Source organism: Micromonospora violae (assembly GCF_004217135.1).
GTDB classification, from domain to species: domain Bacteria; phylum Actinomycetota; class Actinomycetes; order Mycobacteriales; family Micromonosporaceae; genus Micromonospora; species Micromonospora violae.
In genome coordinates this window covers 4354760-4411385 of record NZ_SHKK01000001.1, presented here as the reverse complement: position 1 = coordinate 4411385, position 56626 = coordinate 4354760, and the positions used below count along the sequence as shown (strand labels likewise).

At 71.9% G+C, this 56626-nt stretch carries 54 protein-coding genes, 1 tRNA gene and 1 pseudogene (2 of these 56 cut by a window edge); 33 read left to right on the top strand and 23 right to left on the bottom strand.

Annotation, left to right across the window (positions count from 1 at the left end; translation table 11 throughout):
* From EV382_RS19545 to EV382_RS19500, 10 genes are all read left to right on the top strand, one after another.
* Positions 1–857, top strand: partial view of a M16 family metallopeptidase gene (locus tag EV382_RS19545; RefSeq protein ID WP_130403930.1) — the 3' portion only. The gene continues 433 nt to the left of window position 1, outside the view; 857 of the gene's 1290 nt are visible here — the last part of the coding sequence; its start codon lies beyond the left edge, outside the window; the stop codon is at positions 855–857.
* Positions 854–2191 carry a M16 family metallopeptidase gene (locus EV382_RS19540; protein WP_130403928.1) on the top strand — a complete coding sequence of 446 codons (1338 nt, stop codon included), beginning with the start codon at positions 854–856 and terminating at the stop codon, positions 2189–2191. The genes EV382_RS19545 and EV382_RS19540 overlap by 4 nt, the downstream gene beginning before the upstream one ends.
* A gap of 195 nt (positions 2192–2386) precedes the next feature.
* The gene (locus tag EV382_RS19535) at positions 2387–3412 is read left to right on the top strand and encodes an aspartate-semialdehyde dehydrogenase (RefSeq protein ID WP_130403926.1); all 1026 of its coding nucleotides are present in this window, start codon (positions 2387–2389) and stop codon (positions 3410–3412) included.
* 153 nt (positions 3413–3565) lie between these two features.
* Positions 3566–4006: a PPOX class F420-dependent oxidoreductase gene (locus EV382_RS19530; protein ID WP_130403924.1), complete on the top strand. Its 441-nt coding sequence runs from the start codon at positions 3566–3568 to the stop codon at positions 4004–4006.
* A 109-nt stretch (positions 4007–4115) separates the two neighbouring features.
* Entirely contained in the window at positions 4116–4532 is a 417-nt protein-coding gene (locus tag EV382_RS19525) for a CBS domain-containing protein (RefSeq protein WP_130403922.1), read from the top strand.
* Between the two features lie 226 nt (positions 4533–4758).
* A complete protein-coding gene (locus EV382_RS19520) occupies positions 4759–5130 on the top strand; it encodes an SCP2 sterol-binding domain-containing protein (protein WP_130403920.1) in 372 nt (123 codons plus the stop codon).
* Positions 5130–7190 (top strand): amylo-alpha-1,6-glucosidase, encoded by a 2061-nt coding sequence (locus tag EV382_RS19515; RefSeq protein ID WP_130403918.1) that lies wholly within the window; start codon positions 5130–5132, stop codon positions 7188–7190. The genes EV382_RS19520 and EV382_RS19515 overlap by 1 nt, the downstream gene beginning before the upstream one ends.
* A 95-nt stretch (positions 7191–7285) precedes the next feature.
* Positions 7286–8038 carry a lysophospholipid acyltransferase family protein gene (locus EV382_RS19510; protein ID WP_130403916.1) on the top strand — a complete coding sequence of 251 codons (753 nt, stop codon included), beginning with the start codon at positions 7286–7288 and terminating at the stop codon, positions 8036–8038.
* 80 nt (positions 8039–8118) lie between these two features.
* A complete protein-coding gene (locus EV382_RS19505; protein ID WP_208758453.1) occupies positions 8119–8727 on the top strand; it encodes an isochorismatase family protein in 609 nt (202 codons plus the stop codon).
* Positions 8728–8731: 4 nt separating this feature from the next.
* Positions 8732–9712: a GlxA family transcriptional regulator gene (locus EV382_RS19500; protein ID WP_130403914.1), complete on the top strand. Its 981-nt coding sequence runs from the start codon at positions 8732–8734 to the stop codon at positions 9710–9712.
* Here the strand turns inward: EV382_RS19500 and EV382_RS19495 are convergent.
* The 4 genes from EV382_RS19495 to EV382_RS19480 form a co-directional block, all read right to left on the bottom strand.
* Complete coding sequence (locus tag EV382_RS19495) at positions 9594–10316, bottom strand: hypothetical protein (RefSeq protein WP_130403912.1); 723 nt, start codon at positions 10314–10316, stop codon at positions 9594–9596. The two genes, EV382_RS19500 and EV382_RS19495, sit on opposite strands and share 119 nt — an antisense overlap.
* A gap of 72 nt (positions 10317–10388) precedes the next feature.
* Positions 10389–11102 carry a response regulator transcription factor gene (locus EV382_RS19490; RefSeq protein ID WP_130403910.1) on the bottom strand — a complete coding sequence of 238 codons (714 nt, stop codon included), beginning with the start codon at positions 11100–11102 and terminating at the stop codon, positions 10389–10391.
* Positions 11075–12283, bottom strand: coding sequence for a hypothetical protein (locus EV382_RS19485; protein WP_208758452.1), 1209 nt, complete (start codon positions 12281–12283; stop codon positions 11075–11077). Before EV382_RS19485 ends, EV382_RS19490 begins: the two co-directional genes overlap by 28 nt.
* Entirely contained in the window at positions 12273–13451 is a 1179-nt protein-coding gene (locus EV382_RS19480; RefSeq protein WP_130409007.1) for an ATP-binding protein, read from the bottom strand. The genes EV382_RS19485 and EV382_RS19480 overlap by 11 nt, the downstream gene beginning before the upstream one ends.
* A 211-nt stretch (positions 13452–13662) precedes the next feature.
* Here EV382_RS19480 and EV382_RS19475 point away from each other — a divergent pair, with 211 nt between their 5' ends.
* Positions 13663–14640, top strand: coding sequence for a hypothetical protein (locus tag EV382_RS19475; RefSeq protein WP_130403908.1), 978 nt, complete (start codon positions 13663–13665; stop codon positions 14638–14640).
* A gap of 23 nt (positions 14641–14663) precedes the next feature.
* Here the strand turns inward: EV382_RS19475 and EV382_RS19470 are convergent, their stop codons facing one another.
* The 3 genes from EV382_RS19470 to EV382_RS19460 form a co-directional block, all read right to left on the bottom strand.
* Positions 14664–15707, bottom strand: a complete 1044-nt coding sequence (locus EV382_RS19470; RefSeq protein WP_130403906.1) for a hypothetical protein — start codon at positions 15705–15707, stop codon at positions 14664–14666.
* On the bottom strand, positions 15707–16204 hold the full coding sequence (locus EV382_RS19465; protein WP_130403904.1) for a SigE family RNA polymerase sigma factor: 498 nt from the start codon (positions 16202–16204) through the stop codon (positions 15707–15709). The genes EV382_RS19470 and EV382_RS19465 overlap by 1 nt, the downstream gene beginning before the upstream one ends.
* An 87-nt stretch (positions 16205–16291) precedes the next feature.
* Positions 16292–16522 (bottom strand): GntR family transcriptional regulator, encoded by a 231-nt coding sequence (locus EV382_RS19460; protein WP_130403902.1) that lies wholly within the window; start codon positions 16520–16522, stop codon positions 16292–16294.
* A gap of 294 nt (positions 16523–16816) precedes the next feature.
* Between EV382_RS19460 and EV382_RS19450 the strand changes: the two genes are divergently transcribed.
* Positions 16817–17035, top strand: coding sequence for a hypothetical protein (locus EV382_RS19450; protein ID WP_130403898.1), 219 nt, complete (start codon positions 16817–16819; stop codon positions 17033–17035).
* 267 nt (positions 17036–17302) lie between these two features.
* Here EV382_RS19450 and EV382_RS19445 read toward each other — a convergent pair whose 3' ends face one another.
* Both EV382_RS19445 and EV382_RS32835 read right to left on the bottom strand, forming a co-directional pair.
* Entirely contained in the window at positions 17303–17683 is a 381-nt protein-coding gene (locus EV382_RS19445; protein WP_244236974.1) for a VOC family protein, read from the bottom strand.
* Positions 17684–17764: 81 nt separating this feature from the next.
* Positions 17765–18148: a hypothetical protein gene (locus EV382_RS32835; RefSeq protein WP_165435831.1), complete on the bottom strand. Its 384-nt coding sequence runs from the start codon at positions 18146–18148 to the stop codon at positions 17765–17767.
* Positions 18149–18678: 530 nt separating this feature from the next.
* On the opposite strand from EV382_RS32835, the gene EV382_RS19435 reads away from it, so the two are divergent.
* Positions 18679–19560: a HEAT repeat domain-containing protein gene (locus tag EV382_RS19435; RefSeq protein WP_165435830.1), complete on the top strand. Its 882-nt coding sequence runs from the start codon at positions 18679–18681 to the stop codon at positions 19558–19560.
* 34 nt (positions 19561–19594) lie between these two features.
* On the opposite strand, the gene EV382_RS19430 is transcribed toward EV382_RS19435, so the two are convergent.
* Positions 19595–19864: a DUF6959 family protein gene (locus EV382_RS19430; protein ID WP_130403892.1), complete on the bottom strand. Its 270-nt coding sequence runs from the start codon at positions 19862–19864 to the stop codon at positions 19595–19597.
* Between the two features lie 217 nt (positions 19865–20081).
* On the opposite strand from EV382_RS19430, the gene EV382_RS19425 reads away from it, so the two are divergent.
* Positions 20082–20579 carry a YcxB family protein gene (locus EV382_RS19425; protein ID WP_165435829.1) on the top strand — a complete coding sequence of 166 codons (498 nt, stop codon included), beginning with the start codon at positions 20082–20084 and terminating at the stop codon, positions 20577–20579.
* A 157-nt stretch (positions 20580–20736) separates the two neighbouring features.
* Here the strand turns inward: EV382_RS19425 and EV382_RS19420 are convergent.
* Positions 20737–20809 (bottom strand) — tRNA-Arg (locus EV382_RS19420).
* A 160-nt stretch (positions 20810–20969) separates the two neighbouring features.
* On the opposite strand from EV382_RS19420, the gene EV382_RS19415 reads away from it, so the two are divergent.
* On the top strand, positions 20970–21665 hold the full coding sequence (locus tag EV382_RS19415; RefSeq protein WP_130403888.1) for a hypothetical protein: 696 nt from the start codon (positions 20970–20972) through the stop codon (positions 21663–21665).
* Positions 21666–21684: 19 nt separating this feature from the next.
* Here EV382_RS19415 and EV382_RS19410 read toward each other — a convergent pair whose 3' ends face one another.
* Both EV382_RS19410 and EV382_RS19405 read right to left on the bottom strand, forming a co-directional pair.
* Positions 21685–22740 (bottom strand): alpha/beta hydrolase, encoded by a 1056-nt coding sequence (locus EV382_RS19410; RefSeq protein WP_208758451.1) that lies wholly within the window; start codon positions 22738–22740, stop codon positions 21685–21687.
* 217 nt (positions 22741–22957) lie between these two features.
* On the bottom strand, positions 22958–23398 hold the full coding sequence (locus EV382_RS19405) for an HPF/RaiA family ribosome-associated protein (RefSeq protein ID WP_130403886.1): 441 nt from the start codon (positions 23396–23398) through the stop codon (positions 22958–22960).
* Positions 23399–23742: 344 nt separating this feature from the next.
* On the opposite strand from EV382_RS19405, the gene EV382_RS19400 reads away from it, so the two are divergent.
* From EV382_RS19400 to EV382_RS19390, 3 genes and pseudogenes are all read left to right on the top strand, one after another.
* Positions 23743–24489 carry a single-stranded DNA-binding protein gene (locus tag EV382_RS19400; RefSeq protein ID WP_130403884.1) on the top strand — a complete coding sequence of 249 codons (747 nt, stop codon included), beginning with the start codon at positions 23743–23745 and terminating at the stop codon, positions 24487–24489.
* A gap of 300 nt (positions 24490–24789) precedes the next feature.
* Positions 24790–25752, top strand: a pseudogene (locus EV382_RS19395) (cobalamin biosynthesis protein); the annotation flags it as partial.
* Positions 25753–25880: 128 nt separating this feature from the next.
* Positions 25881–27440, top strand: coding sequence for a cobyric acid synthase (locus tag EV382_RS19390; protein WP_130403882.1), 1560 nt, complete (start codon positions 25881–25883; stop codon positions 27438–27440).
* A gap of 340 nt (positions 27441–27780) precedes the next feature.
* On the opposite strand, the gene EV382_RS19385 is transcribed toward EV382_RS19390, so the two are convergent.
* Entirely contained in the window at positions 27781–28182 is a 402-nt protein-coding gene (locus EV382_RS19385) for a rhodanese-like domain-containing protein (RefSeq protein ID WP_130409001.1), read from the bottom strand.
* Between the two features lie 132 nt (positions 28183–28314).
* Here EV382_RS19385 and EV382_RS19380 point away from each other — a divergent pair, with 132 nt between their 5' ends.
* The 5 genes from EV382_RS19380 (at position 28315) to EV382_RS19360 (ending at position 33560) form a co-directional block, all read left to right on the top strand.
* Positions 28315–28959 carry a uridine kinase family protein gene (locus tag EV382_RS19380; protein WP_244236761.1) on the top strand — a complete coding sequence of 215 codons (645 nt, stop codon included), beginning with the start codon at positions 28315–28317 and terminating at the stop codon, positions 28957–28959.
* Positions 28960–29068: 109 nt separating this feature from the next.
* Positions 29069–30214 carry a M48 family metallopeptidase gene (locus EV382_RS19375; protein ID WP_130403880.1) on the top strand — a complete coding sequence of 382 codons (1146 nt, stop codon included), beginning with the start codon at positions 29069–29071 and terminating at the stop codon, positions 30212–30214.
* A gap of 36 nt (positions 30215–30250) precedes the next feature.
* Entirely contained in the window at positions 30251–31594 is a 1344-nt protein-coding gene (locus EV382_RS19370) for a dipeptidase (protein WP_208758638.1), read from the top strand.
* 77 nt (positions 31595–31671) lie between these two features.
* On the top strand, positions 31672–31878 hold the full coding sequence (locus EV382_RS19365) for a hypothetical protein (protein ID WP_030333429.1): 207 nt from the start codon (positions 31672–31674) through the stop codon (positions 31876–31878).
* Positions 31879–31964: 86 nt separating this feature from the next.
* Positions 31965–33560 (top strand): ATP-dependent DNA ligase, encoded by a 1596-nt coding sequence (locus tag EV382_RS19360; RefSeq protein ID WP_244236973.1) that lies wholly within the window; start codon positions 31965–31967, stop codon positions 33558–33560.
* 10 nt (positions 33561–33570) lie between these two features.
* Here EV382_RS19360 and EV382_RS19355 read toward each other — a convergent pair whose 3' ends face one another.
* Entirely contained in the window at positions 33571–34392 is an 822-nt protein-coding gene (locus tag EV382_RS19355) for an SURF1 family cytochrome oxidase biogenesis protein (RefSeq protein ID WP_130403874.1), read from the bottom strand.
* Between the two features lie 206 nt (positions 34393–34598).
* Here EV382_RS19355 and EV382_RS19350 point away from each other — a divergent pair, with 206 nt between their 5' ends.
* Positions 34599–36002 (top strand): cobyrinic acid a,c-diamide synthase CobB, encoded by a 1404-nt coding sequence (locus EV382_RS19350; protein ID WP_130403872.1) that lies wholly within the window; start codon positions 34599–34601, stop codon positions 36000–36002.
* Complete coding sequence (locus tag EV382_RS19345; protein ID WP_130403870.1) at positions 35999–36568, top strand: GNAT family N-acetyltransferase; 570 nt, start codon at positions 35999–36001, stop codon at positions 36566–36568. The genes EV382_RS19350 and EV382_RS19345 overlap by 4 nt, the downstream gene beginning before the upstream one ends.
* A 22-nt stretch (positions 36569–36590) precedes the next feature.
* Here EV382_RS19345 and EV382_RS19340 read toward each other — a convergent pair whose 3' ends face one another.
* On the bottom strand, positions 36591–38723 hold the full coding sequence (locus EV382_RS19340; RefSeq protein WP_130403868.1) for a transglycosylase domain-containing protein: 2133 nt from the start codon (positions 38721–38723) through the stop codon (positions 36591–36593).
* A 121-nt stretch (positions 38724–38844) separates the two neighbouring features.
* Between EV382_RS19340 and cobC the strand changes: the two genes are divergently transcribed.
* From cobC to cobA, 3 genes are read left to right on the top strand one after another with little or no spacing between them, the layout of a single operon-like run.
* The gene (gene cobC, locus EV382_RS19335; RefSeq protein WP_130403866.1) at positions 38845–39930 is read left to right on the top strand and encodes an Rv2231c family histidinol phosphate aminotransferase CobC; all 1086 of its coding nucleotides are present in this window, start codon (positions 38845–38847) and stop codon (positions 39928–39930) included.
* Positions 39927–41093, top strand: a complete 1167-nt coding sequence (locus EV382_RS19330) for a nicotinate-nucleotide--dimethylbenzimidazole phosphoribosyltransferase (protein WP_425271910.1) — start codon at positions 39927–39929, stop codon at positions 41091–41093. The genes cobC and EV382_RS19330 overlap by 4 nt, the downstream gene beginning before the upstream one ends.
* 40 nt (positions 41094–41133) lie before the next feature.
* A complete protein-coding gene (cobA, locus tag EV382_RS19325) occupies positions 41134–42453 on the top strand; it encodes a uroporphyrinogen-III C-methyltransferase (RefSeq protein ID WP_130403864.1) in 1320 nt (439 codons plus the stop codon).
* A 468-nt stretch (positions 42454–42921) separates the two neighbouring features.
* Here the strand turns inward: cobA and otsB are convergent, their stop codons facing one another.
* Both otsB and EV382_RS19315 read right to left on the bottom strand, forming a co-directional pair.
* A complete protein-coding gene (otsB, locus tag EV382_RS19320) occupies positions 42922–45483 on the bottom strand; it encodes a trehalose-phosphatase (RefSeq protein ID WP_130408997.1) in 2562 nt (853 codons plus the stop codon).
* Positions 45484–45524: 41 nt separating this feature from the next.
* On the bottom strand, positions 45525–46925 hold the full coding sequence (locus EV382_RS19315; RefSeq protein WP_030488230.1) for an alpha,alpha-trehalose-phosphate synthase (UDP-forming): 1401 nt from the start codon (positions 46923–46925) through the stop codon (positions 45525–45527).
* Between the two features lie 351 nt (positions 46926–47276).
* Between EV382_RS19315 and ettA the strand changes: the two genes are divergently transcribed.
* The 4 genes from ettA to EV382_RS19295 all read left to right on the top strand — a co-directional run bounded on the left by ettA (position 47277) and on the right by EV382_RS19295 (position 50864).
* Positions 47277–48953: an energy-dependent translational throttle protein EttA gene (gene ettA, locus EV382_RS19310; RefSeq protein WP_130403862.1), complete on the top strand. Its 1677-nt coding sequence runs from the start codon at positions 47277–47279 to the stop codon at positions 48951–48953.
* Between the two features lie 11 nt (positions 48954–48964).
* Entirely contained in the window at positions 48965–49411 is a 447-nt protein-coding gene (locus EV382_RS19305) for an acyl-CoA thioesterase (RefSeq protein WP_130403860.1), read from the top strand.
* Positions 49408–50148, top strand: a complete 741-nt coding sequence (locus EV382_RS19300) for a DUF8185 domain-containing protein (protein WP_208758450.1) — start codon at positions 49408–49410, stop codon at positions 50146–50148. Before EV382_RS19305 ends, EV382_RS19300 begins: the two co-directional genes overlap by 4 nt.
* A 131-nt stretch (positions 50149–50279) precedes the next feature.
* A complete protein-coding gene (locus tag EV382_RS19295; RefSeq protein WP_130403858.1) occupies positions 50280–50864 on the top strand; it encodes a type III secretion system chaperone family protein in 585 nt (194 codons plus the stop codon).
* A 21-nt stretch (positions 50865–50885) separates the two neighbouring features.
* Here EV382_RS19295 and EV382_RS19290 read toward each other — a convergent pair whose 3' ends face one another.
* From EV382_RS19290 to EV382_RS19275, 4 genes are all read right to left on the bottom strand, one after another.
* Positions 50886–51275 carry a globin gene (locus EV382_RS19290; RefSeq protein ID WP_208758449.1) on the bottom strand — a complete coding sequence of 130 codons (390 nt, stop codon included), beginning with the start codon at positions 51273–51275 and terminating at the stop codon, positions 50886–50888.
* Between the two features lie 163 nt (positions 51276–51438).
* Positions 51439–52815 (bottom strand): MFS transporter, encoded by a 1377-nt coding sequence (locus EV382_RS19285; protein WP_130403854.1) that lies wholly within the window; start codon positions 52813–52815, stop codon positions 51439–51441.
* A 233-nt stretch (positions 52816–53048) separates the two neighbouring features.
* A complete protein-coding gene (locus EV382_RS19280) occupies positions 53049–54041 on the bottom strand; it encodes a mechanosensitive ion channel family protein (protein WP_482806098.1) in 993 nt (330 codons plus the stop codon).
* Positions 54042–54185: 144 nt separating this feature from the next.
* Positions 54186–54929, bottom strand: coding sequence for a hypothetical protein (locus EV382_RS19275; protein WP_130403850.1), 744 nt, complete (start codon positions 54927–54929; stop codon positions 54186–54188).
* A gap of 283 nt (positions 54930–55212) precedes the next feature.
* Between EV382_RS19275 and EV382_RS19270 the strand changes: the two genes are divergently transcribed.
* Positions 55213–55749 carry an HNH endonuclease gene (locus tag EV382_RS19270; RefSeq protein ID WP_030333470.1) on the top strand — a complete coding sequence of 179 codons (537 nt, stop codon included), beginning with the start codon at positions 55213–55215 and terminating at the stop codon, positions 55747–55749.
* A 15-nt stretch (positions 55750–55764) separates the two neighbouring features.
* On the opposite strand, the gene EV382_RS19265 is transcribed toward EV382_RS19270, so the two are convergent.
* Positions 55765–56626, bottom strand: partial view of a DUF6194 family protein gene (locus EV382_RS19265; protein ID WP_130403848.1) — the 3' portion only. It continues 731 nt past the right edge of the window; the window shows 862 of its 1593 coding nt (coding positions 732–1593); the start codon falls outside the window, past its right edge; its stop codon occupies positions 55765–55767.

The following is a 56626-nucleotide window of genomic DNA, read 5'->3' as shown; positions in this document are numbered from 1 at the left end:
CGTACGGTGACGCCTGGCTGCGGTTGCTGCCGCTGCTCTACCCACCGGGGCACCCGTACCACCACCCGACCATCGGCTCGATGGCCGACCTGAACGCCGCCGACCTCGCCACCTTCCAGGCGTTCCACCAGACCTACTACGCGCCGAACAACGCGGTGCTCACCGTGGTCGGCGACGCCACCGCCTCCGATGTGTTCGCGCTCGCCGACAAGTACTTCGGCGCGCTGCCCGCCCGCGACGACATCCCGCCGGCACCGGACGGCCGCGTCGTCCCCGCCACCGGGCGGACGGCCGTGGAGTCGGTGAGCGCCGACGTGCCGGCGCCGCGGGTGTACATCGCCCACCGCAGCTACCCGTTCGGCAGCCCGACGTACAACGTGATCACCGTGCTCGCCACCGTCCTCGGCAGTGGTCGGGGCAGCAGGCTCTACCAGCGCCTCGCCGACGGCGAGCGGATCGCGCAGCCGGACCTGGTCGGGGCGTACGGGGTGGACCTCGCCCACGCCCCGGCGCCACTGATCGCCACCGCCACCGCCCGTCCCGGAGTGACCGCCGAGCGGCTGGCCGAGGGGCTGGCCGAGGTCGTCGACGAGTTGGCCACCGTGCCGGTCACCGCCGCCGAGCTGGATCGGGCCAAGGCGTTGCTCAGCACCGGGTGGTGGCGGCAGCTGTCCACCGTCGACGGCCGCGCGGACCTGCTCGGTCGGTACGCCACACAGTTCGGTGACCCGGCCCGCCTCGCCGACCAGTTGCCGGCACTGCTCGCGGTCACCGCCGAGCAGATCGCCGAGGCCGCCGCCGACGTGCTCACCACCGACCGGGTGACCCTGACCTACCTGCCCGAGGAGACCTCATGACGCTGATCGCCGACCGTCCCGGCCCGGGCGCGGCCCGCCCGTACCGGTTCCCGCCGGTGGTCCGCCGCGCCGTCGCCGGTGGTCAGGTCGTCGCCGCGCACCTGCCGGGGCAGAACCTCGCCGTGGCCCTGCTGCTGCTCGACGTGGGCGCTGGGCAGGAGCCAATCGGCAAGGAGGGCCTGTCCGGTGTGCTGGCCAAGGCGTTGGAGGAGGGCACCGCGCAGCGGGACGCCGCCGCGTACGCGCTCGCCGTCGAAGGGCTCGGCACCGCGTTGTCGACCGGTCTGGACTGGGACTCGTTCCAAGCCAGCGTGGTGATCCCGGTGGACCGGCTGAGTGCGGCCGTGGAGCTGCTGGCCGAGGCGGTCCGGACGCCCAGGCTCGACCCCGCCGATGTACGCCGGGTCCGCGACGACGAGGCGACCGCGCTCCGGATGGACTGGGCCAACCCCGGCCCGCGCGCCGACGCCGCGCTGCGCGCCGACCTGTTCGGGGCGCAGAACCGCTGGGGACGGCCGATGCACGGCGACCCGGAGTCGGTCGCCGGGTTGGACGTGGAGGACGTGACGGTCTTCCACTCCGAGTGGTTCCTGCGTCCCGGCACCCTGATCGTCGCCGGTGACCTGGACCGGATCGACCTGGACGCGCTTGCCGCCGCCGCGTTCGCCGGCACCGGTGGCGGCCCCGCCGAACGGCCCGGCCCGGTCGAGGTGCCGCTGCACAGCGAACGGCGGATCATCCTGGTGGACCGGCCCGGCTCGGTGCAGTCCACGCTGCGGCTGGGCCACCCGTCACCACACCGGGCGCACCCCGACCACGTGCCGATGACGCTGGCCGGCACGGTGCTCGGCGGGGCGTTCACCTCCCGTCTCAACCACCTGCTGCGGGAGGTGCACGGCTACACCTACGGCATCCGGGGTGACTTCGCGGCGTCGCGGCGGTTCGGTCGGTTCGCGGTCAGCTCCGGCGTACAGACCGCCGTCACCGCGCTGGCCCTGGTCGAGGCGGTGGGCGAGATCACCCGTACCCAGGTGGGTGGGGTGACCGAGGAGGAGCTGGCGGTGGCCCGCTCCTGGCGGGCCGGGCAGCTCTCGGTCGAGTTGCAGAGCCCCCGGGCGATCGCCTCCGCGCTGACCACCCTGGTGGTGCACGACCTGCCGGACGACTACCACGCGCGCTTGCGCGAGTCGCTGCTCTCCGCCGACGTGGCCCAGGTCTCCGCCGCAGCCGCCACCCACCTGCACCCGGAAGCCCTCACCCTGGTCATCGAGGGCGACGCCGCAGTGATCCGCGACGACCTGGAGGCCACCGGCCTAGCAACTCTCCTCCCCTGAAGCCCTTCGGTCTCACCCCGTTGATCATGAAGTTGTTGTCGCGCGGCGCGGCATGTCGTGGCAATAACTTCATGATCGACGGGAGAAGGGGCGGGTGTGAGGGGGAGGGGTACGGGAGGCAGGGGGTGTGAGGTGGGACCCGGGGGGTGGGAAAGGGGTCCCGGTTTCGGGGGTGGGGTCGGTAGCCTCGCGGGCATGAGGATCGGCATTGTGGGGGCCACCGGCCAGGTCGGTGGCGTGATGCGGCAGGTGCTGGCGGAGCGGGAGTTCCCGGCGGAGCAGGTGCGGTTGTTCGCCTCGGCGCGGTCCGCCGGGCGTGCGCTGCCGTGGCGCGACGGTGAGGTGATCGTCGAGGACGCCGCGACCGCGGACTACTCCGGGCTGGACATCGTGCTCTTCTCGGCCGGTAAGGGCACCGCCCGGGAGTTGGCGCCCCGGGTCGCCGAAGCCGGCGCCGTGGTGATCGACAACTCGTCGGCGTACCGGATGGACCCACTGGTGCCGCTGGTGGTCGCCGAGGTCAACCCGCACGCCGCCGCCGACCGGCCGAAGGGCATCATCGCCAACCCCAACTGCACCACGATGGCCGCGATGCCGGTGCTGCGCCCGCTGCACGCCGAAGCCGGCCTGGTCGGCCTGGTCGTGTCGACGTACCAGGCGGTGTCCGGTGCCGGGCTGGCCGGCGTCGCCGAGCTCGACGAGCAGGTCCGCAAGGTCGCCGAGCACGCCACCGGGCTGGCCTTCGACGGTGCGGCCGTGGAGTTCCCCGCGCCGCGTTCGTTCGCCGAGCCGATCGCCTTCAACGTGCTCCCGCTGGCCGGCTCGATCGTCGACGACGGCTCGTTCGAGACCGACGAGGAGCAGAAGCTCCGCAACGAGAGCCGCAAGATCCTGGAGATCCCCGACCTCAAGGTCTCCGGCACCTGCGTCCGGGTGCCCGTCTTCACCGGCCACTCGCTCCAGATCAACGCCCGCTTCGCCCGGCCGCTCACCCCGCAGCGGGCCCACGAGCTGCTCGCCGACGCACCCGGGGTCGCGCTGACCGCCGTACCGACGCCGTTGCAGGCCGCCGGTCAGGACCCGACCTACGTGGGTCGGATCCGCGCCGACGAGACCGTCGAGTACGGGCTGGCCCTGTTCTGCTCCAACGACAACCTGCGCAAGGGTGCCGCGCTCAACGCGGTGCAGCTCGCCGAGCTGGTCGCCGCCGAGCGCCGCTGACCGGCGCGGTCGCCGCCACACCCAGCTCTCGTCGAACACCGAGCCCTCGCCGTCCGTCGGCGGGGGCTCGGTGTCGTTGCGGCGGTCGCCCGCGACGGCCGGCAGACCGTGCTTGGATGGGTCGGAGACGATCGTCCAACCTGGAGGAGACCCATGCCGGATGACCGCACCCAGCAGGCGTTGACCGATCTCGTGGCCGGCCGCTCGATGGGCGTGCTCGCCACCATCAAGCGGGACGGGCGTCCGCAGTTGTCCACGGTGCTCTACTCCTTCGACCGGGAGGCGGGTCTGATCCGGGTCTCGGTCACCGACGACCGCGCCAAGACCGCCAACCTGCGCCGCGACCCGCGCGCCAGCTTCCACGTCAGCAGCGAGGACGGCTGGGCGTACGCGGTGGTCGAGGGACGTGCCGAGCTGACCCCGCCGTCCGCCGAGCCTGGCGACGAGACGGTCGAGGAGTTGGTGGCGCTCTACCGAGGGCTGAGCGGGGAACACCCCGACTGGGACGAGTACCGCCAGGCCATGGTCGACGAGGGGCGGATCGTGCTCCGCCTGCACGTCGAGCGGCTCTACGGCATGCCGCCCCGGGGCTGACCCCAGGCGATCACCCCGGCTCGATCACACGGTAGCCGCCCCCAGGTCGGCGTTACCCCCTGCCGAGCGGCGGGTAGACGTGCCGTGCCGACACCGAGAGGGGAGCACCATGACAACGGTCGGAGAGTTCATGACGACCCGGTTGGTGACGATGGACGGCAACGACACGCTCATCGCGGCCGCGCAGGAGATGCGCGACAGCGCGATTGGGGATGTGGTGGTGACCGACGGCGACAGTGTGGTCGGCATCGTCACGGACCGGGACATCACGGTCCGAGGTGTCGCAGAGAACATGGACCCGGGCTCGACCCGGTTGAACCAGATCACCACCCGCGACGTGATCACGGTGAGTCAGTACGACGATGCCGTGGCCGCCGCGGACCTGATGCGGACGTACGCGGTACGCCGACTCCCGGTGATCGACGACGGGCGCCTGATCGGCCTGGTTTCCATGGGTGACCTTGCGGTCGAGCGCGAACCGCAGTCGGTGCTGGCCGACATCAGCGCCGACGACCCGAACAACTGATCGTCCGCCGCGGACGCGCCGGCCCTCCCCTCGCGGGAGGGCCGGCGTCGGTCGTCCAGGCCCGGCGTGGTGCCGGCGGGCCGGGCGCGCCGCTCACCCGATCCGGGCGAGGTTGGCCGGGGCAGCGGCGGGGACCCGTGCGGGGACGTGCCGAGCCGGCCGTACCCGTGACGCGAGCGCGCCGGGTGGGACCCGGGCCCGGCGAACTGGGGGAGGAGTGGACCCGATGGTGGACGCGACCACGAGGTTCTTCGAGGACCTGGACCGGCGGGGGTACGAACCCCTGCTGGCGAAGGCCTCCGGGACGCTGCGCATCGACCTGCACGAGGGCACGCAGACCCGGCACTGGCTGCTGGCCATCGACCATGGCCGCCTGGAGGTGAGTCAGGAGGACCGGGAGGCCGACACCGTCATCTGGGCGAGCCCGACCCTCTTCGAGGAAATCGCCAGTGGCCGCGACCACGGGCTGGCCGCCCTGCTGCGCGGGGACATGACTGTCTCCGGTGACGCCCGGCTGGTGGTGCAGGTGGAACGAATCTTCCCGGGTTCCCCGGACGCCCGTGGGCCGCGTCGGCGCTTCACCCAGGAGGTGCACTGATGGGGCAGAGCAACACGATCCGGATCCTGGACGGCAACACCTTCGTCGTCTGCGAGGACACCGGTGACATCGAGGCAACGCCGAGCGAGCCCACCGGGCTCTTCTCTCTCGACACCCGGTTCCTGTCGACCTGGGTGCTGACCGTCAACGGTGAACGCCTCAACTCCCTCTCCTTCGACGACCTGCAGTACTTCGAGTCGCGGTTCTTCCTGGTCCCGGGGATGGCCACGCACTACGTGGACGCGAAGCTGTCGATCATCCGGGAGCGCGCGGTGGGCGGCAGCTTCCGGGAGCAGCTCACCATCCTCAACCACGACGAGAAGCCGGTCGACCTGGAGATCCGGATGGAGGCGGCGTCGGACTTCGCCGACCTGTTCCAGGTCAAGGACGAGATCCTCAACAAGAAGGGCGAGAACTACGCCGAGGTCGAGCCGGACAAGCTGCGGCTGGGCTACCGCCGGGGCAATTTCCGGCGCGAGACGGTCATCTCCTCGTCGACGGAGGCCCGCTACGACAGCAGGGGTTTCGCGTACACCGTCCATCTGGAACCCAACGAGCAGTGGGACACCGCCATCGACGTGCAGACCCACGCCCTCGGGCCCGGGGGCCGGGATCTGCGGATGGGCGTACGGGTGCACGGCACCGAGCGGCTCGCCCTCCAACACGACCTGGAGCAGTGGATCGCCGACGCCCCGAAGGTCAACAGTGAGCACGGTCGGGTCGCCAGCACGTACCGGCGCAGCCTGATCGACCTGGCGGCGCTGCGCTTCTCACCGCTGTCGCTCGGCGGCGCCTCGCTGCCCGCCGCCGGCCTGCCCTGGTTCATGACCATGTTCGGCCGGGACAGCATCCTCACCTGCCTGCAGACGTTGCCGTTCACCCCGCAGCTGTCGAAGACGACGCTGCGCATCCTGGCGTCGCTGCAGGGCAGCCGGTTCGACGACTTCCGGGACGAGGACCCGGGGCGCATCCTGCACGAGATGCGGTACGGCGAAACCGCCGCGTTCGAGGAGCAGCCGCACTCGCCGTACTACGGCTCGGTGGACGCGACGCCGCTGTTCCTCGTGCTGCTCGACGAGTACGAGCGGTGGACCGGGGACGTCGCGCTGGTCAAGGAGTTGGAGCAGGAGTCCCGGGCCGCGTTGAGGTGGATCGACAACTACGCTGACCTGGTCGGTAACGGCTACATCTGGTACGAGCGGCGCAACACCGAGACCGGCCTGGAGAACCAGTGCTGGAAGGACTCCTGGGACTCGATCTCCTACTCCGACGGCACGTTGCCGCCGTTCCCGAGAGCCACCTGCGAGGTGCAGGGGTACGCGTACGACGCGAAGGTCCGCGCCGCCCGACTGGCCCGCGAGTTCTGGGGTGACCCGGAGTTCGCCGACCGGTTGGAGCGGGAGGCGGCGGAGCTGAAGGAGCGGTTCAACCGGGACTGGTGGGTGGCCGACGGCGAGTTCTACGCCCTGGCCCTGGACCCGGACGGCCGCCAGTGCGACATCCTCAGCTCCAACATCGGCCACCTGCTGTGGAGCGGGATCGTCGAACCCGAGCGGGCGGAGAAGCTCGCCGCGCACCTGGTCGGGCCGCGGCTCTTCTCCGGCTGGGGGGTGCGCACGCTCGCCGAGGGGGAGACGCGGTACAACCCCATCGGCTACCACAACGGCACGATCTGGCCGTTCGACAACTCGTTCATCGCCTGGGGCCTGCGCCGCTACGGCTTCGCCGAGGAGGCCGCGATCATCGCCAACGGCATCCTGGACGCCGCCACGTACTTCGACGGCCGGTTGCCGGAGGCGTTCGGCGGCTACCCGCGGGAGCTGACCAAGTTCCCGGTGGAGTACCCGACGGCGTGCAGCCCGCAGGCCTGGTCGACGGGCGCGCCGCTGCTGCTGTTGCGCACCATGCTCGGTCTGGAGCCGCACGAGGGTCACCTGGCGGTCGAGCCGCGGCTGCCGGTGGGGATGGGCCGTATCGAGGTGCTGGACATCCCGGGGCGCTGGGGTCGGGTGGACGCGTTCGCCCGGGGACGAATGGACCTGGACAACCTCGCCGACTGACCGAGGCGAGGGTCGAACCGGCGGTGGCGCGCCACCCGCGTCCCCGCCGGTTCGCCGCCGAGGCGAACCCCAGCCCGTCGGGGTAGATTCTGCGGATGCCGGAGCTCGTGTACCCGCCCGTTATCGCCACCGCCAAGACGATGTTCCGTCTCCTCGACCTGAAGATCACCATCGAGGGCGCCCACCACGTACCCCGTACTGGCGGGGCGGTGTTGGCCAGCAACCACGTCAGCTACCTCGACTTCATCTTCGCCGGTCTGGGCGCGAACGCGTCGGGGCGGCTGGTCCGCTTCATGGCCAAGGAATCGGTGTTCACGCACCGGATCTCCGGCCCGCTGATGCGCGGGATGCGGCACATTCCGGTGGACCGGCAGGCCGGCGCGGGCTCGTTCCGGGCCGCCGTGGCCGCGTTGAAGAAGGGCGAGGTCGTCGGCGTCTTCCCCGAGGCGACGATCAGCCGGTCGTTCACCGTCAAGGAGCTCAAGAGCGGCACGGTCCGGATGGCCCGGTCGGCGAAGGTGCCGGTGCTGCCGGTCGCGTTGTGGGGCACCCAGCGCCTCTGGACCAAGGGCCGCCCGCGCACCCTGACCCGCCGGCACACGCCGATCACCATCCTGATCGGTGAGCCGATCAACCCGGCGGACTTCCCGGACCCGAACGTGCTGGCCGCCGAGCTGACCACCCGGCTCAGCGCCCTGGTCGACCGGGCGCAGCGGGATTATCCGGACACTCCGGCTGGCCCGGACGACACCTGGTGGCAGCCCGCGCACCTGGGCGGCAGCGCGCCCACCCCGGAGGAGGCCGCCGCCCTGGACGCCGCCGCCGAGCAGCACAGCCCCAGCGCCTGACGCCGGGTTGGCCGGATCGTTCCGCACCCGGGCAGAATGGTGTCTGCCGGCGCGAACGCCGTCCGGCCAGGATCTACGTCATGAACAGAGCAGCACTCGTCGTGATCGACGTGCAGGAGTCCTTCCGGCAACGCCCGATCTGGGCGTACGGGTCCAACCCCGACATCGTCCGCCAGGTCGACCGGCTGGTGGCTGCCGCCCGGCAGCGCGGCGACCTGGTGGTCTGGGTCCTGCACTCGGAGCCGGGCACGGGCGGGTTGTTCGACCCCGCCCTCGGGTACGTGCGGCTGATCGACGGGCTGGTTCCCGCCGAGGGTGAGCCGACGCTGGTCAAGACCGCGCACAACGCGTTCACCACCACGAACCTTCAGCAGTTGCTGACCCAGGCGGGCATCACCGACATCGCCGTCTGCGGCATCCGCACCGAGCAGTGCGTGGAGACCACCACCCGGGTCGGCGCGGACCTCGGTTACCGGATGACGTTCGTCACCGACGCCACGCTGACCTTCCCCATCCCGCACTGGGACCTGCCCGAGTCGGCGACGGTCGCGGAGATCCTCGCCGACCCGCGCACCCTGACGAACGAGGAGATCGTGACCCGCACCGAGTACGCGCTGGCGGGCCGCTTCGCGACCATCCGGACCGTGGCCGAGCTGACCGGCGCGACCCTCGCCGGCAGTCGGGGCTGACGTCGTGACCCGGGTCGTCTTCCTGCTGGTCCCCCAGCTGCACCTGCTGGACCTCGCCGGGCCGGCCCAGGTCTTCTCCAGCGCCGCTGACCTCGGGTACGACTATCAGCTGCACTACGTCGCGGAACGCGAGCAGGTGCCCACCGTGCAGGGCGTACCGCTGGTCGCCGACACCCGGTGGCCCGAGCTGGCCCCGGACGACCTGGTGATCGTGCCCGGCTGGCGGCCGGCGGCGCACGGACCGCAGGGGCCGGTGTCGCCCGCTGACCTGCGGCGGCTCGCCGAGCACCACGCGGCTGGCGGCACGGTGGCCAGCGTCTGCGCCGGGGCGTACGCGCTCGGGCGGGCCGGGCTGCTCGACGGCCGGCGCTGCACCACCCACCACGAGGTGCAGGACGACCTGGCCCGCCGGCATCCGGCGGCCCAGGTCGTCCGCGATGTGCTGTACGTGGTGGACGACCGGGTGGTCACCTCGGCGGGCATCGCCAGTGGCATCGACGTGGCACTGCACCTGGTGGCGACCCGGCACGGCCCGGCGACCGCCGCGAAGATCGCCCGCACGCTGGTCGTCTACGCCCGCCGCAACGGGCACGAGCCGCAGGCCAGCGCGCTGATGCGGCACCGCTCACATCTCTCCGACTCGGTGCACCGGGTGCAGGATCTGATCGACAGCCGGTACGCCGAGCCGCTGCCGCTGGCCGAGCTGGCCGCCGCCGGTGGCGTCGCCGAACGAACGCTGACCCGGCTGTTCCGGGCGAGCACCGGCCTCACCCCGCTCGGCTATCAGCAGCTGCTCCGGGTGGAACGGGCCGAGCATCTGATCGGGCACGGCACGACCGTGGAGGCCGCCGCGCGGGCCGTCGGGTTCACCGATGCCCGGATGCTGCGCCGCCTGCGAGCCCGCCCCACGAGGTCGGATCCGGTCTCGAACGGTAGTAGTCGTCGCGGGAGTGGAACTCCACCGGCAACGAGCCGGGCAGCGTGACCCGGGTGTCGCCGGCGAGCAGGCCGGGGCCGGCCCGCAGCAGCAGCACGTCGCGCTCCTGGGCGGAGAGGTCGACCAGTTGGGGACGGGTGAGCCGGAACATGGCCACCGCCCGGCGGACCTGCCGGGCCAGCGCCACCACCTCGGCGGCCGCTCCGCGCAACGCCAGCGCCGGCTGCTGAATGGTGCGCAGCGCGTCGCAGACGATCAGCAGCTGCGCCGGCGCGTCCGGCTCGGCCGCCGGCAGCTCCAACCGGGACGGCCACTGCCAGCGGATCTGGCCGCTCATCAGGCCGTTGAGCCGGGCCGGCGGCCGGGCCCGGTGGGTGCCGTCGGCGACCAGCGACAGCTGCGCGCCGCTGCCCACCCAGCAGATCCGTTGGTCGGTGACGGTCACCGCGACCGGCTCGGGCAGTTGCCAGCGGCATCGCATCTCGCTGGGCCCGAGCAGGTAGCCCGCGACCAGCAGCCGGTGTCGCCCGAGCACCCGTTCGCCAGGCCTCGGTCGAAGGTTGTAGTCGCGGTCCAGGGGTGGGCCCACGCCGTCGTCTTCGGCGTCGAACCGGTGGGGACCGATGAAGAAGGGGGACGCGTCGGCGTGCATCGTCACGACCTTCCGGTCAGCTGGCTGTGTACTGAAGCCTGGCGGACCGGAGGGCCGCTGTCATGACGCCTGTTAGGGGGTCGGCCGGTCAGGTGTCGCCTGTGACCGGTAGATGCCGATATCCTCCGGGCGGACGAGACCGTCCTCGATCGCACGGGCGAGGAGAGCCGCCTTTGTGGCGGCTGGCCGCCCCGCCCGGGTGTACTTGATCCGCGCCCGGTCGACGTACTGCTTCACGGTGTGCTCGCTGATCTGCATCCGCCGAGCCACCGACGCCTTGGACATCGACTGGAACCACAGCAGCAGTGCCTCACGTTCCTTGTCGGACAGCATCGGCCGGTCCGGCCGTGGGTCGCCGACCATCGCACCGGCCAGCGCCGGCGGCACGTACGGGCGGTCGCTCGCGGCGGCCAGCACCGTCTCCACGCAGTGTTCGCGGCCCTCGTGCTTGGCCAGGAACGCCACCGCCCCGGCGTCCAGCGCGGCGAGCATCGTCTGTGGGTCGGTGTGCTCCGAGTAGACCACCACCCGCCGCCCGGCGGCGCTCAGCTCGCCCAACTTGTCCAACGCCATTCGCCCGTGCAGCCGCAGGTCGAGCAGGACGACGTCGGCGTCCGGCGCCGCCCGCAGCACCTCGTCCGGGTCGTCGCCGGTGGCGAGCACCGTGAGGCGCGGCTCGGTCGCGAGCCAGGCGCGGACCCCCTCGACCACCACCGGGTGATCGTCGACGATCGCCACCCCGACCGGCCGATCGCCGGTCACCGCCGCCACCGGGTCTGCGCCCATCTGATGTTCCCGTCCCGTTCGTAGAGGTACTCCACTGGCCCGTCGTCGTCTTCCGCAGGTGGCGGGCCGGTCGCCTCCGGCCCCTCCCGGTCCGGCGTGACCAGGCTGACCACCACCTCGTCCGGGCCGGAGACCACGGTCAGGCGCGCCCATCCCCGGGCGTCGGCGAGGGTGCCGGTGAGCGGGTCGGCCAACCGTCGGCGGACCTGCACCGGCAGCGGTGGTGGGGTGCCGATGGTGACCAGGTCGATCGGTAGGCCGTTGCGTTCCGCCAGGTCGGCGGCGGCGCGCAACTCGTGCAACAGCGGGTCGGGCACATCGTCGGACTCGGCGATCAGGCGGCGCAGCCGGGCGGCGGCCAGCATGCAGCGGCGCTGCACCTCCGGGTCGTCCGGGTCGGCCTCGCCGGCGGCCAGGTCACCGAGGACCCGCCCGGCCGCCGAACTGGCCAGCGCGAGCCGGTCCCGGCGCTCCCGCAGGCCATGCTCGGCGGCGTCCCGCTCCGCGGCCATCGCGTGACCGGCGGCTGAGACGGCGGCCCGCTCCCGGGCCAGGCCGACGATGACAGTGCTGCCCACGAAGACCGCCACCGGCAGCGAGAACGTGCCGTAGACGTACATCACGTAGCGGGCCACGTCGGCCGGGTCGGGGCCATGCCTGAGCACGGCGACCAGCGCGATCAGCGCGTGCGTGCTCAACAGCGCGATCAGCCCCGCGACGCGTCGACCCCACACCGCCAGCACGAAGAACCAGCCGAGGGTGCCCCACACCCAGTTGGCGGCGGTGAACAACTGTCGCTCGCCGGCCGCGGCGAAGACGGCCGCGTCGACGACCAGCAGCAGCCCGGCCAGCGGCCACGGCGGCAGCGGTGAGCCCTGCAGCAGCCGCACCCCGGCCACCGCGCCGGTCACGGCGACCAGGATCCACGCGCCGAGCACCACCGTTGGCGCGGCGAACTCCGCGCGGGCGCCCAGCACCGCCGGCAGCGCGATCGCGACGTGCCAGGCCAACGCGATGGCGACGGCGGCGATCCGGGCACCCCGGTCGGAGGCGTGCGCGACGGCGGCCGGCGCGGCGAGCGTCGCGCTGGAGGCCGGCTCCCGAGGTGTCGGAACTGCCGTCCGGTGCGGTGCCTCGGCAGTGTCGGTGGGGTGCACCGGGGTGTTCAGGTCAGCCGACACCGGGCCACTCCAGTCGAATCCGGGTGCCGACGCCGACCGTCGACCGCACCTCGGCCCGCCCACCGACGGTTGCCATCCGGCCGCGGATCGACTCGCGCAACCCGTACCGGTGCGGTGGGACGGTGGCCAGGTCGAAGCCGGGGCCGTCGTCGACGACCTCGACCACGACGCCGATCGCGTCCCGGGTCAGTCGCAGCGTGGCGCTGGCGCCGGGGGCGTGGCGGACCACGTTGGACAGCGCCGCGTAGGTGCTCTCGCCGATCGCGTCGGCCACCCCGACGGGGACCGCGCAGGGTGCCAGGTCCAGTCGGACCGCAAGCTCGGGCAGCCGGCCGACCACCGACCGCAACCGGCCGTCGAGCGGCACCGGGCCGTCTCCGGCGACCGGGTGGATGTCGGTGAGCGCGACGAGGGTACGCAGGTCCGCCGCGCACCGGTCCCGGAAGGCGGTCGAGGGCCCGGCGACCGCGCCCAGACCCACCATGGTCAGCGTCCCGAGCACGGTGTCGTGCAGGTCGCGGTTCTGTTGGCGTTCGGCCTCGCGGGCGGCGCGGGCGACCAACGCCTCCCGGGTCAGCCGCTGGTGCTCGACGAAGGCGCGGTCCGCCCGGCCGATGCGCCGGCGCATGACCGCCGCCATCATCGCCGTGCAGGCGGTCTGCGCCAGCAGCGTGGCCGCGTGCGCCCGCGCTTCGGTGGGGTTGCCGGCCGCCTGCGCCCCGGTCACGTACGTGGCGATCACGAGCAGGCCGGCCGGAATCGACCAGCGCGCCGGGGCGGTGGCCTGGGTGTTGATCACCGTGGTGCTGGCCAGCACGGCGATCCAGCTGCCCTCCCCGGGCAGCACCTCGGGCGCCACCAGCACCGGGATGAGGAGGCAGGTCAGCGCGGTGACCGCCACGTCGCCGGCGACGAGGACGGGACCGATGCCGTGGCGTAACGCGCGGTGCGCGTACCAGAGGGACCAGCCGGTCAGGACGGCCACAGCGGGCAGCAACACCGCCTGCTCGACCGGCGGGGTCTGCACCGACACGGCCACCCCCGCGGCGAACAGCCCGCAGGTCAGCCGCAGCAACGCTGGCAGCGTGGTGAAGATGAAGCCCAGGGCTCCGCCGGCCGGATTGTCCAACGTGGGAGGCGGCATGGTGGGGGTGGCAACGGCCGGCATCGGGAAGTGCCCTTCCGACAACGACCCGGTCCGGGTCCACACGGTATAGATCGACATCGGACAATAACATGGCCGACGACAAGTGATAACCCCATTCTGCGCGGAGTGTCGCTGATGTGTCACTCTGCGCCGCTGTGTGCACGGACTGTTCCTGCCGGAACCGGCAGCGCCCGTCGCCCGTCTCATCCCCGGGTGGAAGGTGGTGAGCCGGATGCGCGCGTCCCGGACGGTACTGGCGGTGACACTGCTCGGCCTGGCGTTGGGCGGCTGCGGTGGCACGGAGATCGGGCCCGGCGGGGCCGACCAGCCCGCTCCGGCGCAGATCGTCGACGGGTGGACGTCCTGCGCCAAGGACGCGCCACGGGCCGGCGACATCATCCCGATACCGTCGCCGCCGACGGCGAACGAGCCGACGATCGGTCGCATCGACCCCGCGTTCACCCCGGTCGCGGCCTTGACCTGCGGACGGGAGGTCCGGCCGGGCCGCAACGGCGGCCACGAGCAGATCGCCACCGAACGACGCGCCGACGAGATCGCCCCGCTGCTCGCCGCGCTACGCCTGCCCAACGAGCAGGCCGACGGAGACACCGCCTGCACCCTCGACATGGTCATCCCACCGTGGTTGGCCCTGCTGGACGACCGGGGGCGCTGGCTGCGGCCGTACCTGCCGACGGACTCCTGCGGCAAACCGCGCCCCGAGGTGACCGCCGCGCTCGCCGGGCCGCAGTGGACCACCGTGGACACCCGTACCATCCGGCAGGTCGAAACCGCGACGGCCGAAGCCGCCGGGTGCGCCCAGCAGTGGACGGACATGGTGTGGGTGGAGACCAGAAACGGCCGCCCCGGCCCGCCCGGGGCGGCGGTTTCCGGGCCGCTGCGCCTCTGCGTCTACGAGGTGCCCACGTCGATCCAGGGCGGCGAGAAACCGCCAGGTGATTTCGTGTACGGCGGGCCGCTGCCGACCGAACGTCAGGCGGGCGTGCTCCGGGCGCTGTCCAACCGTCGGGCGGTGGTCGACTGCGACACCCCGGCGTCCCGCTTCGCGGTGCTGCGCCCGCTCGACGGGGCGGGCCCCGACCGGTACGTGGAACTCGACGGCTGCCGACGGTTCCTGGTCGCGCCAGCGACGGGCGAGGCACAGCTCGGGCAGGGCGACGAGGCACTGGCCGCCCTGCTCGGGCCCGTCTAGACGGCCTCAGCCTGAGCGCGGCGTCACCAGCTCTCCGGGCGCTCGAGGTCCCGGGCCGGCCGGTACCCGCCGAGGATCGCCAAGCCCTCCGCCTCGGTGTAACCGTTCCCCCGACCCTTGCGGAACGCCTCGACGTAGCAGGGCTTGACCACCATCTCCAGCACATCCCTGCCTTGCCGGCGGGCCCGGTAGGGGCCGGCGACAAGATCTCCGCGCCGGGCGTCGTCGCTGATCGGAGCGAGTTGCGCCCGAACGGTCAGCCAACGGCCGGATGCGTCACCGACCACCAGGGAGCCCTCGACGAAGGAGTCCCGAGCCGACCGGCCGAGCGTGACCGAGCACTCCAGCAACCGTCCATCGGGCGGCAGCGACTCCAGCCGGAACGGCACGACGCAGCGGTGGGCACCGTCGAACCGGACCCGGCTCGCCGTACCGACCGCCTCGTCGCGGGTGGTCGCGTAGATGTCCAACTGAGCCCAGAGTTCGTTCGCGGGTTGCCAGCGGACGAACCATAGCTTCCGGTCCCCGGACGGATCGAACCAGGCGACCCCCGAGCGGTCACCGACCCGTACCTCGGTCCGTCCCTGCGGTCGCCCCTGCGAGGACAACGTCTGCTGGAGTCCGTCCAGCAACACTTCGGTGCGCGCCAACACGAAACGAGCATGACCACTCGGGCCCCGAAACTCGACGCTCTCGATGCCCCGTCCGGTGCGCCACGACGCGAAGGTGGCATCGTTGACCAGCGCGTCGGTCGAGAAGTGCACCGTCGCGGCGTCGGCACCGACCTCCTCGGGGCGTACGGTCCCATCGCTCTGCGCCTCCGGCAGCATCAGCGCTGCGGCCGGCATGATCGGGTCATCGGTGCTCCGAACGCCCGGGATCGCCAGCACCACCGAGGTGAGAGCGACACATGTCGCTGCCAGGCCGCCGACGATCAGTCCCCGTCGACGCAGCCGCAACCGCCGGCCGCGATGCCGGGCCTGTTGCACGATCGGCGTCGGATCGATGTCGCCGCCAGCCTGATGCTTGAGCGTGGTGGCGAGCTGCTCATCGAGATCACTGAACATCAGAGCTCTCCTGCCCGTGCGTGGGTTGCCGCTACCTGTCGTTGACGCAGCGCCGCCAGGGCGCGCTTCGCATGTGTGCGAACCGTGCCGGTCGAACAGGCGAGGATGTCGGCGATCGACGTGTCGTCGAGATCCTCGTAGTAGCGCAGAACGATCACGGTCCGCTGACGCGTCGGCAGAGCACAGACCAGCCGCCACAGCGCGTCGCGCTCGGCGACCCCGGCGGCTTCGTCCGTGGTGCCGGCCCGATCAGTCACCGCGGCGACCGAGACCTCCCGGCTGCTTCGCTGTCGCCACCACGAGTGGTGAGCGTTGACGAGCATGCGGTGGACATAGGCGTCCGGACGATCCGTCCGGGAGATCCGCCCCCACCGGGCGTACGCCTGCGCCAGGACCTCCTGAACCAGGTCCTCGGCCCGGTGCTCGTCACCGGTCAGCAACCGGGCGAGCCGCACCAGCGCCGAAGTGCGAGCGAACGCGTACTCCTCGAACGTCACGCACTATTAACGCCATGAAGCGGCCGGCCCGTAGACACCTGGCGGGCACTTCATGCGCGGCAGGCTCGAATCGATCTCGTGATGCGACTACTTGTCGCTGACGTAGGTGCCCCGCTGCGGCACGGTCATCACCAGTCCACGCTCTCGCAGTAGGCGCACTGCCGCGCGAACCGTGCCGCGAGCGACGCCGTACTCCTGCTGAAGCGTGGATTCACTCGGAATCGGGCGCCTGGGCGCCAGCTCCCCGGTCTCAATCCGTTTGGCGATCACGTCCGCGAGCTGAACGTAGATCGGTGTCGGAGCCAGCGGATCGATCATGAAGGCAACCTAGGGCACGTCTATAGACGTCCAGGTCGTCGGTACGTCTATAGACGTACAAGGACGTACAGGATTACGGTCAATGCGGAGAGAGTGACGCACCGTAGGAGGCCGAATGCGAGCGGTCCGCTTTCATGACTGTCTGTTGTCGGCGGTGATGACCCTGGCGTGGCTTCACCGTCCGACCTGGAGTTGCCTGGGTCGGCGCTACGTGTGCCGCTGTGGTGCCGAGCTGCCCTGCCGGTCCCGCCACCGCATCCCCTGGAATCAGCCGCAGTGGCCCGGTGAGCACCAATGACGAAGCACGGACCGATCCTGCCGCTCTGGCTGTGTGAGACGTGCGGCCGACCCTGGCCGTGTGCCGCGCGCCGCCTTGAGCTGCTGAGCGACTATGCCGCCTCTCCGATCTCGCTGGCCCTCCACATGGGCGCGTGCCTGACGTCCGCCAAGACGGACATGAGCTGGGCTCCACCGGACGCCCTCCAGCGCCGCTTCCTCGGCTGGATGCCGTGACCGGGTTCAACTCCGGCGATGTGGTGCTGATCGGGTCGGCGTGTTCGATGCAGTTCAGCGGTGAACGGGCGCTTCGCATCCGGCTCGTCTCAGTCGGCAGCCTCGACCCGTACCACGGCTGGGTGTGGTTGACGGGCTATGTCCTCGACGCGAAGGGCAGGGCAACCGACAAGCGAGAGGTGTACGTCCAGCGTGCGGGCATCGTGGTCGAGGAGAGGCATGCCAGTTCGCCACCGCTCGACCGCCGCAGTCTGCCCTTCGGTGAGGTCAGAGCCGCTGGACGATCTGGATCGGACTGCCATCCGGGTCGGCCGTCCAAGCGATCAGCAGGCGATCGAGCCACCGATGCGGTGCCGCCAGGGCCGGGGCGCCGTTCGCCGTGAGTTCTGCGTACGCGTGGGCGGTGTCGTCGGTCCAGAGGATCACCGCGGCCCGCTGGCCCTCGGGTACGGGGTCGAGCCCGTGGTCATCGCGGGTGGAGGCCACCGAGGCGATGCCGATCTTGTAGCCGTCGAGCGCGACATCGATGTGGATGGGCTCGCCCTCGGTCGGCACCCGGAAGGTCTCCGTGAAGCCCAGACCGGTGTAGAACTCGGCGGCGCGGGTGACGTCCTCGCTGAAGAGGATCACCTGAGGAGTGCGGAACATCGACACAGCCCGACGGTATCAGCGTCGTGAAATCCCGCTGTGCGTGCTGCTGGTGACCATCAGGCTCGCAGCGCTCTGCCGCTAATGGCTGGGCGGAAGGACTCCGTCGGCCGTGTAGCGCTCACCATCATCACCGTGGATCGTGGCACCGAAGTTCTCGGCGAGGGATCCGAACTCCCGGTAGGGGTCACTGCTGAAGTGACCCTTGATGTCGATGCCACCTTCGAACCAGGTCAGCGAAACCACGCTGTCGTCCGCACACGTGTACAGGTAGATCGGCTGACGGCCCTCTTCCCAACCAAGCCATCCCCCTGCCTTGGGAGTGAATCTCAGATGGCTGGTGGCGTGGGTGCGTCCCTGGTCAGCTTGGTCGTCGTCGTCCGTTGGTGTCGGCGCTTGGCGGCGGTCTTGGCTGTACCGATGGCCGTACAGTTGATCTATGGCGGCGGCTGAGAGCGGGAACACTGGGCGCTTCCGCGATCCGAGGCACTGGCTGCGCGGCTTGGCTGCCGGCGAAATCCTCGTCCGCTGCCCACGCTGTGCAGAACGTGCCTCGGTCCTTCCCCGTCCCGAGGATCTGGCCGTCGGTACGCGGCGTGATGTCTGGCTGCGCCGTCGGCTCAGTTGTCTCGGGTGCGCATATGCGGACCTCTGGGCAGCTTCGCGCCTCGCAAACAACGCGCGCGCCTTCCCTGGCTTCTCGGGCCCGAATGACCCCTACTTCGGCCTGCCCCTCTGGTTGTCGACCGGGTGCCGTGGGCGTGTGCTCTGGGCGTACAACGCTGAGCACCTGGACCTGCTGGAGGCGTACGTGTCCGCTCGGTTGCGGGAACGCGGCCAGCACATGGGCAGCCAGACCCTGGTTGAGCGCTTGCCAGCGTGGATCAAGGACGGCAGGCACCGCGCCGAGGTGCTGGACGCAATAGGGCAGCTTCGGGCGCTACTTGCCTGGCCGCCGGCTAACCGGCAGAAGTTGCAACAGCGATGGAGCGGCAGTGGTAGAGCGGATCTCCTCGCTCCGGAGGTCGATGATGGTGGCTGACGAGGATCCACCGCTGACGGAACTGGTAGCCGGCACAGACGACGACGTCTGGCGATTCGCTGAGACGGTGGGCCGTGAGCAGGCTCTGGCGTACGCGCAGGAGTGGATACGAAGCGACGAACCTGACGTACGTGACGTTGGGTTCACGGCGCTCGGAGCGGTGGCGTTGAACTATCCACCGGCGCTCGATGCGTTGCTCGATCACGCTGACGCGGGCTGCGCCGATCGCGATGCGTGTGTTCGGGCAACGGTGGCCCAAGCGCTGGGCAACCAGAGCAGCGAGCAGCGGTGTGTGCCGTTCCTGCTGCGGCTACTCGACGACGCCGAGGTCGTGGTGCGTCGGATCGCGATCGGCGGCCGCCCCATCACGCTGGATGAACCAGCAGCCGATGATCCCGCGGTCATGGCACTGATCGGGCGGCTCGCGGACGGCGACGCGACGGTGCGTGACTGGGCGGCGTTTGCGCTCGGCAGCCAGCTTGATGTCGACTCACCGCAGATCCGTGCTGGGCTGCGGAGCCTGCTTGGCGAATCGGACACCGATGAGGCGTACCCGGCGGCGGAAGCCGCCCTTGGCCTGGCTCGCCGCGGGGACCCCTCGGCGCTCGCCGCTATCGCCGATCGGTTGACCAGGCCGGACCCCGGATCGTTGTGGCTGCGCGCCGCCGCCGAACTTGCCGACCCGCGCCTGACTCCGGCGCTCGTCCAGTTGCGTACACCGGATAACGAGCCGGACGATCCCTGGGTCGAGGGGCTTGAGCGCGCCATCGCCTGTTGCACCGCCGCCATGACGGACGGCGCGAGCGGCGTCGCCGCACTGCCCCCGTCCCCCTGATAGGTGCGCGATCCGTGTCGCGACGTGCGTGCGATCAGTAGGGCAGCTTGATGCCGTGCCGGGACAGGGTCTCTGCGTAGAAGCCCAGCAGGGCGTCAATGTCCTCAACCGCGGCGTCCAGCTCATCGAGGACTTCGGCGTCGCGCTGCCGTTCGCGCAGCGCTCGGGCTGCTCCGGCGAGCTGCGTCCGGAGCGTCGCCAGGGTGTCGCCCTGGACGTGAAGGCCGGGAAATGCCCGGCCGAGCAAGTGGACGACGGCGTAGTTGCCGGACCGCGACAGCACCTCGGCTCGTTCCTGCTCCATGCCGCGATGATCTCAGGCCGCCTTGGCTGGTGCAGCCAACACGGGTGGCTGGTCAGTTGTGCTTCGCGTGGTCACGCCATTCGTCGTCGTCTCGTGTCGGGGCTTGCAGGCAGTCTTGGCTGTACGGGTGGCTGTACGGCCATGTCTTTGGTGCGAAGATCCCCTTCGCATGCTGGACAGTCGGCTGATCTTCCAGCCGCGATTGAGGGGGACAGCGGTGGAGCTCCTGATCACCAAGCCGTTCGATGCCGCCCGTGTGTTGGCTGACCTGAGGTTCATCTACGCTGACACGCTGCGCTCCACACGGGTCTTCGGAATTGCCGTCGTGGCCGTTGGTGCTGGCCTTGGGGGTCTACTCCTGGCCACCTCCGGCATGAGCGGTCTGGTGCTTGTCCAGCTGGCGATAGCGCTCTTCGGCATCCACATCGCCCTTGGCGTAAGCCAAAACCTTCGGCGTGCAGTGTCGGACCTCCCCGCGACATGTCAGCAGGAGGCGCTCCTCATCGTGACCGAGGAGGGCATCACCGAGGAGTATCCGGCGGTCCGGAGCGAGGTCCTCTGGTCGGCAATCATCCGTGTCGTAGAAACCGACACCGGTTGGCTGCTCTTCTACGGTTCCCGACACGCCATGTCTGTGCCGAAGGACGGCCTGGGTGAGGACCAGGAGGCGCAGTTTCGGGCTTACCTCGCTGCGCGTACGCCGGTGACGGCCTGAGGGGACTGGTCCTCCACAAGCGTGGCCGGCCCGCCCGGCCGATGCACGCCTGCGCGAAGCACCTCTTCGGCTGACTTGGCTGTATGAATGGCTGTACGGGGGCCGTGGTGATCGTCTCGACCGGCAGCGGGGTGCCGCTGACCTGCGGCGGTGAGGGTGCGCCCGGCAGGATTCGAACCTGCGGCCTTGGGATTAGAAGTCCCCTGCTCTATCCGCTGAGCTACGGGCGCGTGTGGCGTGGATGTCGCGCCCAGAGGGTACCGCCGTCCCGTTGCCCGGCGGCGAAAAGGGTGCCCGCGTCCGCGTCGCCGAGCAGGGTCTCACGTCCACCGTGTAGCAGGCATCCGGGTTCCCGGGGGACGGCCGGGCGTCGGGCCGTACCTTTGGCTGGTGCTGCTGGATTCCGACGCCGAGAGCGACGTCGCCTACGAGCTGTGCCAGGTCGTCGGTCGTGCCATCCTGCCGTACCGGTCATCTGGCGTCTTCGGTACCGCGTTCTTCTTCCAGGGCGGCGACGACCCGGTGGGGGAGTCGCTGCTGACGGCGGCCGACCTGGTGGGCGGTTCGGTGGGTGAGTTGAGCTTGCGGGCGAGCGTCACGGAGCCGGCGGGGGTGGCACCGGCCGTCCTGTCTGAGGCTGAGATCGTGCCCGGTTGGGCCCGCTTCCCGGGTGACGGGGTCGCGGTGTTGCCGACCGCTGGCCTGCACCGGTATGCGGGCGACGGCGGCTGGCGGTGGCGCGTCCAGCCGGTGCCGGCGGGGATCGCCGCCGGGCCCGAGGTGGTCGCCCGCCTCGACGCCGACGGCAGTTCCGCTTTCGTGCTGGCCCATGGCGTACGCGAGGACGGGTCGCGCCCGCTGGAGGTCGCGATCGAGCGGGTGGTCCGCGACGGGGACGCCGTGCTGATCACCACGGAGCTGCCTCCGGGGTACGTCGGCGCGCCGGTCTTCATCGTCCAGGCTGATGCCGGTGGTGAGGTGTCCCCGTACTGCCTGGGTCTGGTGTTGCCCGGCGTCGGCGCGCACCCGGTGGCGACCTTTGACCGGATCCGCGCCGTCCTGCCGGCGACGCCCGGCGACCTCTGAACCGCGTCGGCCGGCCTGGTCAGCTGCCGGGCGTCGGCACCCCCGCCGAATCCGCCGGCTGTGTGCTGACCGCGTGCACGTCGGCAGGTGCCGCGTGGGCAGGTGCCGCGTCGGCCGGGGCGGTGGGGCCGGCGGCGAGGAACGCCTCGGCCCAGCGGCCCACCTCGTCGAAGACCTTCTTGCGTACGGCGGGGCCGGAGAGCGTGAGGTCGTGCAGCCCGCCGTCGAAGCGGGCCAGGGTGACGTGGCGGCCGAGGCGGGGCGCGTAGCGGACCATGTGCTCGACGTCCAGTACGGCGTCGGCCAGGGTCGCGTTGTCGTGCCACTTGGTGCCCCGGAACGACCGGGTCGAGCAGGCCAGCAGCACCGGCACCTGGATGTCCAGTCCGGCGCGGAGCCGACGTTGCCCGGTGCGGATCGCGTTCAGCCAGCCGGCCCGGACCGGGAACCCGGCCAGCGGCTTCCACGCCAGGTCGTAGGTCCACTCGCCGCGGTGGTCGGAGTGGATGCTCTCGCCGTACACCGTGCCCAGCCCGAACGGGAGGATGCGGTGCGGCGCCCTGCGGCCCAGCCGGGACGCGGCGGCCGCGAGGGGTCGGCGCACCGCCCAGGGGGCGTTCAGGTCGAAGAAGGGGCTGTTGAGCACCAGGCCGTCGATGGTGCCGGTGTCGCGGCGGGCGTCCGCCCAGAGCGAGAGGATCAGGCCGCCGGTGGAGTGGCCCATCGCCAGCAGAGTGTCGTGCCCGTCGTCCTTGCGGATGATCTCGGCGGCGGCGTCCAGTTCGGGGAAGTAGTCGCTGATGTCGAGGCAGAAGTTCGGGGTCTGGGCCGGGAGCAGGCTGCGACCGTATTTGCGCAGGTCGAGCGCGTAGAAATCCCAACCTCGCTCGGCGAAGAAGTCGGCCAGGTGGGTCTGGAAGAAGTAGTCGACGAAGCCGTGCACGTAGAGCACGGCCCGCCCGGTGGGGCGCTCGGCCCGCCGCCGGACCAGGGTCGCGACAACGGGGCCCTCGTCGTCGGTGCCCAGGTCGATCGTCTGCCGCTCGTACGGCGGCCCCAACACGTCCGGTTCCACGACCGCGACGCTACGCCGCCAACCTACTCAGCGGTAGCCCGCGTCCTGGCCGCCCTGCCCTCCCGCCCCTGCCCTCCCGCCCCTGCCCTCCCGGCCCTCCCCGGTCCGGCCCTCCCTGCCCTCCCCGGTCGATCATGAAGTTGTGGTGGTTCGCAAAAAGGGCGATTGCGCATCTAGTGCCCACCACAACTCCATGATCCACAGGGAGGGGTGAGGGTCAGGACAGTTCCGCGTCGGCCCGGCTGGGGTCGGCGGCGGGGATCTGCTCCTGGTCGTCGGCCGGGTTCAGCTCGCTCTGCGGGTGCGGGAGGTCGCGCAGGTGCTTGTTGTGCCGGGGCTCCTGCCGGGTCTTGGCGTCGTTGAGCCGGCGGCGCAGGTCGTCACGAACGTCGTTGAGCGCGGCGTGCAGATCCTCCTCGGTGGAGGTGGTGACGATCTTCTGCCGGCCGGCGATCCAGCACTCCAGGGTGACCTTCTGGCCGCGCGACTCCCGGTCCTTCACCGACACCTCCAGCTCGGTGGCGTCGGCGTGGAAGCTGGCGAGCCGGGCGTCGAGGGTGGCGAACTGCTCGGCGATCCAGTTGCGGTCGCCCTGCGAGAACCCGGCGCCCACCCGCAGGCACTCAGCCACGGTGGCCGGGTTCGCCACGGCGCTCATCGCCGCGCCTCGGAGGCGTTCGCGGAACCGAAGGTAGTGATCGTCATGGCGCTGACCTCTCGTCGACGTGGAGCTGTCGGTGGTGCGTTGATCAAGTCCTTACCCAGCTTGGGGGGCCGGGGAAACCGTTGACGGCGAGTCGGTGGGGTCGGTGGAGTCGGGCGGGGTTGGATCAGGGCGGGCGGGGCTGCGCGTAGCACATCGGGGCGTGATCAGGGCGTTGTCCACAGGTGGGTTCGTCATCCACAGGCCGGGGGAGGGGCGCTGGCGAGGGGCGCTCTCGGTGCCGATGCTCGGTGTCGAGTCGACTCGCGCTGGCAAGCCCCGATCCCCCTGGAGGGACGATGTTCGATACTTACGTGACAATCGTCGGCAATGTGCTGACAACGCCCGCGTGGCGGCGTACCACCCAGAGCAGCACCCTGGTGGCCAACTTCAAGGTCGCCTCCACCGCCCGCCGACTCGACCGGGACAGCGGCCGGTGGGTTGACGGCAATTCGCTTCGTGTCCGCGTCAACTGCTGGCGCAAGCTGGCCGAGGGGGTGGCGGCTTCCGTCATGGTCGGCGACCCGGTGGTGGTCTGCGGGCGGCTCTACACCCGCGACTGGACCGACGACGCCGGTAACCACCGCACGCTCTACGAGTTGGAGGCGGTCGCCGTCGGCCACGACCTGTCCCGGGGTCGGGCCCGGTTCCTGCGTAACCGGCCGAGCACGACGACCAGCACCGTGGAGGACGCCGAGGCCGAGAGCCGGGTGCGCGGCGAGCCCACCGAGCCGGTGCCCGCCGGGCAGGCGCCCGTGCTTCCCGACGACCGTCCGCTGGACGACGACTTCGAGCTGCCCGACTACGCCGAGTTGCGCACCAGCCCGTTCGGCGATGTCCCAGCGGACGACGACAGCTCCCCGAGCGGCGGGCCGGCCACCGCCCCGCCGGGCCTCGACGACGAGTTGGCCCCTGCGCCCGAGGCGGACGACGACAACGCCGACGGTGACCTGGACATCGAGTTGGGGCCGCCGCCGGACGAGGGGCAGCCGGAGCAGCCCGGTCGAGGGCGGCGTGGCCGGGGCCGGGTCCCGCAGCCAGCCTGACCGATCGGCTCCACCGTCGCGGGTTGGGCGGCCGTCGAGCGGGCCGGGTTCCAGGCCGGGTGGTACGGCACGACGGGGCCGGGTGGTACGGCACGACGGGACCGGGTGGTACGGCACGACGGGGGCGGGGTGGCGGCGCGACCAGCGTCGTCACCCCGCGTGACGGGCCCCGGCGGGCTGCCCTGTCAGTGCGCTCCAGTGGTTCTCGCCGCCGGTGCGGCACCGTGGGCTGGGCTGGCTCACGGGGCGCTCGTCTAGGCTGGCCGGCCGGAGGTGGTGCGGGTGCGACGGACAGCGCCGATGGCGAACGCGGTGGGGCTGCTGGCCGGGTACGCGCTGGACAGGATGCTCGGCGACCCCCGCCGGTGGCACCCGGTGGCCGGCTTCGGGCAGGCCGCTGGCGCGCTGGAGCGCCGCCTCTACCGCCCGGACCGGACGGCGGGTACGGCATTCACCGCGCTGGCCGTCGGAGGGCCGGTGCTGCTCGGGGCGGTCGCCGCAGCGGTCACCCGGCACCGGCCGGTGACCCGGGCGGTGCTTGTGGCCGCCGGCACGTGGGCCGTGCTGGGCGGCCGCACGCTACGCCACGAGGCGACCGTCATGGGTCGGACGCTGAGCGACGGTGACCTGCCGGCCGCCCGGCGACGCCTCGGTCACCTCTGCGGGCGGGACCCGTCAACGCTGGGCGAATCGGAGTTGGCCCGTGCCACCGTCGAGTCGGTCGCGGAGAACACCTCCGACGCGGTCGTCGCCCCGCTGCTCTGGGGTGCGGTCGCCGGCCTGCCCGGGTTGCTGGGCTACCGCGCGGCGAACACCCTCGACGCGATGGTCGGGCACCGGTCGGCCCGCTACGCGCGGTTCGGCGCCCCGGCCGCTCGGCTGGACGACGCGCTCAACCTGGTGCCGTCCCGGCTGACCGGGCTGCTCACCATCGCCGTCGCGCCGGTCGCGCACGGGGATCGGCAGCGCGCCTGGCAGGTGTGGCGGCGGGACCGCAACGACCACCCGAGCCCCAACGCCGGTCAGTGCGAGGCGGCGATGGCCGGCGCGCTCGGGGTCCGCCTCGGCGGCCGCAACGTCTACTTCGGGCGCTCCGAAGTGCGACCGTTCCTCGGCGACGGTCCCCGCCCGGAGGCACGGCACCTGAAGCGGGCCGCCCGGATCTCCGGCGCGGTCGGGCTGGCCGCGGTCGGGCTGGCCGCCGCGTACCCGGTGACCCTCGGCCGACTGGTTGGCGCGGCGCACAGGCGTGTGCTGACCGGTGCCCGGCGAGGCCTGGTTGCCGCAGCGGGAAAGCGCGGGCCGGCGGACGCCGCGGGAAGGCGTGGGCTGGCCGGCTCGTGGGCTGTCGGAGTGCACGGGGGTGTCGGGGCGCGGCAGGGGAGCGGGCGGTGAGCGGCGGGCTGCTCGTGGCCGGCACGACGTCCGACGCCGGCAAGAGTGTGCTCACCGCCGGCATCTGCCGCTGGCTGCACCGGCAGGGCGTGAAGGTGGCGCCGTACAAGGCGCAGAACATGTCCAACAACTCGGCGGTGGTCGTCGGGCCGGATGGGCGCGGCGGCGAGATCGGGCGCGCCCAGGCCATGCAGGCCGCAGCCTGCGGGCTCGCACCCGACCTGCGGTTCAACCCGGTGCTGCTCAAGCCGGGTAGCGACCTGGCCAGTCAGGTGGTGCTGCTGGGCGAGGCGGTCGACACGATCACCGCCGGCACCTTCCGGCAGCTCCGCCCCCGGCTCGCCGAGACCGCGTACGCCGCGCTGGCCGAGCTGCGCGAGGCGTACGACGTGGTGATCTGCGAGGGTGCCGGCAGCCCTGCGGAGATCAACCTGCGGGCCGGTGACTACGTCAACATGGGGTTGGCCCGGCATGCCAACCTGCCCACCATCGTGGTGGGTGACATCGACCGGGGCGGGGTGTTCGCCTCGATGTTCGGCACCGTGGCCCTGCTCGACCCGGCCGATCAGGCGCTGATCGCCGGGTTCGTGATCAACAAGTTCCGGGGCGATCGCGGGCTGCTCCAGCCGGGCCTGGACATGCTGGGTCAGGTCACCGGCCGTCCCACGTACGGGGTGCTGCCCTGGGCACTGGACCTGTGGCTCGACGCGGAGGACTCACTCGCCTACGGGCGGGTGCTCGGCCGACCGGCCGCCCCGCACGGCAGCGAATGGCTGGACGTGGCAGTCGTGCGCCTACCCCGGATCAGCAACGCCACCGACGTGGAGGCGCTCGCCACCGAGCCGGGCGTCCGCGTCCGCCTCACCATCGAACCGGCCGAGTTGGCCGCCGCCGACCTGGTCGTCCTGCCCGGGTCCAAGTCCACTGTCGCCGACCTCCGGTGGCTGCGCGACACCGGTCTCGCGGACGCGGTGGCCACCCATGTGGCGGCCGGCAAGCCGCTGCTCGGCATCTGCGGCGGTTTCCAGATGCTCGGCCGCGCCATCCACGACCCGGTGGAGAGCCGGCAGGGCAGCGTGCCAGGGCTCGGTCTGCTGCCCATCGACATCACCTTCGATCCGCGCAAGACCGTCCGGCAGTCGGCGGGCACCGGCCACGGTGGCGTCCCGGTGCGCGGTTACGAAATCCACCACGGGTACGTGTCACAGGCCGACCCCGGCCTGACCCCGCTGCTGGCCGGCGAGGACGGTGTCGGAGAGGGAGCCGTGCTCGGCGCGGTGCACGGAACGCACTGGCATGGGGCGTTCGAGTCCGACGGGTTCCGCCGGTGGTTCCTCACCGAGGCGGCTCGCCTGGCCGGCCGCAGCGGGTTCCGGGTCGCACCAGCCACCAGCTTCGCCGCCGCGCGGGAACGCTCACTGGACCTGCTCGGTGATCTGGTCGAGGAACACCTGGACACCGACGCCCTCTGGCGTCTCATCGAAGCCGGCCCACCCGCGAACCTGCCCTTCATCCCACCCGGCCCCCCGCCGGCCACCACCCAGCCCCGGCACTAACCGCCCGCCACCGCCGCCCCGTCACCCCTGGTCGCCCGCTGTCCCCCGGTCGCCTGCTGCCCCCTGGTCGCCCGCTGTCCCCCGGTCGCCTGCTGCCCCCGTGTCGCCCGCTACCCCTGGTCGATCATGGACTTGTGGTGCCCGTCATGCCCCGAACCGTGCCTTTCGCCCCCCACCACAAGTCCATGATCGACGCGGCGGGGGTGGCGCGGCGGGGCGTGGCGTGGCGCGGCGGGGGGTGGCGCGGCGGGGGTGGCGCGGCAGGGGGTGCAGCGCGGGGGTGGGGCACGGTGGGCATGGGGGCACGGTGGGTGGCAGATCAGGGGCGGATCAGGGCAGGCTAGGGGCGGATGTCGGCGGGGCGGTCGGTGGTGGGTAGGCCGGCGGCGAGCCAGGCGTCCACGCCGCCGATCATGTCGGTGGCCCGACGTAATCCGAGGGTCTGCAGGCTGGCGGCGGCCAGGCTGGAGCTGTAACCCTGCCGGCACACCAGCACGATCTCCCGGTCGTACCCGGTGGCTTCCGGGATCCGCCAGGCGCTGGCCGGATCGAGGCGCCATTCCAGTACGGTCCGGTCGATGACGATCGCGCCGGGCAGGTCGCCCTGTTCGCGGCGTTGCAGTTCGGTACGCGTGTCGACCAGCAACGCACCGCCGCGGACCGCCTCGACGGTCTGCTGCGGAGTCAGTCGGTGCAGCCCGGCGCGGGCCTGTTCGAGGAGGGCGTCAATGCCGGGGCTCATCACGTCTCGGAGCACCACCAGATCATCCCGATTCGGTGGCACCCCGGGCGGCGAACGGGCCGCGCATCACCCGTCGCCGCCCCAATTCCCCCGGACGTGACGGCATACTTCGGTCATGCGCCACGGGAGGCTGTGCTGAACCCGGAAACTGGCCGGCCGACCGTCGCGGTCGTCGAGGCGTACGCCGAACTGGCGCATCGGGTGCTCGCGGGCCCGGCGCGGTTGGGGCGGACCCGGCTGGTGGCTGTCGACGGGCCGAGCGGCGCGGGTAAGAGCCGGTTCGCCGCGCACCTCGCGGATGCCCTGGCGGGGCCGCTCGGCGGCCGACCGCCGGTGGTGCACACCGATGACCTGCTCGACGGGTGGGACGACCAGGTCACCTTCTGGCCCCGGCTCGACAAGGAGGTGTTCGCCCCGTTGCGCAACGGGGAACCGGGCGCCTACCGGCGGTACAGCTGGGTTCACCAACGTTTCCTGCCCCGGCCGGTGCCGGTGCCGGTGGCACCGGTGCTGGTGGTCGAGGGGGTCAGTGCCGCCCGCGCGGTCGTCCGGCCGGAGGTGACGCTTGCCGTGTTCGTCACCGCGCCCGCGCCGCTGCGGCTGGCCCGCGCGGTCGCCCGGGACGGGCTGGAGATCCTGCCCGAGCTGCGTCGCTGGCATGACGGGGAGCGGGCGCACTTCGCCGTCGACGAGACCGCGACCCACACCGACCTGGTGGTGGATGGCGCGCCGACGCTGCCACACGACGCGGACCGGTACTACGTGCGCCTGCGCTGAGCCGGGGGCATGAACGTCTGAGCGGGGGCACGGACGTCTGCGCCGAGGCATGGACGTCGGCCACCGACTGCGGCACGATGCGGGGAGCTACGGCGAACGGGGAGCCACCATGACGGCAGCGGACGCACCAGCGCGGCGCAGGATCACCCTCACCGGCATCAGCTCGCGGGCCTGGGAACATCCGGCCGACCGGGGTGCCCTGGTCGCGTTGCGGGAGCTGCGTGGTTTCGACGACGTCGTACGTGCGTTCTTCGGGATGTGGAACGAGCGGGGTTTCCGGCTGTCCGTGCTCGCCTCCGGCATCCGGGTCGACCACCGGCAGTACCCGGCGGTGTGGCAGCGCTACACCGAGGCTGCGGCGGCGCTCGACGTGGCCGAGCTGCCCGAGCTGTACGTGACCCAGTCGCCCTGGTTGGGCGCCGAGGCGGTCGGGCTGGAGCGGCCGTTCATCGTGCTGAACTCCGCGTGTGTGCAGCAACTCGACGAGGACGAGCTGCGCTGTCTGCTCGGCCACGAGTTGGGGCACGTGGGCAGCGGACACGCGGTCTACAAGACCATGCTCATGATCCTCACCCGGTGGGCGGCCAACCTGAGCTGGTTGCCGGTCGGCGCGATCGCGCTGCGGGCCATCATCGCCGCGATGCTGGAGTGGTGGCGCAAGGCGGAGCTCTCCGCCGACCGGGCCGGCCTGCTCGCCGGGCAGGACCCGGCGGCTGCGCTGCGCCTGTTGATGAAGCTGGCCGGTGGCGGTGACCTGTCCCAGGTCGACACCACGGCCTTTTTGGAGCAGGCCGCCGAGTACGCCGGCGGCGGCGATCTGCGCGACAGCCTGCACAAGATCAGGATGACCGCGTGGAGCACCCATCCGACGCCGGTGGCGCGGGCCGCGCAGCTGCGCCAGTGGATCGACTCCGGGGCGTACGGGCGGGTGCTGGCCGGGGACTATCCGCGCCGCGAGGACGACAGCTCGACCAGCGTCTCGGAGGAGATCAAGGCGGCTGCCGAGTCGTACCGCGAGGAGTTCAGCCGGTCCACCGACCCACTGGTCGGGTTGCTGCGCCGGCTGGGCGACGGAGCGAGCGACGTCGGCGAGTGGGTGGGCGGCACCGCCGGTCGGGCCCGTTCCTGGATGGGCGCGGCCACCGAGGCGGCGGGCCGCGCGCACCGCGCCGGACGGGCCGCCCCCGGCGCGCGGGCCGGCGCCGGCCCCACGGACAGCGGTGACGGTACGGGCTCCGCCGGCACACCCCGGTAAGGCCGGCATACGATGCCGGTCATGACCTCACCGATCATGTCCGAGTCCGAGGTGCGGGCCGCCGTCGAACGGGAGATGCCCGGCGTCCGGGCCGACCTGGAACGCCTCGTCCGTATCCCTGGCATCGCCTTCGAGGGCTTCGACCATTCGCACGTGGAACGCTCCGCCGAGGCGGTCGCCGAACTGCTGCGCGGCTGTGGGCTGGACGTCGACATCGTGCGATCCGGCGGCCAGCCGGCGGTGATCGGCCGTCGGGCCGCCCCGCCCGGCGCTCCCACCGTGCTGCTCTACGCCCACCACGACGTCCAGCCGGTCGGCGACCTGTCGCTGTGGGAGTCCGACCCGTTCGAGCCGGTGGAACGCGACGGGCGGCTCTACGCTCGCGGTGCCGCCGACGACAAGGCCGGCATCATGGCTCACATCGCGGCGCTGCGCGCGTACGGGGACGCGCTGCCGGTCGGCGTGGTCCTCTTCATCGAGGGTGAGGAGGAGTACGGCTCCGACTCGCTGGAGCAGTTGCTCGCCGAGCACCGCGAAACCATCGCCTCCGACGTCATCGTGATCGCCGACTCCGGCAACTGGGACATCGGCGTACCGGCGTTGACCACCTCGTTGCGGGGCATCGTCAACTGTTTCGTCGAGGTGCGCACGCTGGACCACGCGGTGCACAGCGGCATGTTCGGCGGGGCCGTGCCGGACGCGCTCACGGCGCTGGTCCGGTTGTTGGCGACGTTGCACGACGACGCCGGCGACGTGACCGTGGAGGGGCTGGTCGGCCGGGAGGGCGCGACCGTCGACTACCCGGAGGACCGGGTCCGGGCCGAGGCCGGGCTCGCCGAGGGCGTGCAGTTCATCGGCACCGGCCGGATCACCGACCGGCTCTGGACGAAGCCGGCGTTGGCCATCCTCGGCATCGACGCGCCGTCCACCGGTGAGGCGCCGAACGCCCTGGTCCCGGCCGCGAAGGCGAAGCTCAGCATCCGCCTCGCCCCGGGCGACGACCCCAAGCGGGCGTACGCGGCGCTGCGCGCGCACCTGGAGCGGCACGCGCCGTGGGGCGCGCAGGTGACGGTCACCTTCGAACACGACGGTGACCCGTGTGTGATCGACGCGTCCGGGCCGATGTTCGACGCCGCCCGCGCGGCCTTCCGGGCCGCCTGGGACGGCACCGACCCGGTGGACATCGGCGTCGGCGGTTCGATCCCGTTCATCGCCACCTTCCAGGAGATGTTCCCGAAGGCGGCGATCCTGGTGACCGGTGTGGAGGACCCGCACGCCCGTGCGCACGGCCCGAACGAGAGTCTGCACCTGGGGGAGTTCGCCCGGGTCTGCCTCGCCGAGGCGCTCCTGCTGAGCAAGGTGGCGGCCGCCGGCAGTTAGACATCAAACCGGCAACTTTGGGTCTGATCTGGGAGTTCACGGCGTGTCGGACGGCTGCTTGTTATAGCCTTTCGTACATGAGTACGAACGAGGTGATGGCCCGGTTGGGGGCCGCTGTCAGCGCGCTGGGAGACGTCGACGTCTCCGCGTGGTCCGAGGACACGCTCAACGAACAGCTCGGTGAGCTCTCTGCCGCACTGGTCGCCCTCGACTCGGTGCTCTCCCGGGTCGCCGGCGAGGTCCGCGCCCGAGGGTTGCGCATCGAGGAGCCCGTCTCCGCCTGAACCCGTCGTCCGCGTCAGCGGGCGGCACCCCGCCGACACCGCCCGAGCACGGCAATGCCCGGGCGGTGTCGGCGGTGACTGGCAGGATGAGCTGCGTGCGGTTCATCGATCTGGCAGCCACCTCGGCGGCCGTCGGCGCCACCAGCGGCCGGCGGGCCAAGGTGGAGCTGCTCGCTGACGCGTTGCGCCGGCTCGACCCCGACGAGGTGGAGCCCGGCGCCGGTTATCTCGCCGGTGAGCTGCGTCAACGGCAGACCGGGGTCGGTTACGCGGGCCTGCGTGATCTGCCGCCACCAGCCACCGAGCCGTCGTTGACCGTGGCCGCCGTGGACGCGGCCATCGGCGAGATCGCGGCGGTGCACGGCTCGGGCTCGCAGGCCCGGCGTCGGGCGCTGCTCGGTGCCCTCTACGCGGCGGCGACCATCGACGAGCAGCGCCTGCTCACCGGTCTGTTCACCGGCGAGCTACGGCAGGGCGCCCAGGCCGGGCTCCTCGCCGACGCGGTGGCCCGGGCCGCCGACGTGCCGGTGGCGGCGGTTCGCCGGGCGCTGCTGCTCGCCGGTGACCTCCGGGCCGTGGCGGTGGCCGCGCTGGCCGGCGGTGCCGCCGAGCTGGCCGGGTTCGGTCTCCAGGTCGGCCGGCCGCTGGCGCCGATGCTCGCCCAGAGCGCCCCCTCGGTCGACGAGGCGCTCGTCGCGACCGGCACGCCGGCGGTGGTCGACGTGAAGCTCGACGGCATCCGCATCCAGGTGCACCGCTCCGGCGCCGACATCGCCGTCTTCACCCGCAGCCTCGACGAGATCACCACCCGGGTGCCGGAGGTGGTCGCCGCGGTCCGCGCCCTACCGGGCCGGGAGATGGTGCTCGACGGCGAGGCGATCGGCCTGGACGAGACCGGCCGTCCCCTGCCGTTCCAGCAGACGTCGAGCCGGGCGGCCCGACGCACCACCCCCAGCACCACCGGGCGCACACCGGTCGCCCCGGCGGTGCTCGCGGCCGCCGCCACCACGGGCGCGACGGTGCTCACCCCGTACTTCTTCGACCTGCTGCACCTCGACGGCCAGGATCTGATCGACCTGCCCGGCCGGGACCGGTGGGCCGCCCTCGCCGGTTCGGTGGATTCGTCACTGCTGGTCGGGCGGATGGAGGTCGACGATCCCGAGCAGGCCGCCGCCGCGTTCGCCGCCGCGCTCGACGCCGGGCAGGAGGGCGTGGTGGTCAAGGCACCGGACGCCCCCTACGACGCCGGTCGGCGCGGTGCCGCCTGGGTCAAGGTCAAACCCCGGCACACCCTCGACCTGGTGGTGCTCGCCGTCGAGTGGGGCAGTGGCCGACGCAAGGGCTGGTTGTCCAACCTGCACCTGGGCGCCCGTGACGAGCGCACCGGCGAGTTCGTCATGCTCGGCAAGACGTTCAAGGGGCTCACCGACGAGCTGCTGCGCTGGCAGACCGAACGGTTCCTCGACCTCGCCGTGGAGCGCGGCGACTGGGTGGTCCGGGTCCGACCCGAGCAGGTGGTGGAGATCGCCTTCGACGGGGTGCAGACGAGTTCGCGCTACCCCGGCGGGGTGGCGCTGCGGTTCGCCCGGGTGGTGCGCTATCGCGATGACAAGTCCGCCGCCGAGGCGGACACCATCGACGCGGTCCGTGCCATCCACGCCGGCCGGGTGAGCGGCGGCTGACGGGGCGGGGTCAGGCGGACGCGGTCGGCGTCGGCTCGGCGGCCCGGTCCAGGGGAGCCTCGGTGGTGCCGATGCCGGCGGCCCGGCGCGCCTCCCGGCGTGCCACCCAGCCGTAACCGAACAGCGCCATCACCGCGAAGAGCCACCACTGCACGACGTAGCCGAAGTTCTGCCAGTTGTTGGTGTGCCCCACCGGCACCGCCTTGAACAGCGGATCGGCCGCCGGGGTCTGCTCGTCGAGCAGCAGGTACGCGCCGTAGACCGGGTAGGGCAGCTCGGCGGCCAGCCGCGACACCCCGATCCGCCGGATCTCCAGCACCCCGTCACGTCGGGTTGCCGCACCCGCGCCGCTCTCGGTCTCGTGCACCCGACCGATCACTGTCACGTCGCCGGTCGGTACGGCGGGCACCGACGGCTGGGCGGTCGCCCCACCGGGTGCCGGCGGAATCCAGCCCCGGTCCACCAGCAGCGCCGTGCCGTCGGTCAGCACCAGCGGGGTGAGCACCTCGAAGCCGACCCGGCTGTCCACCGTCCGGCCACGGACCAGCACGGTGTTCGTGGGGTCGTACCGGCCGGTGACGGTGACCCGGGTCCAGACCTTGTCCTCGGCGGGGGCCGGACCGGTCGTCCCCGCCCCGCCGGTGGGAGCGCGCAGCGCGTCGGCGAGCGGTGCGGGGGTCATCCGCTGGCCCGCGTCGATCCGCTCGTTGACCTCGGTGCGCCCCCGGTAACGGTCCAGCTGCCAGTTGCCGAGGAACACCATGACGGCGGCCGCGACCAGGGTCAGCGCGAGAGCGCCCAGCCAGCGTGGGCTCAGCAGGAACCGGTACACGGCACCGAGGTTACTCGTATGACCGGCGCCACTGACCTGGACCGGGCCGGAGCGGGCCGGAACCGACGTCCGGCGGCCCGGCCCTGGCCGGGCCGCCCGCCCCGGTTGGCGGTGCTCGCGCCTCCAGCCGGGCGGGTATCGTCACGCCGACGGATCGGCATTGGTCGTCCCGTCGCGTACCCGCCCCCGCTCGCGAGGAGTCGATGATGACCGTCGTGCCGCGCCTGGTGCTCAGCGCGCCGTCCTCCGGGCACGGGAAGAACGCGCTGGCGATCGGGCTGCTCGCCGCCCTGGCCGAACGCGGGGTCGATGTCGCCGGGTTCAAGCTCGGGCCGGACCACGTCGACGCCGCCTACCTCGGCCTCGCCTCCGGTCGGCCGGGTCGGGTGATCGACCCCCGGCTGGTCGGCGTCGACCGGCTCGCCCCGCTGGTGGCGCACGGGGCCGCCGGTGCCGGGCTCGCCCTGGTGCAGGGCAGCATGGGCCTGTACGACTCGGTCGGCGCCCGTCCCGAGCAGGAGTCCACGGCCGCCGCGGCCGCCGCGCTGCGCAGCCCGGTGGTGCTCGTCGTCGACGTGGCCGCGATGGGTCAGTCGGTGGCGGCCCTGGTGCACGGTTTCCGCTCGTACGACGAGCAGTTGTGGCTCGGCGGGGTGATCCTCAACCGGGTGGCGTCGTCGCGGCACGAGGCGATGCTGCGCGAGGCGTTGGACGACGTGGGTGTGCCGGTCTACGGCGCGCTGCGTCGCCAGGACCTGCCGGCGGTGCTGCCGTCGCGGCGGCACGGTGTGGCACCGGTGGTCGACGGCTCGGCCGACGCCGTCCGCGCGGTGCGCCGGCTCGGCGAAGCTGTCGCCGCCACGGTCGACCTGGAACGACTGCTCGGCCTGGCCCGCTCCGCCCCGCCGCTGCCGGCACCGGCGTGGTCTCCCGAGGAGGCCCTCGGCGCGTTCACCCGCCCGGCGAACCCCCCGTTGGTGGCGGTGGCCGGTGGGCCGGGTGGCAGCTTCAGCCACCCGGAGACCACCGAACTGCTCCGGGCCGCCGGCGCCGAGGTCGTCGTCGTCGACCCACTGCGCGACGAGGCGCTGCCGGTCGGCACCCGCGCGCTGGTCGTCGGCGGCGCGCTGCCCGAGGCGTACGCCGAGCAGTTGTCGGCCAACCGGCGACTCTGCATCGCGGTGGCCGAGTTGGCGCGGACCGGGCGTCCGGTGATCGCCGAGGGTGCTGGGCTGCTCTGGTTGGCCCGGGAGTTGGACGGGCTGCCGATGTGCGGGGTCCTGGACGCGGTCGGCGTCAGCCGGGACGGGGTGGTGGCCGGCTACCGGGAGGCGACCGCCCAGACCGACAGCGTGGTCGCCGCCACCGGCACGGTGCTCGTCGGGCACAAGGCGCACCGTGCGGTGCTCACCCCCCGCGCTGGTCAGCGCCCGGCCTGGAGTTGGGACGGCGGCGCGCCGGAGGGCTTCGTCTGGCGCAACGTGCACGCCTCGCAGCTCACCCTGCACTGGGCCAGCCACCCGACGACGGCCGCCCGGTTGGTCGCTGCGGCGGCGGCCGACCCGACGAGCGAGGTGGTGCCCGCCCAGCCCGGCGAGGTGTCGGTGTGATCGGTCAGGTGGCGGTGCGCCGGTTCCCGGCGTTGACCGTCTCCACCCCGCGTACCGAGGTGCGTCAGCTCACGGCGGCCGACGCGGCGGCGGCCGGGGAGATCTTCGCCGACAAGCTGACCCGGCGTTGGCTGCCGCTGCCCGATGACTCCGGCCCGATCGACGGGCTGGCCTGGTGCACGGATCTGGCCCGGCAGCGGCGCGACAGCGGCGACGGCGACCACTACGCGGTGCTCCGGCGGGAGGACGACCAGGTGGTGGGCTCGCTGTGGACCCGGCGCACCGACTGGGGCGCCCGCCTCACCGAGATCTCCTACGCGATGGCGGCATCCGCGCGGGGCTTCGGCCTCGCCGCCGAGGCGGTCGACGCGGTGGCCATCGCGCTGATCCTGGAGCACGGCTTCCAGCGGGTCGAGCTGCGGGTGGCGCCCGGCAACCTGGCCTCGCGCCGGGTCGCCGAGAAGGCCGGCTTCAGCTACGAGGGTCTGCTGCGTAACGCCGGGTTCGTCAGCGGCGGCCGGGTGGATCTGGAGCTCTGGTCGTTCGTCGCCGCCGACCTGCGCTGAGCTGTGCCGGCTCTTTCGCCGGTCAGCCGACGATGGCGTCTGACGGTGGGGTGAACTGGCGGGTCGGCGTGCCCTTCAGGCCGTCGCGCAGGGTCTCTGAAACCGCTGCGATCGGAATCTGGGACTGCCCGTCACCGACCGCGTTGAACGGATTGTCCGGGTCGGAGATGAAGCTCGCCGCGGCCAACTCCGGGGTGTAGCCCACGAACCAGGCGGACCGGGTGCTGTCGGTCGTACCGGTCTTGCCGGCCACCGGGCGTCCGACGGTGCCGCGCACGCTGTCCGCGGTGGACCAGCCGCCGCAACTGCCGCGCGCCGGGGTGTCTCCGGTGGGGCAGCGGGCCGCGTCGGTGGCCGCCCGTGCGGCGTCCGCGCTGACCACCTGCCGGCAGCGCGGCTTGGCCACCTCGCGGTGCAGTCCGCCCGGGGTGGCGTACGTGGCGGGCGTGCCGTCCCGGTTCATGATCGCTTGCACCGGGATGGCCTCGCAGTAGCGGCCGTCGGCGGCGATGGCGGCGTACGCGTTCGCCATTTCCAGCGGGGTGGCGTCGGAGACGCCCAGGGTGAACGCACCCCACTTCTTCGCCTTGGCTGGGGACGCCTGTTCCCGGTCGACGTCGGTGCGCCACCGCAGCCCGAGTTGCTCGGCCAACCGGACCGCCCGGTCCGCGCCGACCTGCTCCTCCAGCCACACGAAGTACGTGTTGACCGATTTGCCGAAGCCGGACCACATGGTCTGCTGGCCGGTCATGGCCCCGCTGGCGTTGGAGGGCGCCCAGCCGTCGTACACCGACGACTTGTAGCGGTAGGGCGCGTTGAAGGAGGTGGAGAGGGTCATCCCGGAGTCCAGCGCGGCCAACATCGGGAACATCTTGAACGTCGAACCGGCCTGGTAGCCGGCCAGGTCACCGCCACCGAGCAGCGGTGCCACGGTGTTCGGGTAGTTCGCCTTCACCTTCGGGCCGGCCTCGGGGTTGGAGCTGGGCGGGTTCTCGTCCAGGTCCAGCGAGTACGTCCGGTTCACCGCCATCGCCTTCACCCGCCCGGTGCCCGGTTCGGAGACCACGATGCCGTTGGCGAACGGGCTGCCGGTGGCGTCCTTGGCGCCGACGCTCTTCTCCGCCGCCGCCTGGATCTTCGGGTCGAGGCTGAGCACGATCCGGTAGCCGCCACGGCGCAACTTGTCCATCCGCTCCAGCCGGTTCGCCCCGAACGCGGGCTGCGCGCTCCACCAGTTCTTCAGGTAGTCGCAGGCGAAGCCCCAACTGTTGTACTTCTCCGTCACCGCGGCGCAGTCGTGCGGCGGGGTGGTCAGCTTGAGTCGGATCGGCTCGGACTTGGCGGCGGCGGCCGAGTCGGGGGAGAGGTAGCCGAGTTGGCTCATCCGGTCCAGCACGTAGTTGCGCCGCCCGGTGGCCTCCTTCTGGTCGGAGTCGGCCGGGTCGTACTCGGACGGGGACTTGACCAGGCCGGCGAGGGTGGCGGCCTCGACCGGGGTGAGGTCCTTCGGGGTCTTGGAGAAGAAGATCTCGCTGGCCGCGTAGATGCCGTACGCCCGGTGCCCGAAGTACGCCGAGTTCAGGTAACGCTCCATGATCTCTTCCTTGCTCAGCTCCTTCTCCAGGTCCAGCGCCATCCGCATCTCCTTGACCTTGCGCAGGCTGGTCTGCTGGGTGGCTTCCTGGACCTCCTTGGGCGTGGTCGCGCTGTCCCGCAGGGCCATCCGGACGTACTGCATGGTCAGCGTCGATGCGCCCTGGGAGACTCCGCTGGAGCGGGCGTTGGAGACGAAGGCGCGGGCGACGCCCTTCGGGTCGACGCCGTGGTGCTGGTAGAAGCGGGAGTCCTCGGCGGCCACGATCGCCTGCTGGATGTTCGGCGACATGTCCGACAGCTTCGTGTACTGCCGGTACTCCTCGTAGAACATGGTCAGCACGGTCTTGCCGTCGGGGGCGTAGAGGTACGACGTCTCGGCGGGCAGGGCGGTTCTCAACACCCTGGTCTTCTGGTCGACGGCGTGCGCGGTGGCCTTCGCGCCGAGCCCGGTGAGGGCGACCAGTGGGTACGCGGCGGCGGCGATCACGATTCCGGCGATCAGCCCGGCGCGGAGGAGAGGGACGAGTCGACCAACGGCAGTAAGGGGTCGGTTGCTCACGTGGTCAAGTTATGACATTTCCGATTCGTACATGAGAAGAACTCTTAAACCGGCGAGTGGTGACGCGGCTTACGCCGAGATCGGCTGTCCCACCGGCCACCTTCCCGGCAGGATCGCGGACATGCCCGATCAGCCGAGCACGGAAGCCCCACTCACCGGGGCCGAGCCGGACCTCGCCCACCACGGCGACGCGGAGGCCACCGCCGGTCTGATCGACCTCGCCGTCAACGTCCGCCGGGCGCGGCCTCCCGCCTGGCTGGCCGACCCGATCGCCGCGACCCTGACCGACCTGGCCCGCTACCCCGACCCGACCCCGGCCCGGGCGGCGGTCGCCGGCCGACACCGCCGTCACCCGAACGAGGTGCTGCTCACCGCCGGCGCCGCCGAGGGCTTCGTGCTGATCGCCCAGGCGCTGCGCGGCGTACGCCGTCCGGTGGTGGTGCACCCCCAGTTCACCGAGCCGGAGGCGGCACTGCGGGCCGCCGGGCACACCGTCGATCGGGTGCTGCTGGACCCGGCCGACGACTTCCGGCTCGACCCGTCCCGGGTGCCCGCCGACGCCGACCTGGTGATGATCGGCAACCCGACGAACCCGACCTCGGTGCTGCACCCCGCCGAGACGGTGGCCGCGCTGGCCCGCCCTGGCCGGGTGCTGGTGGTCGACGAGGCGTTCGCCGACACCACAATCGCCGCCGGGCACCCCGGCGAACCGGAGTCGCTGGCCGGACGCCGCGACCTGCCCGGCCTGGTCGTGGTGCGCAGCCTCACCAAGACGTGGGGTCTGGCCGGACTGCGGATCGGCTACCTGCTCGGCGCCCCCGAGCTGCTGTCCCGGCTGGCCGCCGTCCAGCCGCTCTGGGCCGTCTCCACGCCCGCGTTGGCCGCCGCCTCGGCCTGCGCCAGCGCCGTCGCCGTCCAGGCCGAACGCGCGATCGCCGCCGATCTCGCCGCCGATCGCGACCACCTGGTCGCGCGCCTCAGCGACCTTCCCGGGGTACGCGTCGTCGGCCGCCCCGCCAGCGCCTTCGTCCTGCTGCACCTGCCGGGCGCGACAGCCATCCGGGCCGCCCTGCGCGAGCGCGGGTGGGCGGTGCGCCGCGGCGACACGTTCCCCGGCCTCGGCCCGGACTGGCTGCGGGTGGCGGTACGCGACCGAAACACCACCGACGCGTTCATCGACGTGCTGCGCGAGACCATGGAGGCATGATGCTGGAGACCACGATCGCGGCGATCCGCCCGGCGGACGAAGCGGCCATGGCCGCCGCCCGCGAGCTGCACGGCCGGCTGACCAAGCCGGCGGGCTCGCTGGGTGCGCTGGAGGAGCTGTCGGTACGCCTCGCCGGCCTGGCCGGGGCCTGCCCGCCACCGTTGCCTGAGCCGGCCGCTGTGGCGATCTTCGCCGGCGACCACGGGGTGCACGCCCAGGGGGTGAGCCCCTGGCCGCAGGAGGTCACCGCGCAGATGATCGGCAACTTCCTGGCCGGCGGAGCGGTGGTCAACGCGTTCGCCCGGCAGGCCGGTGCCTCGGTCACCGTGGTCGACGTCGGCGTGGCCACCCCGCTGCCCACCGACCCAGCCGTGTCCGACGCTGCTGTGTCCGACGCTGCTGTGTCCGACGTGGCTGTGTCCGACGCTGCTGTGTCCGACGTGGCTGTGTCCGACGCGGCTGTGCTCGACCCGGCTGTGCCCCGACTGGTTGTCGCGTCCGTCCGCCGGGGCACCCGCGACCTCACGGTGACCGCCGCGCTCACCCGGGACGAGGCGCTGGCGGCGGTGCGGACGGGCATCCGGATCGCCGACGAGCTGATCGACGCCGGCGCCGGCATCCTGCTCACCGGGGACATGGGCATCGGCAACACCACCCCGGCGGCGGTGCTGATCGCCGCGTTCACCGGCGCCGACCCGCTCGACGCCACCGGCCGGGGCACCGGGGTCGACGACCCGACGTACGCGCACAAGGTGGCGGTGGTGCGGGCCGCGCTGGCCCGGCACACCCCCGACCCGGCCGACCCGTTGGGGGTGCTGGCCGCCGTCGGTGGCCTGGAGCACGCCGCGCTGGCCGGGCTGATCCTGGGGGCCGCGGCCCGCCGCACGCCGGTGCTGCTGGACGGCGTGATCGCGGTCTCGGCGGCGCTCGCCGCCGCCGCGTTCGCCCCGGCGGCGGTCGACGCCATGGTCGCCGGTCACCGCTCGGCCGAGCCCGGTGCCACGGTGGCACTGCGCCACCTCGGCCTCGACCCGCTGATCGACCTGGGGCTGCGCCTCGGTGAGGGCACCGGCGCGCTGCTGGCGTTGCCCGTGGTCACCGGCGCGGTCCGGGTGCTGCACGAGGTGGCCACCTTCGACTCCGCCGGGGTGGCCGAGAAGTGACCACCGGCAATGAACCGGCCGTCCGCCTCGGTGGTGCGGCATGACCTCCAATCCGTACCCCCTGGGTCTGCGGCTCGACGGGCGGCGAGTGGTCGTCGTGGGTGGCGGCGCGGTGGCCACCCGGCGGGTACCCGCGCTGCTGGACGCCGGTGCGGACGTCCTGCTGGTGGCCCCGGAGCTGACCCCGGCGCTGCGTGCCCGGGTCGACGCGGGCCGGCTGCACTGGGTTGCCCGCCGGTTCGAGCCAGCGGACCTGGACGGCGCGTGGCTGGTCCAGGTGGCGATCGACGACCCGATAGCGGCGGCGTCGGTGAGCGCCGTCGCCGCCGAGCGGCGGATCTTCTGCGTCCGGGCCGACGACCGGACCGCCGCCACCGCCTGGACCCCGGCGGTGACCCGGCACGGCCCGGTCACCGTGGCGGTGCTCGGCGGCGGTGACCCCCGACGGGCGATGACCGTCCGTGACGCGATCCGCGACCTCCTCGCGGTCCGCCTGGCCGCCGACGGGACCGCGTCGACGCACCGCCGGCCGGACGCCTCAACCGGCAATGCCGCGATGCCTGGCACGACCGTTCCGATCGGGACTGCGCGGAAGACCGGGGCTGCCGGGTCGACCGGGACTGGCGGGCGGCGGACCGGGCGGGTGGCGCTGGTCGGGGCGGGGCCGGGAGACCCGGAGTTGATCACCGTGAAGGGGTGGCGGCTGCTCACCGAGGCCGACGTGGTGGTCGCCGATCGGCTGGTGCCCGGGTTGCTCCTCGACGAGTTGCGTCCGGACGTCGAGTTGGTGGACGCCTCGAAGATCCCCTATGGCCCGTCCCGGGCTCAGGAGGAGATCAACCAGATCCTGGTCGACCGCGCGCTCGCCGGTGCGTTCGTGGTGCGGCTCAAGGGCGGCGACCCGTACGTCTTCGGGCGCGGTGGCGAGGAGTTGCTGGCCTGCGCGGCGGCCGGTGTGCCGGTGACCGTGGTGCCCGGGGTGACCAGCTCGATCGCCGCGCCGGCGGCGGCCCGCATCCCGGTGACCCACCGGGGGGTGGCGCACGAGTTCACAGTGGTCTCCGGGCACCTGGCACCCGACGCGCCGGCCTCGCTGGTGCGCTGGGACGCCCTCGCCGGTCTGCGCGGCACGCTGGTGATCCTGATGGGTCTGAAGAACCTCGCCGCCATCACGGCCACCCTCATCGCCCACGGCCGCTCACCGCAGACCCCGGCCGCGGTGGTCCAGGAGGCCACCACCGGCACCCAGCGGGTGCTGCGCTCCACGCTCGGCGAGGTCGCCGCCGACCTGCTCACCGCCGACCTGCGCCCACCCGCCGTCGTGGTGCTGGGAGACGTGGTGAATGCCCTGGACAGCTGATCGGCGACCGAACACGGCGGCGACTCGTCCGGCGGTGGACCCGAGTCTCATTGAGGTCTTTGCCGTGACGTGCCGTCAGTCTGGGTGAAGAGTCATCGACTAGTGGGTCTGTTCCGACCGTGCTGGCGACCCGATCGGGCATGGGAGGGCGCTGGCGGGGTAGATCTTGGACACTTCCGTTACGCGCTAACGGAAAGTGTCCAAGATTGCCAGCTGCGGCGGGGTAAGAACCGGCTAAGAACATCCCGGTCCGCCTGCCATTCGGCGGGGCCTGGTGGCTGCCGGTCAGTCCTCGTCGGCTGGGCTGGGGCGGTTCTCGGCGATCCAGGCTCGCACGGATTTGCCGTCCCACACACGGCCGCGTTGTCCCGGTAGCCGTGGTGACCGGGAAGCGGCGTCAGGCACCCGAGCCTGAGCGACGACAGGGCCGGAGCGCAAGCGCTCCGGCCCTGTCGTACGTGCTGTCGACTACTGCTTGAGCATGTTGTCCAGCAGCAGGGCGCAGCGGATCAACCCGAGGTGGCTGTACGCCTGCGGGTGGTTGCCCAGACCGCGCTCGGCGAGCGGGTCGTACTGCTCGGGGAGCAGGCCGGTCGGGCCGGCGGTCAGCACCATCTGCGCGAACAGTTCCTCGGCGTCGGTGCGGCGGCCGGTGCGCAGGTACGCCTCGATCAGCCACGCCGTGCAGATGTGGAAGCCGCCCTCACGGCCGGGCAGACCGTCGTCCCAGTGGTAGCGGTAGACGACCGGGCCGCTGCGCAGGTCCGCCTCGATCCGAAGGACGGTGGACAGGAAGCGCGGGTCGTCGCCCGGGAGCAGGCCGGAGAGCCCGATCCAGAGTGACGAGGCGTCCATGTCCTCGTCTCCGTACGCGACGCTGTACGCCTCGACGTCGGAGTGCCAGCCGTGCTCCAGCACGTTGGCGCCGATCCGGTCCCGCAGGTCCTTCCACTCGGGCCGGTCCTCGCCGCCGTGTTCGCGCATCACGTGCAGCGCCCGGTCGACTGTCATCCAGCACATCACCTTGGAGAAGACGTGGTGCCGGGGTGGCAGCCGGGCCTCCCAGATGCCGTGGTCGGGCTCGTGCCAGCGGCGACGGACCGCCTCGACCATGTTCTCCAGGACCCGCCACTCGTCGTCGCGGACCGAACCCCGGGCGTCGGCGACGGCCGCGATCAGGTCGGCGATCGGGCCGAAGACGTCCAGCTGCAACTGGTGGTTGGCGAGGTTGCCGACCCGGACCGGACGGGAACCGGCGTACCCGGGCAGCGTGTCGATGACCGCCTCGGCGCCCAGCTCGTAGCCGTCGATGGTGTAGAGCGGGTGCAGTCGCTCCGGGTGCCCGCCGGTGCGTTCGATGCAGCCGTCCACCCAGCGCAACAGCGCCTCGGCCTCCTCGACGGAGCCCAGGTCGACGAGCGCGCGGGCGGTCAGCGCGGCGTCGCGCAGCCAGCAGTAGCGGTAGTCCCAGTTGCGGACGCCGCCCAGCTCCTCGGGGAGCGAGGTGGTCGCCGCGGCCAGGATCGAGCCGGTTGCTTCGTGGCAGAGCCCGCGCAGGGTGAGGGCGCTGCGCGCGACCAGGTCACGGGCGGTGGACGGCAGCCGCAGCGAGGCCACCCAGTCCTTCCACGGCTGCTCGGCGGCGGCCTGCCGCTCGTGGATCGGCACCCGGTGGTGCTCCAGGCTGTGCGTCCCGAAGCGCAGCTCCAGCACGACCTGCCCGCCGGCGGCGGAGAGGTCGACGACCGCCTTCGCGGTCTCGTACCCGCCGTCGTTGCCGACCTCCCACTGCACGCCGGGGGAGTAGAGCGCGACCGGCTCGTTGGAACCGAGCACCAGCAGGCCGTCGCCGAGTGGCTGCAACTGGACGGCCACCTGGCCGAACTCCGGCCTCGGCGCGAACTCCACCTTGGCCTTGCCGCTGCCGGTGAGCACCCGGACCAGGGTCGAGTCGCCGGTGACGACGACCGGGCCGTCCGGGGTGGTCTCCTTGGCCGGCTTGTCCAGCCAGTCGGTGACGGTGAGCCCGGACCAGCGGGTCTCCACGGTCATCGTGCCGGAGCGGTAGCGCTGACCCAGCGGGATGCCGCCGCGTTCCGGGGTGATGCTGAAGTGGCCGGCCGGGCTGCCGCCGACCAGGTCGGCGAAGATCGCCGCCGAGTCCGGCTTGGGGTGGCAGAGCCAGCTCACCTTGGCCTCGGGGGTGAGCAGAGCGACGGTACGACCGTTGGCCAGCATCGAGTGCCGTTCGATCGGCACCGCCCGCTCGCCGAACAGCCAGTGCCGGCGGGTCTCCAGCAGCAACCCCAGTGCCCGCGCGGCCTCCAGCGGGTCGGCCACCCGGTAGCCGGCCTGGGTGTCACCGGGGCCGATCTTGATGCCGAGGTCGGGACCGTGCAGGTTGCCGAACGCGTTCTCGTCGGTGATGTCGTCACCGATGAACAGCACCGCGCTGGCGGCGAGCTGGGTCCGGAGCTGGTCGACCGCCGTGCCCTTGTGGGTGGCCACGACGGACAGCTCGATGACCTCCTTGCCCTGGGTCACCGTGACGCCGTCGAAGGTGGCCGGGCCGTTGAGCACCGCCTCGATGGCGGCGGCGGCGACCTGCGGGTCGATCCCTCGGGTGTGCATCGCGACGCTGGCCGGTTTGCGTTCCAGCCGGACGCCCTGGTGCTCGGCGGCGATCTCGCGCAGCGCGTTGCGGACCTGGGTGCGTACGGCGACCAGCTCGGGGGAGAGCCGCTCGACGAAGCCGATGTCGAATTCGGAGCCGTGGCTGCCGACGAGGTGCACCTCGCTGGGCAGCCGGGAGAGGGCGGCCAGGTCGCGCAGCGCCCGACCGGAGACCACCGCCACGGTGGTCTGCGGCAGCGCGGCGAGCGCGCGGACCGCGGCTACTGACTCGGGCAGCGGGACGGCCGTGCTCGGGTCCTCCACGATCGGCGCCAGCGTGCCGTCGTAGTCGCAGGCGACCAGGAGCTGGGGGACCCGGGCGATTCGGCCGATGGCGGCGCGCAACTCAGGGTCCATGACCCCGGTGGCGATCGCCGCCCCATCGTTGACGGACGTGTTCACTCGGCCTCCGCCTCGGGAACTCCGAGCTCCGAGAGGAAAGACTTGGCCCAGTGGCCCACGTCGTGGGTACGCAGGTGACGTTGCATTGTCCGCATCCGGCGGCGCGCCTCGGTTTTCTCCACGTGCACGGCCCGGAGGAGGGCGTCCTTGACCGCGTCCGGGTCGTGCGGGTTACACAAAAATGCCTGGCGAAGCTCGGTGGCGGCACCGGCGAACTCACTGAGTACGAGTGCGCCACCCTGGTCGGCACGTGATGCTACGTATTCCTTTGCCACGAGGTTCATTCCGTCTCGCAGCGGGGTCACCATCATCACGTCGGCAGCAACGTACATCGCCGCCAGCTCACTGCGACTGTACGACTGATGCAGGTAATGGACCGCCGGCACGCCGACCCTGCCGAACTCGCCGTTGATCCGGCCGACCTCACGCTCCACCTTGACCCGTAGTGCCTGGTAGTGCTCCACGCGCTCGCGGCTGGGTGTGGCGACCTGAACCATGACCGCGTCGGGAACTGTCAACTTTCCGTCAGCCAGCAGCTCCCGGAAGGCCTTGAGCCGCAACTCGATGCCCTTGGTGTAATCCAGCCGGTCCACGCCCAGGATTATCGTCTTCGGGTCGCCCAGCTCGGCGCGAATCTGCTTGGCCCGGGCCTGGATCGCCGGGTCGGCGGCCATCCGTTCCATCTCCTGGGTGTCGATCGAGATGGGGAAGGCGCCCGCCTTCACCTGCCGACCGTCGACCTGGATCATCTGCCCCTCGTAGCGCAGCCCGAGCAGGTGCCGGGCCAGCCGGACGAAGTTCTGCGCCGCCAGCCGCTGCTGGAAACCGACCAGGTCGGCGCCGAGCAGACCGCGCAGGATCTCGGTGCGGAACGGCATCTGCATGAACAGCTCGATCGGCGGGAACGGGATGTGCAGGAAGAACCCGATCCGCAGGTCCGGGCGGAGCTCACGGAGCATCGCCGGCACCAACTGGAGCTGGTAGTCCTGCACCCAGACCGTCGCGCCCTCGGCCGCCACGTCGGCCGCCGCCTCCGCGAACCGGGCGTTGACGAGGCGGTACGCCTCACGCCAGCGGCGCTTGTAGGCCGGTGTCTCCACCGCGTCGTGGTAGAGCGGCCAGATCGTCGCGTTGGACTGGCCCTCGTAGTAGCGCTCCAACTCCTCGGCGCTGAGCGGGACCGGGTGCAGCCGGATGCCCTCCAGGTCGAACGGTTCGGGGGCCGCGCCGGTGCCACCGGCCCAGCCGACCCAGGTGCCCTGATGCTCGGCGAGGACCGGGTGCAGCGCGGTGACCAGCCCGCCGGGGCTGCGCCGCCACTGCCGGCCCTCGGGTGTGCTCACCTCGTCGACCGGCAGACGGTTCGCCACTACGACAAAGGAGCTACGGACGGTCACGATCGGCCACCTCCGGGTGCTGACGGGTCCACCGCGATGAGCGTACTGAGCGTAGCTGCGGCGTCTGGTGCCCCGTGCCGGAGTCTCCTACCCGCCTCGGTCTGGCCGAATCCTAAAGGTGATCTTGTCTACAGCCGTGTCGGTCGAGGGCCGATGGCGGCGCCCGGCGGGGCGGCGCGGCGCGCCCCGCGTACTCCCGGGGCGGGGTGATGTGGGCGAAGCGCGCCGTACCTGTCAGGATTGACGGTGGCGTGCGCGCGGCCGGCTCCCGGCCGGCGGCGGCGGGCGGTCCTCGCAGCCCGCGCCGCGCCGCCGATCAAGCGACAGCAACCGACGGAGGTAGCCCGCACCGTGGCCCAGTACATCTACGTCCTGGAAAAGGCGCGCAAGGCGCACGGCGACAAGGTCGTGCTCGACAACGTCACGCTGAGCTTCCTGCCGGGGGCCAAGATCGGTGTGCTCGGTCCGAACGGCGCCGGTAAGTCCAGCCTCCTCAAGATCATGGCAGGGCTGGACAAGCCGAGCAATGGCGAGGCCCGACTCATGCCCGGCTACACCGTCGGCATGCTCGCCCAGGAGCCCCCGCTCAACGAGGCCAAGACCGTGCTCGGCAACGTCGAGGAGGCGGTCGCCGAGACGAAGGCCAAGCTGGAGCGGTTCAACAAGATCGCCGAGCAGATGGCGACCGACTACTCCGACGAGCTGATGGAGGAGATGGGCAAGCTCCAGGAGGAGCTTGACCACCTCGACGCCTGGGACGTCGACTCCAAGCTCGAACTGGCCATGGACGCGCTGCGCTGCCCGCCGCCGGACGCCGACGTGACCCAGCTCTCCGGTGGTGAGCGTCGCCGGGTCGCGCTGTGCAAGCTGCTGCTGGAGGCACCCGACCTGCTGCTGCTCGACGAGCCCACCAACCACCTGGACGCGGAGAGCGTCTCCTGGCTGGAGCAGCACCTGGCGAAGTACGCCGGCACCGTCATGGCGATCACCCACGACCGGTACTTCCTCGACAACGTGGCCGGCTGGATCCTGGAGCTGGACCGCGGCCGGGCCATCGGGTACGAGGGCAACTACTCCACCTACCTGGAGAAGAAGGCCGCCCGGCTGGCCGTCGAGGGCCGCCGCGACGCCAAGATGAAGAAGCGCCTCACCGAGGAGTTGGACTGGGTCCGCTCCAACGCCAAGGCCCGGCAGACCAAGTCCAAGGCCCGCCTGGACCGGTACGACGAGATGGCCAGCGAGGCGGAGAAGACCCGCAAACTGGACTTCGAGGAGATCCAGATCCCGCCGGGCCCGCGCCTGGGCAGCACGGTGATCGAGGCACAGAACCTCAGCAAGGGCTTCGGTGACCGGCTGCTGATCGACAACCTGTCGTTCTCGCTGCCGCGCAACGGCATCGTCGGCATCATCGGCCCCAACGGCGTCGGCAAGACCACGCTGTTCAAGACCATCGTCGGGCTGGAGCAGCCGACCAGCGGGTCGGTCCGGGTCGGCGAGACGGTCTCGCTGTCGTACGTCGACCAGAACCGGGAGGGCCTCAACGGCGACAAGACCGTCTGGGAGGTCGTCTCCGACGGACTGGACTACCTGATGGTGGGCAAGGTCGAGATGCCGTCGCGGGCGTACATCGCCGCGTTCGGTTTCAAGGGCCCGGACCAGCAGAAGCCGACGAAGGTGCTCTCCGGCGGTGAGCGCAACCGGCTCAACCTGGCGCTGACCCTGAAGATCGGCGGCAACGTCATCCTGCTCGACGAGCCGACGAACGACCTGGACGTGGAGACGCTGTCCAGCCTGGAGAACGCGCTGCTGGAGTTCCCCGGCTGCGCCGTGGTCATCTCGCACGACCGGATGTTCCTGGACCGCGTCGCCACGCACATCCTGGCCTGGGAGGGCGACGACCAGGACCCGTCCAAGTGGTTCTGGTTCGAGGGCAACTTCGAGGCGTACGAGAAGAACAAGATCGACCGCCTCGGCGCGGAAGCCGCCCGGCCGCACCGGGTGACCTACCGCAAGCTGACCCGCGACTGACCGGCCGAGACGTGTCTGACCGTTTCATCTACCACTGCACCCTGCGCTGGTCCGACCTGGACGCGTACGGCCACGTCAACAACTCGCGCTTCCTCACCCTGTACGAGGAGGCGCGGGTGGCGTTGATGTTCGCCGGCGGCCGGGCCTGGGGAGTCGGCTCGTTCGCCGACGGGGTGGTGATCCGCCGCCACGAGGTCGACTACCTGCGCCCGGTCGACTACGCGCTCGGTCGGGCCACCGCGGAGGCCGCGCCCACCGTGCGGATCGAGCTGTGGGTGGAGGAGATTCGGGCCTCCCGGTTCACCGTCGCCTACGAGCTGTACGACGGCGAGGTGCTCGCCAGTCGGGCCCGTTCGGTGCTGGTGCCGTTCGACCTGACCCGCCAGGTGCCCCGGCGGATCACCACCGAGGAGCGGGATTTCCTGCTCACGTACGCGGCGCAGGGTGGTGTGGGGTGACCCAGCCGGGCACCGCCGAGCCGGGCCGGGTGGCGGCGTCGGCGTCCACCCACGGTGTCACCGGGGTGGCGGACGCGGGCGCCTTCCTGGCCCGGCTGGTCCGACTGGATCCGGGTGCGCCGGTCCGGCTGCGGCCGGCCGGCGTACCGGGCCGGGTCGCCCTGTGGGCCCGGCTGCCGTGGCAGGTTCTGGTGGTCCGCACGGTGGCCGGTGGGCCGGCCGACGGTGCCGCCGAGGACGTCACGGTGGCGGCCGCGCAACTGCTCGCCGAGTTGGAGCGGGGCGGGACGGCCCGGCCGGCCCGACGGGACGCCCAGTGGCGGTGGCCGTTGCCGCCGACGCGGAGCCACCAGGTGGAGGCGCTGCCCGTTGCCGAGCTGCGCCGGATCGCGGACGCGGCGGCGGGCACCCTGCGGACGGCGAGCGAGCAGGGTGTCGCCGGCCGGGCCGTGGGCCAGCGGGCCTTGCGGGACGCGTTGCTCGACCACGTGGCGGTGCTGGTCACCCCGGACGGGGCGCCCGCCGCGCCGGTGGAGGTGCCGCAGCGGCTGGTGCAGGGGGTGGTCCGGATGGGCTTCCTCGGCTCCGCCGACGGTTCGGGGGCTGGCGAGGAGAGCGCCGTTCAGGTGCGGGTGGCCGGTCGTTGGGTCGGCCTGGTGGGACCGCACGGAGCGGCATGGTTGCAGAAGGCCACGGATCTTGCCGTGACGCCCCTCAGTACTCGTCCGAACGGATGACCCCGGGTCATCATTCTGGTCAGGGGCGGTCGTTGGGGGGGTGCTTCAACCCGGCTGTCCGGGTACCGTCCATCCTCGGATCCAACGCACCGTAGGCGGCTGGATCCGCTGGGGAGTGAGGTGCGCGAGCGATGCCGTGGTGGTCATGGCGCCCCGGTCCCGCCGACGGCGGCGATCCGGAAACCCGAAGCGGGATCACAGTCGATAGCGCGGTCCGGATCGGGCCGCCCAGCCCTCGCCAGCCGGGGGACGACTGCCCGTCCAATGAGCGGCCCGTGCTGACCGAGATGCCTGCCACCGTCGGGCCGGTGAGTCTGGGACGGGTCTGCGACGCACTCGACCTGCTCGACGTGCGCTACCTGGCCGATGGCGACGGCAACCTGCTGGCCATGTGGGAGCGGCACGCCGTGCTGGTCACCCTCGAAGGCCCGGAGGACGAGATCCTGGTGATGCGGGCACGTCCGCACGCCACGGTCCCGCCGGACTGGGCCGACCGGGCCTACCGGGTGGTCAACGAGTGGAACCACACCCGCCGGTTCTGCAAGGCGTACATCGGTGACCCGACCGAGCGCGGTCAGCTACCGATCTACGCCGAGCTTCAGGTGCCGCTCGGTGCCGGCACCCACGACGCGCTCCTGGTCGAGATGCTCGACTGCGGCGCGGCGGTCGCCACCAGCTTTGTGGACTGGCTGCACGACGAGGGCGCCCTGCTCTGACGCCGCTCCGGGTCGGGCCGGTCAGTGACCGGCGGCCGGGTCGTCCTCGACGTTGACCATGAAGTACGCGGCCCGCTCCAGGTAGTCCCAGAGAGTGGCGGCGATCTCCGGCTCCAGTTCGAGCCGGTCCACGGCGCGGCGCATGTTGCGCAGCCAGGCGTCCCGTTCGGCCGCGCCGATCCGGAACGGCGCGTGCCGCATCCGCAGCCGCGGGTGCCCGCGCTGGGCGGAGTACGTGTTCGGCCCGCCCCAGTACTGCATCAGGAACAGGGTCATCCGGTCCGCGGCCGGGCCCAGGTCCTCCTCCGGATACATGGGCCGCAGCAGAGGATCGGTGGCCACACCGGCGTAGAACTCGTCGACCAGCTTGCGGAAGGTGGGCTCGCCGCCGACCGCTTCGAAGAGGGTCATCGACGCACCGGGACGGTCGGATTCACCTGCGGAAGTCACCGTTCCATCCTGCCAGGTGCGTCCCGCGCCGACCCGACCCGCACGGCGTGCGTCGGATCACGCCAGGTCGACAGCCCCGAATGCCGGGGCACCGGACCCGCTCGGTCGCGGCCGGCCCGACGGGTCAGGTGACCGCGTGCCGGCGGTGGCCGTCACTGGTATGCGGGTCGGCCGTGTCTCCCACCGTGTCGTCGCCGGCCGGGCCGTCGGGTGGCGGCTCGGCGTTGGCCACCGAGGCGGCGGTGATCGCGTCGTCCACCGTCTGCCGGTCCGGCCAGCGCAGCGCGGCCACCGCCATCAGCACCACGCCGGCCGCGCTCCACACCCCCACCACGATGGGGATGGGGAGTCGTTCGGCGAGTACACCGGTGACCAGCACCGCGAAACCCTGGATGACCTGGACCCCGGTGGCCATCACGCCGAAGGCGCGGGCCCGGAACCCGTTCGGCAGCGCTTGCACGAACAACCCGTTGGCCATCGGCAACATGCCGGCGACCGCGAACCCGCAGAGCGCGGCGAGCAACGCGACCACCAACGGTGGCGGGTCGAGCAGCACCGGCACGAGCACCAGCGGGGCGAGCACCGCGAGCGGCCGCATCAGCTTCAGCCGGCGCGCCGGCCCGAACAGGCGACTCACCAGCAATCCGCCGAGGATGAAGCCGACCGGGTTCGCCACCATGATCGCCGCTTGTGCGGTGCCCGCGCTGACGGCGCCGCGGGTCTCCTCGTTGGCCCAGGCCGCAGCCAGCCCTTCGGGAACGATCGAGAAGAGCATCGCACTGAACACCAGCACCGCGATGGCTCGCAGCACCGGTGTGCGGAACACGATGCCGAACCCCTCGCGGGTCTCCCGCAGCAGGTGGCTGCGGTGCGCCGGGTTCATCACCGCCGGACGGTCCCGCACACCGAGGCGCACCAGCAGCGCCGAGAGGCCGAACGTCGCCGCGTTGAACAGCAGCGCCACCGCCGGGTCGATCGCGGCGACACCGGCGCCGAAGACGTACCCCACGACCTGAGCGGCCTGCCCGATGCTGCTGTTCAGCGACAGCCCCAGCACCAGCCGGTCCCCGGTGAGCAACTGCGGGATCAACGCGGACTTCGCCGCCTGGCTCGGTGGGTTGGCCAACGTGGCGGCGAAGATGAGCACCAGGACCGCCTGGTACGGCAGGCTGGGAATGGCGATGACCAGCATCAGCGCCATCCGGATGAGGTCGCACGCCACCATCACCCGCCGGTACGGGTACCGCTCGGCGAGTGCGGCGAGCACGGGACCGCCGAGCAGCCAGGGCAGGAAGCTGACCGCGAAGGCGGCGGCCGAGAGCGCGACGGACTTGGTCTGCTGGTAGACGAGCAGGGTGACGGCGGCCTTCGCGACATAGTCGCCGACCCAGGAGAGGGCGCCGGCCACGAACACAGCCCGGAACTCGCGCTGGCCGAACACTTCACGAAACGTGGCGGGGCCTTCCGTGGAAGGTCGCTCGTCAGGCACCGTCGCCTCCATCGGCCCCGGCTCGGCCGCTCGTGGCAGCTCGACCGGAAGCGCTCGTCAGATCTACGGATCAGCGAGGATGTGATCACGCTTTGGTGGGAACGCGTGCTCCGGATTCTGCCCGATCGTCTGACAACTGGCTAGGTCGAACGGGTCGTTCGTCGCCTCCCCGACTGAACGAACGGACGATACCCGAGGGGCCGGCCGGCTCGCGACCCCTGAATTGCAGGACAGTCTGCGGGGGGTCAGGTCGCACCGCCCTGACCAGTCTCACCATCGCCCAACGGCGGGGCCGACAGACCGGGATAAATGCGAGCGGCGGCGATCTGCGCGGTGATCCCCGAGTTCTCCAGTGCCTCCGCGAGACGCCGACGCAACTCCCGGCCCACCGCGAACTGCCCGTCCGCGGTCGTCTTCACCACGGTACGGAGCACCGCACCGTCCACCGTCACCTGCTCGACGCCGAGCACCTCGGGCGCCTCCACGATCTCCGGCGACAGCTTCGGGTCCACCGCGACGGAGGCCGCCGCGGTCCGGAGAACCGCCGTGGCCTCCTCGGTGCTGCTGAACCCGATCGGCAGATCCACCACCACGAGGGCCCAGCCCTGGCTCTTGTTGCCCACCCGGATGATCTCGCCGTTGCGGATGTACCAGAGCACGCCACGGCCGTCGCGCACGGTGGTGACCCGCAGGCCAACCGACTCGACCACGCCCATCGCCTCGCCCAGGTCGACGTTGTCGCCGACCCCGTACTGGTCCTCGATCAGCATGAAGAGGCCGGCGATCAGGTCCTTGACCAGGCTCTGCGCGCCGAAGCCCAGCGCGACACCGGCGATCCCCGCGCTGGCCAGCAGCGGCGCCAGATCGAAGCTGAACTCCCGCAGGATCATCAGCAGCGCGATGCCGAAGACGAACGCGGTGGTCAGGCTGCGCAGCACCGACCCGATCGCCTCGGCCCGCTGCCGTCGCCGCTCGGGCACGAACTCGGCCGGGTTGGCCGCTGCGGACGGCACCCGCTCGCGCAGCGGTCGCAGCATCGTCGGCACCGCACCGTCGGTGGTCGTCCGCACCAACCGGTTGATGGTCCGGTGCAGCGCCCAGCGGGCCACCATCGCCAGCGCCAGGATCAGCAGCACCCGGAGCGGTTTGAGCAGGATCCAGTAACTTCCCTCGGCGAACCAGGCGGAATTGGTGATCCGGTAGAGAAATTCACAGGAGGTGCTGCCCTGGCAGCTCACCGATTCGGTGGCGGGCAGGGCCAGGGGCGTCACGTTGGCGGCACTCACTCTGTCTTCGTACCGTAGGGGGCCCGAGCGCCCGCCGCCGACCCACCGGCCGGCTGACCTACCGCCGAGGGCGCGACTCTCGCTGCCGGTCGGTGCTCACTCCCGGCCGGGCAACGCGGCCTCCCCGCCCGACAACGCGGCGCGGAGCCGGTCGTACTCGGCCTGACCACCGATCGCCGCCCGGTGTTCGGGGTGGGCGACGTAGTACCCGATGGCCGCGGCGAGGAATCCCGCGTCGACGATGTCCGTCCGCAACGCCCCCCGGCCGCGCGGAATGCCACGACGCCGAACCAGGTGGGGTTCCGTGATCCGCATCGGCAGCGACCGGCGGCGGTCGGCAGCCGAGGGGACCTGCGGGGCCAGGAGGGCCGCCCACGGCACGGTGAGCGAGCCCAGCGCCCAGGTCTGCCGTACCCCGAAGGGCTCCAGCCGTACCCCGTGGCCCCGCCACGCCCACGTCACCATCAGCGCGGCCAGCACCACCCAGAGAACACCGAGAACCACGTCGAACGTCGACAGGGTGCCCTGCCTGGTCGCGCGCAGCAGTGCGCCGATGTGGGCGGACGCGGGCCCGAGGTAGCCCAGGGCGAAGAACACCGTCCAGGCGGGCCCGGGTGTGGCGAAGGCCGGAATCTGCGGCTGCACCACGAAGGAGGCCGGACGGACCCCCATGACGACGGCCGCCAGAACCAGAGCCGTCAGGGAGAGGAGGAACAACAGGCGCTGCCCGACGGCGGACGCGGACGGCGGGGCCGCGGTGTTCACGCCGACCAGGAGAAGCCCGAGGGTCAGCACCACGTGCCGGTGGCGCACGGTGGCGGCGGACAGCTTCTCGATCATGCCGGTGACGATAGGTGCCGATGGCTACTGGACCCGCTGGCCGATCGGTCGAGGCTGAGCACCGAAGCGTCCTGAACCGAGGTGCCCGGTGAGCAGCTATCCGTCCCGGGGCGGGTGATCCGCTTACCAGAAGAGAGATTAGTACGTGCAATCCGGGGTCCGATCAGGGACTATTGGCGCAACGGACGTCGGTGATCGGCCCGGCGTCGACCGTGTGGGCCCTTGTGCCCGGTTTCGGTCGGCCCCGGTCCCCAGCAGCCGCTGAACCGGGAGGGTGAGCGCGATGCCTGACATACGACCCACGGTGGGCTCTGGCGCGTTGGTCCTCAACGCCACCTACGAGCCGCTGTGTGTCGTGTCGGTGCGTCGCGCCGCGATCCTCGTCCTCTCCGCCAAGGCGGTCTGCGTCGCCGATGGCGACGGCATTCTGCACAGCGCCCGGGACGCGCTCCCGGTGCCCTCCGTGGTCCGGTTGACGCGCTTCGTCCGGGTGCCGTACCGAACGCATGTCGGGCTTTCCCGACGGGCGATCTTCGCGAGGGACGGGTGGCGGTGTGCCTACTGCCGGGGCCCGGCCGAGACCATTGACCACGTCTTTCCGCGCAGTCGGGGTGGCCGGCACGCCTGGGAGAACGTGGTGGCCGCGTGCGCCCGGTGCAACCACACCAAGGGCGACAAGACCCCGGCGGAGATGGGGTGGCGGTTACACGCGCTGCCGGCGGCACCGAAAGGCACCGCCTGGCGGGTGCTCGGGCACCGCGCACCCGACCCCCGCTGGGCCGACTGGTTGGATCTGCGGGAGCCCGAAGCCGCCGCCTGATTCCAACGGACGCGGTCAGGCTCCCGATTGCGGGTGCGTCGCCCGACGCGCCGCGCGATCGTCGCGGTCGGCGGCCCGGCCGTGTGCGATCGCCAGTAGCCGGTCGATCTCGGGCAGCAGCTGCGGGCCGGGCATCACGATGCTGGCGAAGCCGTACAGCGCGTAGCCCGGGTGCGGCGACACGGTGTCCAGTCGGGCGAAGTCGAACTCGTGCCGGTGCTCCTCGAACGCCTTGGGCGGGAAGCCGAACAGCCGCTCGAACTCGGCCCGGCCCAGGTCCAGGTTGAGCCGGAAGACGCCGGGGCGGTCCAGTTGGGATGCCTCGTCGAAGCCGGGCACGTCCCGCTCGACGATGGTGGCGAACGGCTGGCGGCGGTCCGGGCCGACGAAGAAGAAGCGGTCGCCCCAGGCCGCCTCGGGTGACCCGTCCTCCTCGCTCGCCACGACCTGCTCGACGCCGGGCAGTGCGACGATCCGGTCGGCGAGCACGGCCGCGTCGACACCGGTCGGGATGTGCAGGACCGCGTCGGCGTGTTCGATGGTGGCCCGGTCCAGCGGGAAGTAGCGGTAGTCGTGCGTCCGCTGCTCGGCCGCGCCGATGTCGGACGCCGGCAGGTACCGGGGGAGGTCGGTCTCCTGCTGGAGTCTGCCCTCGTAGGTCGACGCGGCGGGCGGCTCGATGCCGAGCGCCGGGCTCGCGCCGAGGCTGCCGACGATCACCGCGTACCGGTCACCGAGCAGCGACGCGACGATCGCGCCGGCACCGGCCCAGGTCATCTCCGTGCCGGCCAGCGTCATCGTGCTCGGATGACGCTGGAGGTGTGTGTTGTGCGCGAAGACCAGCGTGGGTCCGCGGTGTGCCTCGGCCGCGCGGATC

Coding starts and splice junctions, on each gene's coding strand:
- EV382_RS19275 (WP_130403850.1), bottom strand. CDS start 54,929: ATGATCGAGAAGCTGTCCGCCGCCACCGTGCGCCACCGGCACGTGGTG.
- EV382_RS19375 (WP_130403880.1), top strand. CDS start 29,069: ATGACGGCAGCGGACGCACCAGCGCGGCGCAGGATCACCCTCACCGGC.
- EV382_RS19505 (WP_208758453.1), top strand. CDS start 8,119: ATGAACAGAGCAGCACTCGTCGTGATCGACGTGCAGGAGTCCTTCCGG.
- EV382_RS19270 (WP_030333470.1), top strand. CDS start 55,213: ATGCCTGACATACGACCCACGGTGGGCTCTGGCGCGTTGGTCCTCAAC.
- EV382_RS19365 (WP_030333429.1), top strand. CDS start 31,672: ATGAGTACGAACGAGGTGATGGCCCGGTTGGGGGCCGCTGTCAGCGCG.
- EV382_RS19510 (WP_130403916.1), top strand. CDS start 7,286: ATGCCGGAGCTCGTGTACCCGCCCGTTATCGCCACCGCCAAGACGATG.
- EV382_RS19470 (WP_130403906.1), bottom strand. CDS start 15,707: ATGTTCAGTGATCTCGATGAGCAGCTCGCCACCACGCTCAAGCATCAG.
- otsB (WP_130408997.1), bottom strand. CDS start 45,483: ATGGACCCTGAGTTGCGCGCCGCCATCGGCCGAATCGCCCGGGTCCCC.
- EV382_RS19405 (WP_130403886.1), bottom strand. CDS start 23,398: ATGAGCGCCGTGGCGAACCCGGCCACCGTGGCTGAGTGCCTGCGGGTG.
- EV382_RS19515 (WP_130403918.1), top strand. CDS start 5,130: ATGGGGCAGAGCAACACGATCCGGATCCTGGACGGCAACACCTTCGTC.
- EV382_RS19450 (WP_130403898.1), top strand. CDS start 16,817: ATGACGAAGCACGGACCGATCCTGCCGCTCTGGCTGTGTGAGACGTGC.
- EV382_RS19370 (WP_208758638.1), top strand. CDS start 30,251: ATGTCCGAGTCCGAGGTGCGGGCCGCCGTCGAACGGGAGATGCCCGGC.
- EV382_RS19535 (WP_130403926.1), top strand. CDS start 2,387: ATGAGGATCGGCATTGTGGGGGCCACCGGCCAGGTCGGTGGCGTGATG.
- EV382_RS19430 (WP_130403892.1), bottom strand. CDS start 19,864: ATGGAGCAGGAACGAGCCGAGGTGCTGTCGCGGTCCGGCAACTACGCC.
- cobC (WP_130403866.1), top strand. CDS start 38,845: ATGCCCGATCAGCCGAGCACGGAAGCCCCACTCACCGGGGCCGAGCCG.
- EV382_RS19525 (WP_130403922.1), top strand. CDS start 4,116: ATGACAACGGTCGGAGAGTTCATGACGACCCGGTTGGTGACGATGGAC.
- EV382_RS19520 (WP_130403920.1), top strand. CDS start 4,759: ATGGTGGACGCGACCACGAGGTTCTTCGAGGACCTGGACCGGCGGGGG.
- EV382_RS19285 (WP_130403854.1), bottom strand. CDS start 52,815: ATGGAGGCGACGGTGCCTGACGAGCGACCTTCCACGGAAGGCCCCGCC.
- EV382_RS19400 (WP_130403884.1), top strand. CDS start 23,743: ATGTTCGATACTTACGTGACAATCGTCGGCAATGTGCTGACAACGCCC.
- EV382_RS19385 (WP_130409001.1), bottom strand. CDS start 28,182: ATGAGCCCCGGCATTGACGCCCTCCTCGAACAGGCCCGCGCCGGGCTG.
- EV382_RS19360 (WP_244236973.1), top strand. CDS start 31,965: ATGAGCTGCGTGCGGTTCATCGATCTGGCAGCCACCTCGGCGGCCGTC.
- EV382_RS19530 (WP_130403924.1), top strand. CDS start 3,566: ATGCCGGATGACCGCACCCAGCAGGCGTTGACCGATCTCGTGGCCGGC.
- EV382_RS19480 (WP_130409007.1), bottom strand. CDS start 13,451: ATGCCGGCCGTTGCCACCCCCACCATGCCGCCTCCCACGTTGGACAAT.
- EV382_RS19330 (WP_425271910.1), top strand. CDS start 39,927: ATGATGCTGGAGACCACGATCGCGGCGATCCGCCCGGCGGACGAAGCG.
- EV382_RS19350 (WP_130403872.1), top strand. CDS start 34,599: ATGACCGTCGTGCCGCGCCTGGTGCTCAGCGCGCCGTCCTCCGGGCAC.
- EV382_RS19495 (WP_130403912.1), bottom strand. CDS start 10,316: ATGCACGCCGACGCGTCCCCCTTCTTCATCGGTCCCCACCGGTTCGAC.
- EV382_RS19290 (WP_208758449.1), bottom strand. CDS start 51,275: ATGACCCTCTTCGAAGCGGTCGGCGGCGAGCCCACCTTCCGCAAGCTG.
- EV382_RS19460 (WP_130403902.1), bottom strand. CDS start 16,522: ATGATCGATCCGCTGGCTCCGACACCGATCTACGTTCAGCTCGCGGAC.
- EV382_RS19540 (WP_130403928.1), top strand. CDS start 854: ATGACGCTGATCGCCGACCGTCCCGGCCCGGGCGCGGCCCGCCCGTAC.
- EV382_RS19295 (WP_130403858.1), top strand. CDS start 50,280: ATGCCGTGGTGGTCATGGCGCCCCGGTCCCGCCGACGGCGGCGATCCG.
- cobA (WP_130403864.1), top strand. CDS start 41,134: ATGACCTCCAATCCGTACCCCCTGGGTCTGCGGCTCGACGGGCGGCGA.
- EV382_RS19490 (WP_130403910.1), bottom strand. CDS start 11,102: ATGGGCGCAGACCCGGTGGCGGCGGTGACCGGCGATCGGCCGGTCGGG.
- EV382_RS19445 (WP_244236974.1), bottom strand. CDS start 17,683: ATGTTCCGCACTCCTCAGGTGATCCTCTTCAGCGAGGACGTCACCCGC.
- EV382_RS19475 (WP_130403908.1), top strand. CDS start 13,663: ATGCGCGCGTCCCGGACGGTACTGGCGGTGACACTGCTCGGCCTGGCG.